This window comes from Agromyces sp. NPDC055520 (assembly GCF_053619715.1).
In genome coordinates this window covers 1-56083 of sequence record NZ_JBSHJY010000013.1, presented here as the reverse complement: position 1 = coordinate 56083, position 56083 = coordinate 1, and the positions used below count along the sequence as shown (strand labels likewise).

Below are 56083 nucleotides of genomic sequence, written 5' to 3'. Positions count from 1 at the left end.
CCTTCGACAGGCTCAGGGCGGCGCGCCGGATGCCCCGGGGCAGGGCCCCGGGGCATCCGATCAGTGCGCGTTCGCGGTGATCAGCCGATGCGGATCATCTTCTTGTTGACGAACTCGTCGGCGCCGAAGCGGCCGAGCTCGCGGCCCGAGCCCGAGCGCTTGACGCCGCCGAAGGGCAGCTCGGCGCCGTCGGCCCCGACGACGTTCACGAAGACCATGCCGGCCTCGATCCGGTCGGCGACGCGCAGCGCCTGCTCGGAGTCGGTCGTGAAGACGTAGGAGCCCAGGCCGAACGGCGTGTCGTTCGCGAGCTCGATCGCCGCGGCCTCGTCGGCGACCTTGAACACCTGCGCGACCGGGCCGAAGAACTCCTCGTGGAAGGCGTCGGAGCCGGGCTTGACGTCGGTGAGGATCGTGGCCGAGTAGTAGTTGCCGTTCTTCTGGCCGCCCGAGTGGAGCGTGGCGCCCTGTGCGACGGCGCGCTCGACCTGCTCGGCGAGCCCGTCGGCGGCCTTGGCCGACGAGAGCGGGCCGAGTGCCGTGCCGGCCTGGGCGGGGTCGCCCTCGACGACCTCGCTCATCGCGGCCGTGAACTTCTCGAGGAAGGGCTCGTAGAGCTCTTCGACGACGATGAAGCGCTTGGCCGCGTTGCACGCCTGGCCGTTGTTGTCGACGCGGGCGAAGACGGCGGCGCCGACCGTGGCGTCGAGGTCGTCGGTCGAGAGCAGGATGAACGGGTCGGAACCGCCGAGCTCGAGCACGACCTTCTTCAGGTGACGCCCGGCGATCTCGGCGATCGCGGCGCCGGCGCGCTCGGAGCCCGTCAGCGAGACGCCCTGCACGCGCGGGTCGGCGATGACCTGCGCGATCTGGTCGTGCGAGGCGTAGATGTTGATGTATGCGCCCTCTGGGAACCCGGCGTCGAGGAAGATCTGCTCCATCGCGGCGGACGACTCGGGGCACTGCTCGGCATGCTTCAAGAGGATCGTGTTGCCGATGATGAGGTTCGGGCCGGCGAAGCGGGCGACCTGGTAGAACGGGAAGTTCCACGGCATGATGCCGAGCAGCGGGCCGAGCGAGGAGCGGCGGATGAGAGCGGAACCCTCGCCGGCCAGCAGCTCGATCTGCTCGTCGGCCAGCAGCGACTCGGCGTTGTCGGCGTAGTACTCGTAGATCGCCGCGGCGAATTCGACCTCGCCCACGGCCTGCTCGATGGGTTTGCCCATCTCGCGCACGATGATCTCGCCGAGCTCCTGGGCGCGCTCGTTGTGCAGTTCGGCGACGCGGCGGATGAGCGCGGCACGCTCGGCGACGGTCGAGTTCTTCGACCACGTGCGGTGCGTCTCGGTGGCCTTCGCGATGGCGGCCTGCAGCGCTTCGTCGGAGATCGTGTCGAAGGACTCGACCGTCTCACCGGTTGCGGGGTTGATCACGGCATAGCTCATGGGGTTCTCCTTCTCGGGTGCACTCACTGCACTCGCGCCAGAGTTCGTCTGCCGCCGTGCATACGCTCGCCTTCAAAGATATATCAGCGGATGATTCGAATCGACCCGGATGCCGCAGGGTCGACGAGCACCCGCAGCGGCATGCCCGGGCACGGCTCGCCGGGGCCGCCGGGGTCGGTCAGCTGGCCCACCTGCAGCGTCGGCTCGGTGGACAGCACGACACGGCCCTCGTCGTTCACGAGTGCGAGCGGCGTCGGCACATCGAGGAACGCGGCGAGGAGCTCGCTCTCGAGTCGGCGCACCGAGACGTCGGCGCCGATGACGCCGACCATGCGCGTGCCGCCCGGGCCGCCCGTGGCGTGCACGGGCATCGTCATCGTCAGGATGTAGTCGCACGTGCAGAGGTGGTCGACGTAGGGGCCGGTGACGTGCGCGTGCCGGGTCGTCGCGGGGATGCGGTACCACTCGAGCGCCCTGAAGTCGCGGAGGTACTCGGTGTACCCCCGAGTGGTGAGATCGAGCCGGCTCGGCTCGGTCGTCGAGCCGAGCACGGGGTTGGCGTCGAGCGGGCCGAGCCACCACGCGAAGTGCACGTCGCGGCCGTGCACGATCTCGCCGTCGGCGATGAATCCGGCGCCGACCAGCAGCGGGTCGGGCTCGGTGAGGCGGGGGAGCACGAGCTCCGAGACGACGGTGTCGAGGGCGGCGGGGCGCACGTCGGGTGCGCCGCCGATGAGCCGCTCGATCGGAGTGCGCCACGCGGCGAGCTGGTCGAAGACGCTCGTGAACACGGCGCCGACCGCGGCGGCGACGTCAGGCGCTGACCGGCTCATCGAGAGCGTCTCCCCGTTCGATCCTGGCCTTCGCCGCGAGCAGCGGCACCGAGAGGCCGCCCACGAGATCGCCGGCGGATGCGCGTGCATCGGCCGGCCGCCGGGCGGCGATGGCGCGCACGATGCGGCGATCGAGCGCCGCGGCATCCGCTCGTCGCTCCTGGTTGTCGAGGCCGAGCAGCAGGAGCGGGCCGAACTCCGCTTGCAGCCGGATCTGCTCGCGGACCAGCCGGGCCGATTGGCTGAGCACGGCGACCTCGAGGAAGAAGCCGCCCTGATTGGTGCGAGCGGATGCCGCGGTGCCGAAGTCCGCCGCGGCCAGCCATGCTGCGAGGCGCTCGGCATCTCCGGCGGATGCGCGCTCGGCGGCGCGTTCGGCGATGCCCGCGAGGATCGCGCCGAAGTAGACGGCCATGTCGCTGAGTTCGACCTGGGCGAGTCCGCGGAGTCGCGCGGTGATGAGCGAGTGGTGGTCGGCGTCGTCGGCGACGACGAAGCTGCCGCCCTCGCGTCCGCGTCGGGTCGCGACGAGCCCGGCTTCGCGCAGGATCCCGAGGCCCTCGCGCACGGTGATGAGGGCGACGCCGAAGCGGCGGGCGAGTTCGGGTTCGCTCGGCAGGCGTTCGCCGGCTCCGAGCACCCCGAGCACGATACCGTCGGTGAGGCGCTGCGCGACCTGCTCGGCGCGGCCGGTGTCGGCGAGCTGTGCGAACACGGCTTCGCGCGCACCCGGCCCCACCCTCGACTCCATGCGTTCAGGCTAGTCGAGCGCGGCCGGGTCGAGCGGTTCGAAAAAGAAGCGATATAGGATGATTGAGCGGCCGCCGGGCCGCCGACATGCGAAGGCGGATGGGATGCGCGAGCGACGGGTCGACGAGGAGCCAGTGGTGGAGCCCGCGGGCGTGCTCTCGGGCGTGCGCGTCGCCGACTTCTCGCGGGTGCTCGCCGGCCCCTACGCGACGATGATGCTCGCCGACTTCGGCGCCGATGTCGTGAAGATCGAGCCGCCGGCCGGCGACGACACCCGGCACTGGCGCCCGCCGGTCGACGCGACCGGGCAGTCCACGTATTTCGGCAGCGTCAACCGCAACAAGCGATCGGTCGCACTCGACCTGACGGATGCCGCGGGGCTGGCCGAGGCCCGCCGCCTCGCGGGTTCGGCCGACGTGGTCATCGAGAACTTCCGCCCAGGGGTGATGGATCGCTTCGGGCTCTCGTACGAGTCGGTGCGTGAGTCGAACCCCGGCGTCGTCTACTGCTCGATCACGGGATTCGGCACGGGAGAGGGCGCCGCGCTCGCGGGCTACGACCTGCTCGTACAGGCGGTCGGCGGGCTCATGTCGATCACGGGCGCCGTCGACGGCGAGCCCGCGAAGGCCGGCGTCGCCCTCGTCGACGTGCTCACCGGGCAGAGCGCGGTCGCCGGAATCCTGCTCGCGCTGCGTGAGCGCGACCGCACGGGGCTCGGCCAGCGCGTCGAGGTCAACCTCCTGCAGGTGCTGCTCTCGGCGCTCACGAACCAGGCCGCGTCGACGCTCGCGACGGGCAGCCCGCCGCGGCGTCTCGGCAACGCGCACCCGAGCATCGCGCCGTACGCCGTGTTCCACGCGGCCGATCGCGAACTCGTGATCGCCGTCGGCAACGACAAGCAGTTCCGGGCGCTCGCCGCGGTGCTCGACGCGCCCCTGTCCGAGGGTCTCGATACGGCCCTGGCGAACCCACTCGACCACCCGACCGGATTCGACGATCCACGCTTCGCGGGCAACGTCGACCGGGTCGCGCATCGCGCCGAGCTCACGGCGCTCATCGAGCGGCGGCTCGCCGCGGCATCCGCTGCGCACTGGGTCGATGCGCTCACCGAGGTCGGCGTGCCCGCGGGACTCGTGAACGACGTGGCCGAGGCGATCGCGTTCGCCGAGGCGCTCGGCCTCGAACCCGTGGCCGAGATCGGCTTCGACACCTTCAGAGCCGAGAGCGTCGCGAGCCGCACGGTCGCCAACCCCATCGGCCTCTCGGCGAGCCCCGCCGCCTACCGCACCCCGCCGCCCGCGCTCGACGAGCACGCCGGCGCCGACTGGCACCCCGCGACATCCACCCCATCGAAAGGACCGCAGCCGTGACCCACGCACCCTCGATCGACGCCGTGTTCGACCTCGACGCGCTGCTCAGCGCCGAGGAGCGCGAGTGGCAGCTGAAGGCCCGCGCCTTCGCGCAGGAGCGGATCCTGCCGGTCATCGAGGAGGATTTCGAGGCCAAGCACTTCCGCCGCGAGTTCGTGAAGGAGCTCGGCGAGCTGGGCTTCCTCGGCATGCACCTGCAGGGGTACGGATGCCGCGGGGCCGGCGCCGTCTCGTACGGCCTCGTGTGCCTCGAGCTCGAGGCCGCCGACAGCGGTTGGCGCACCTTCGTGTCGGTGCAGGGCTCGCTCGCGATGAGCGCGATCCACAAGTACGGCTCCGAGGAGCAGAAGCAGCAGTGGCTGCCGGGCATGGCCGCCGGCGACCTCATCGGGTGCTTCGCCCTCACCGAGCCCCAGGGCGGCTCCGACCCCGCGGGCATGACGACGACCGCGCGCCGCGACGGCGACGGCTGGGTGATCGACGGCGCCAAGCGCTGGATCGGGCTCGCCTCGCTCGCCGACGTCGCCGTGGTCTGGGCGAAGGTCGACGACGGTTCACTCCCTGAGCCTGTCGAAGGGCGCCCTTCGACAGGCTCAGGGAGCAGTGTCCGCGGGTTCCTCGTGCCGACCGGAACGCCGGGCTTCACGGCGACGCCGATCGACGGCAAGCTCTCGATGCGCGCCTCGGTGCAGTGCGACATCTCGCTCGACGGCGTGCGGGTCGGCGCCGGCGCGATCCTGCCGGGCGCCCGCGGGCTGAGCGGCCCGTTCGGCTGCCTGAACGAGGCGCGCTACGGCATCGTGTGGGGCGCCATGGGCGCAGCGCGTTCGTGCCTCGAGGCCGCGATCTCGCGTTCGACCTCCCGCGAGGTGTTCGGCAAGCCGATCGGTGCGAACCAGCTGATCCAGGCGAAGCTCGCCGACATGTTCCTCGAGGTCGAGAAGGGCATCCTCCTCGCCCTGCACCTCGGGCGCCTGAAGGAGCGCGGCGCACTCACGCCCGCGCAGATCTCGGTCGGCAAGCTCAACAGCGTGCGCGAGGCGCTCGCGATCGCACACGAGGCGCGGGCGATCCTCGCCGGCGACGGCATCACGAACGCGTGGCCCGTCATGCGGCACGCCGCGAACCTCGAGTCGGTTCGCACCTACGAGGGCACCGACGAGATCCACCAGTTGATCCTCGGGCGGGAGCTCACGGGCCTCAACGCGTTCTGAGCGGGCGTCGACTCCGACGTCGGCGACGCCCCGGAACGCAACGCAGGGTAACGCCGTTTTCGTCTCGGGCGCGGTCGTGGTGGACTCGATTTAAGCGCAACACCCCGCGCCGCCTGCACCGCATGCGCATGCACACACGCAGCCGCAGCACTCCCACGAACGGAGCTCCACATGACTCGCGCACCTCGCTTCCGCACCCTGCTCGGCCTCGCCGCGGCATCCGTCGCCGTCGTCGCCCTCGCCGCCTGCTCGGCCGGCACTCCGGCCTCGAGCGATGCGGCGAGCGGCGCGTCCGGCGACAACGAGTTCGGACTCGTGAAGGCGGGCACCCTCACGGTCGCGACCGAGGGCACGTACCGTCCGTTCAGCTTCCACGAAGACGGCTCGGGCGATCTCGTCGGCTACGACGTCGAACTCGCCGAGGCGGTGGCCGACAAGCTCGGCCTCGAGATCGAGTTCCAAGAGACCCAGTGGGACGCGATCTTCGCCGGCCTCGACGCCGGGCGCTTCGACGTCATCGCGAACCAGGTGTCGATCAATCCCGAGCGTGAAGAGCAGTACCTCTTCAGCGAGCCGTACACCGTCTCGCCGGGCGTCATCGTCGTGAAAGAGGGCGACACCTCGATCTCGAGCTTCGCCGACCTCGCCGGCAAGACGACCGCGCAGTCGCTCACGAGCAACTGGTACACGCTCGCGCAGGAGTCGGGCGCGAACGTCGAGGCCGTCGAGGGCTGGGCCCAGGCCGTCGCGCTGCTCGAACAGGGTCGCGTCGACGCGACCGTCAACGACGAGCTCACCTACCTCGACTACGTGAAGACCAACGGCCAGTCGGGCCTCGCGGTCGCCGCCGAGACCGACGACCCCTCGCTCAGCGCGCTCGCCTTCACGAAAGACAAGACCGACCTCGTCGCCGCCGTCGACGGCGCGCTCGCCGAACTCCGCGCCGAGGGCGTGCTCGCCGAACTCGGCCAGAAGTACTTCGGCGCCGACGTCTCCGAGTAGGTTCTCCGCCGAGTGTTGACGTTGGCGCCCAGGGCGGCGGCCGGAGCGGTACGTTTCGGCATGGAACGTTAACACTCGGCGGTAGTAAGAAGGCGGTGAGGCATGAGCGGCTGGCAGCTGTTCCTCGATTCGTTCTGGCCGATCGTGCTCGGCGGGTTGACGGGCACGATTCCGCTCGCCCTCGCCTCGTTCGCGATCGGCCTCGTGCTCGCGCTCGGCACCGCACTCATGCGGTTGTCGAAGAACCGGGTCGTGTCGGGCATCGCCCGGTTCTACATCTCGGTGATCCGCGGCACGCCCCTGCTCGTGCAGCTCTTCGTGATCTTCTACGGGCTGCCGTCGATCGGGCTCGTCATCGACCCGTGGCCGAGCGCGATCATCGCGTTCTCGCTGAACGTCGGCGGCTACGGCGCCGAGGTCATCCGCGCGGCGATCCTCTCGGTGCCGAAGGGCCAATGGGAGGCGGGGTTCACGATCGGCATGTCCCATGCCACGACCTTGCGCCGCGTCATCCTGCCGCAAGCGGCCCGGGTCTCGGTGCCGCCGCTGTCGAACACCTTCATCTCGCTCGTGAAGGACACCTCGCTCGCCTCGCTCATCCTCGTGACCGAGCTGTTCCGCGTGTCGCAGCAGATCGCGGCGTTCAGCCAGGAGTTCATGCTGCTCTACCTCGAGGCGGCGCTCATCTACTGGCTGTTCTGCCTCGTGCTCTCGGGCGGGCAGGGGCTCATCGAGAAGAGGCTGGACCGCTATGTCGCACACTGATCCGCTCACCCCTGCAGCGGCACCGGATGACTCGGTGCTGCTGTCGGCCCGGGGCCTCCGCAAGTCGTTCGGCGACAACGAGGTGCTGCGTTCGATCGACCTCGAGGTGCGGCGCGGCGAGGTCGTCGTGCTCATCGGGCCGAGCGGCTCGGGCAAGACGACCGTGCTGCGCTCGCTCAACGGACTCGAGACGCCCGATGGCGGCACGATCGACTTCGCGGGCGGGCCGGTCATCGACTTCGCCGCGCCCGTCTCGAAGGCCCAGCGCTTCGCACTCCGCGACCGCTCGGCGATGGTCTTCCAGCAGCACAATCTCTTCCCGCACATGACGGTCATCGAGAACGTCATCGAGGGGCCGGTGCGCGTGCAGCGGGTGCCGAAGGCGCAGGCGGGCGCCGAGGCATCCGCTCTGCTCGATCGCGTGGGACTCGCCGAGAAGCGCGACGCCTACCCGTTCGAGCTCTCGGGCGGGCAGCAGCAGCGCGTCGGCATCGTGCGGGCGCTCGCGCTGAAGCCGCAACTGCTGCTCTTCGACGAGCCGACGAGCGCGCTCGACCCCGAGCTCGTGGGCGAGGTGCTGCAGGTCATCAAGGAGCTCGCCGACGAGGGCTGGACCATGGTCGTCGTCACGCACGAGATCAGCTTCGCCAGGCAGGTCGCCGACGAGGTGCTCTTCATGGACGGCGGCGTCGTGGTCGAGCGCGGCGCCCCCGGCGACATCTTCACGAAGCCGACGCAGGAGCGCACGCGGCGGTTCCTCGACCGGATCCTGCGGCCGCTCGACTGAGCTCCCCGACCATCGAGTGCGGCTAGCGTTGGAGCATGGCCCGCTCGCGACGCACCAGCGCCGTCGAGGCGCAGCGGGTCGAGGCGCAGCGGGTGCGGCGGTCGCGGCGGGCGCTCGGCGTCTTCCGGGTGCTGATCGCGCTGCTCGAGATCGTGGCGCTCGTCGGCAACTTCCAGTACGTGCTCGGCTTCAGGCTCTTCGCGACCGCGAACTTCTTCAGCTACTTCACCGTGCAGTCGGCGTTCGCGGCGGTCGTGACGCTCGGCATCGCGGCGGCGTTCGCCCTGTTCGCACCGCGCGACCCCGCCTGGCTCGGCATCCTCCGCACGATGGTGACGATCTACGTGCTCGTCTCGGGCATCGTCTTCGGCGTCATCGTCGCGCAGGCCTCGACTCGCGACTATCGCATGGAGGTGCCCTGGTCCGACACCGTGCTGCACTTCGTCGTACCCGCGCTCGCCCTCATCGCCTGGTCGGTCGACAGCGTCATGGCGGTGAACCCCCGCGTGCCGTGGTCGACCGTCGGCTGGGTGCTCGTCTTCCCCTCGATCTGGCTCGTGTACACGCTGTTCCGCGGAGCGGACCTCGGGTGGTACCCGTACTTCTTCCTCGACGAGGCGCAGGTCGGCGGGCCCGCCGGCGTCGCCCTCTACTGCCTGCTCGTCGTCGTGATCTTCGTGGCGCTGACGGCGGTGCTCGTCGCGGTCAACCGGATGCTGTGGCGAAGGGCGCAAGCGCGCCGAGCATCTCGGCCTCGAACGCCTGATCGTCGAGCCCCTCGAGTCGAGTCGCCTGCACTGCAGCGATGAGGCCGAGCAGCAGCGGCTCGCCCGAGTCGAGGCCGGCGTCGATCCAGGCGGCCACCGGTGAGACGTCGCCGACGACGGTGAGCACGTTCGGCGCCGGGCCTGGCGTCAGCCCATCGATTTCCGGCGACCCCGCGGCATCCGCTCGCCAGAACGCCTCTTCGAACCGCAGCCACACCGTGTCGACCACGCCCATGCCGAGCAGCGAGATCGCGCGCTGGTGCATGAGCGGCAGCGACGGGCTGAACCGCACGGTGTCGGTCTTCAGCACGCCGAGCGGCACCGTGACGACGGCGCGATCGACCGTGAGCGACTCGCCCGAGTCGAGCCGCAGGCTGACCCGTTCGTCGTCGTGCGCGATCTTCGTGACGACGCTCGAGACCGCGATGTCGAGCGGCGCCGCGAGCGCGTCGACGTAGTCGGCGAGCCGCCCGGTGACGAGTGCTCCGAGCGCGTCGGACCACGCGGGGTCGTAGCCGCCGGCCGAGATCTGCGAGGTGATCGCCCCGGTCGACGGCGCCACACTGCTGTTGATCGAATGCGCGAGCCAGTCGGCGGGGCTCACGCCCGAGGCGTCGGGCACTGCCGACAGCGGCGTCGCGCCCGAGCCGGTGAGCGCGGCTGCGAGCGACACGTCGCGGGGCTGGCCGGCGGCCCACTGCTGCGCCGTCGCGATGGCGTCGGCGCCGCTCGTCGCGAGCGGCACGCGCACACCGGCGGGTGTCGTCGCCGAGACCTCGACGACGAAGGGCACGGTGTCGACGGATGCCTCGTGCAGCGCGTCGACCACGGCGGCGGCGTCGCCCGTGAACACGGCACCCAGCTCGATCGGGGCGTCGAACCCCGCGTCATCCACCGTCTGGATGCGCCCGCCCAACCGGTCGCGCGCCTCGATCACGACGACCTCGAATCCCGCGTCGACGAGGTCGCGGGCCGCAGTCAACCCGGCCAGGCCCGCGCCGACGACGGCCACGCGCTCACCGGGGGAGCCGAGCCGCGTGAGCTCGGCGGCGGCCCGTGCGCCCGAGGCGCGGGCGCCCTCGAGGGTGCCGTGCCGCTCGGGGTCGGTCGCTTCGCCGGCGATGATCAGGCGCCCGCCGACGGGCTCGGCGAGCGCCCGTCGCAGCTCGGACGTGCCGCCGACCGAGTCGAAACTGAACGACCCGCGCGAGAAGGGATCGGCGCCCCAGCGCGAACGGCGCATCGCCGTGGGGGTGGGCACGCCGTGCGAGGGAGCCGGCGAGGTGGGGGGTGCGCTGCTCGGTGGCGCGGCGGTCGTGGGCGCCGGGTTCGGGCTCGGCCACGTGCAGCCCGCGAGCGCGAGGGAGGCCACGCCCGAGAGCGAGGCGGCCAGGAACGTGCGCCGGGCCAGGGGTGACGCGTGCCGGTTCAGGGGTGACGCCTGTCGGTCGCTGCCGCCGGGCGTCGCCCCTGAGTCCATGCATTCAGGCTAGACGACGTACCCGTCTGCCACGGTCAGTGCCTCGTCGATGATGTCGAGGCCGCGCACGAGCTCCTCCTCGGTGATGACGAGCGGTGGTGCGACGTGCATGCGGTTGAAGTGGATGAACGGCCACAGCCCCGCCTGCTTGCAGGCGGCCGCGACGGCACCCATGGGGGCGGCGTCGGCGCCGGCGGCGTTGAACGGCACGAGCGGCTCGCGCGTCGAGGCATCCTTCACCAATTCGATCGCCCAGAACAGCCCGGCGCCGCGGATCTCGCCGACCGACGGGTGCTTCGCGGCGATCTCGCGCAGGCGCGGCTCGACGACGCGCGAACCGAGGTCGCGCACGCGCTCGAGGATGCCGTCGCGCTCGAACACCTCGAACGTCGCGACGCCCGCGGCGCACGCGAGCGGGTGGCCCGAGTACGTTAGGCCGCCCTGGAACGAGACGGTGTCGAAGTGCGAGGCGATCTTCTGCGAGATCACGACGCCGCCGAGCGGCACGTAGCCCGAGTTCACGCCCTTCGCGAAGGTGATCAGGTCGGGCACGACGTCGAACGCGTTGACCGCGAACCACTCGCCGATGCGGCCGAAGCCGACCATGACCTCGTCGGCGATGTAGACGATGCCGTACTTGTCGCACAGCGCGCGAACGCCCGGCAGGTAGCCGGCCGGCGGAACGAGCACGCCGTTGGTGCCGACGACCGTCTCGATGAGGATCGCCGCGATCGTCGCCGCGCCCTCGAGCACGATGAGCTGCTCGAGGTGGGCGAGCGCACGCTCGGTCTCTTCGGCCTCCGAGGTCGAGTGGAACGAGGAGCGGTACGCGTACGGGCCCATGAAGTGCGCGACCGAGCCGTCGGAGGGCTCGTTCGCCCAGCGACGCGGGTCGCCCGTGAGCGAGATGGCCGTCGCGGTGCCGCCGTGGTAGCTGCGGTACATCGAGAGCACCTTGCGCCGACCGGTGACGGCGCGCGCCATGCGCACCGCGTACTCGTTGGCGTCGGCGCCGCCGTTCGTGAAGAACACCTTGTCGAGGTCGCCCGGGGCGACCTCGGCGATGCGACGGGCGAGCTCGCTGCGGACATCCGAGGCCATCGACGGCTGGATGGTCGCGAGGCGACCCGCCTGCTGCTGGATCGCGGCGACGAGGTCGGGGTGCTGGTGGCCGAGGTTCAGGTTCACGAGCTGCGACGAGAAGTCGAGGTAGGCGTTGCCCTGGTAGTCCCAGAACGTCGAGCCCTCGCCCGCGGCGATCGGCAGCGGGTCGATGAGCGCCTGCGCGCTCCACGAGTGGAACACGTGCGCGCGGTCCTCAGCGCGCACGAGCGCCTCGGCCTCTGCGTCGGGCAGCGAGTGCACGACGCCGCGCCGGTCGGTGTAGACGGCGTCGACCTGCGCGTCTGCCTGCGTTTCGGTCGCGTGGGTGATGGTGTCGGTCATGCGAGTCTCCGATCCCTCCTGAAAATGAACATGGGTCAGTGGTTCTGGGGGAAGCCCAGGTTGATGCCGCCGTGGGCGGAGTCGCTGCGCGTGGCCGGGTCGAGCCAGCGGCTCGTGATGGCCTTCTCGCGGGTGAAGAAGTCGAAGCCGTGCACGCCGTAGGCCTTCGCGTCGCCGAACAGCGACTGCTTCCAACCACCGAACGAGTGGTACGCGACCGGCACGGGGATCGGCACGTTGATGCCGATCATGCCGACCTGCACCTCGTTCTGGAAGCGGCGTGCGGCGCCGCCGTCGTTGGTGAAGATCGCCGTGCCATTGCCGAACTGACCCGAGTTGATGAGCTCGAGGCCCTCGTCGTAGGTGGCGACGCGAACGATCGAGAGCACCGGGCCGAAGATCTCCTCGGTGTAGGCGCGCGAGGTCGTGGGCACGTTGTCGAGCAGGGTCGGGCCGAAGAAGAAGCCGTCTTCGTGGCCGTCGACCGAGCAGCCGCGGCCGTCGACGACGATCGTGGCGCCGTCGGCCTCGGCGATGTCGACGTAGCCCGACACCTTGTCGCGGTGCACGTCGGTGATGAGCGGGCCCATGTCGGGCTCACTGAGTTTGCCGTCACCGGCGTCGACGCCCGCACCGTTGCCGATCGTGAGCTTCGCGATGCGCTCGGTGATCTTGGCGATCAGCTCGTCGGCGACGGGCTCGACGGCGAGCACGACCGAGATGGCCATGCAACGTTCGCCGGCGGCGCCGTAGCCGGCGTTGACGGCCTGGTCGGCGACGAGGTCGAGGTCGGCGTCGGGCAGCACGAGCATGTGGTTCTTCGCGCCGCCGAGCGCCTGGACGCGCTTGCCGTGCTTCGAGGCGGTCTCGTAGATGTACTGGGCGATCGGGGTCGAACCGACGAACGAGATCGACTGCACTGCCGGCGAGGTCAGCAGGCCGTCGACGGCGAGCTTGTCGCCCTGCAGCACGGTGAACACGCCGTCGGGCAGGCCGGCCTCCTTCCAGAGCTCGGCGAGCCAGAGTGCGGCCGACGGGTCCTTCTCGCTCGGCTTGAGCACGACGGCGTTGCCGGCGGCGATCGCGATGGGGAAGAACCACATCGGCACCATGGCCGGGAAGTTGAACGGGCTGATGATGCCCACGACGCCGAGCGGCTGCTTCAGCGAGTACACGTCGATGCCGGTCGAGGCGTTCTCCGAGAAGGCGCCCTTGATCAGGTGCGGGAAGCCGGTGGCGAGCTCGACGACCTCTTGACCGCGTGCGATCTCGCCCATCGCGTCGGAGAGCACCTTGCCGTGCTCGGCGGTGATGATGGCCGCGAGCTCGCCCTTGCGCGAGTTCAGCAGCTCGCGGAACGAGAACAGCACGGTCTGGCGCTTGGCGATCGAGAAGCCGCTCCACACCTCGAAGCCGGCCTGCGCCGACGCGATCGCGGCGTCGATCTCGGCCTGATCGGCGAGTGCGACCTGAGCGCGCACGGCGCCGGTGGCGGGGTTGTAGACCGGGGCGGTGCGCCCCGAGCCCGATGCGCGCAGCGCGCCGTCGACCCAGTGCCCGATCACGGGCACGTCGGGCGTCGAGGGAGTCTCGGTGATGCTCATTGGCAGTTCCTTCACTGATATGCGGCGGTATGTCGGTGCCGGCATCGGACAGTCTGCCCGGGCATCAACTAGGCTGTTGCTTCCAAGCATGACAGAGGAAGAAAGGCGACTCCGGTGGCAGATCGTCGCGAAGATGAGGCGATTCAGACGAACCGTCCGGTGGGCGGCCCGGCCGACGACGGACTCCCGACCGTGCGCGAGATCCTCACGATCCCCGCGGTCGCGCAGGGCATCCCCGAGGTGCTCTCGGGCGGCGACTCGCTCGATGCGCACGTGCGCTGGGCCCACGTCTCCGACAGTGCAGGAGTGGCCCGGCTGCTGAACGGCGGCGAACTGCTGCTCTCGACCGGATCGGGGTGGCCGACCGACCCCGACGAGCTCGCGGCCTTCGTCGGCGGACTCGTCGACGCCGGCATCGCGGGGCTCGTGCTCGAGCTCGGCGTGCACTACCGTTACGTGCCCGCCGTGGTCGAGTCGGCTGCGCGCAAGCACCGACTCGCCCTCATCGCCCTGCACCGCGAGGTGAAGTTCGTCACCCTCACCGAGGCGGTGCACAGCCGCATCATCTCGGTGCAGACGGCGGCCCTTCGCGCCCGCGACGAGGTGCGCGAGCGCTTCACGGCGCTCGCCCTGCGCGGCTCGCCCCCCGACTTCATCGTGCAGCAGCTCGCCCAGACGCTCGGGTCGGCGGTCGTGCTCGAGAACCTGGCCCACGAGGTCGTGGCGGCAGAGGTGCCGCTCGCCGCAGAGGTCGAGCTGTTCTCCCGCTGGGAGACGCGGTCGCGGCACGCGCACCGCACGCTCGAGCAGCAGCGCGCCCGCGGCGCCGCCGCCACGGCGGACGACTGGCTCATCGTGCCGGTCGAGGCCCGCGGCATCCGCTGGGGTCACCTCATCGCCTTGCCCGGCCCGCCCCACCCCGCGGGTCGCACGAGCGTGCTCGAGCAGGGCGCGATCGCGCTCGCGCTGGGCCGTCTCGCCGACGGCGTGGCCGACGAGTGGGTGCGCATCGGCCGCCAGCGACTCGTCGACGGGCTGCTCGACGGTCGGTTCGCGGGGCTTCCGGCGGCCACCGCGCGCATCGAAGCGGCCGGCCTGCCGCTCGAGGGCGCGCGGCTCTTCGGCGTCGTGGTGACCGGCGGCTCGGTCACGGCGGCGGCAGCGGATGCCGCGGCTCGCGAGCTCGGCGGTCGCGCGCTCGCCGGGGTCGCTCCCGAGAGCGCGCCCTCGGCCACGATCGTCGTGCTGTCGTTGCCCGCTTCGCGGAGCTTCGACGACGCCACGGCGCGGGCGTTCGCGGCCGGCCTCGTCGCCGGCGACGTGGCGCTGCTCGACCGGCTCGTGGTGTCGGTCGGCTCGGAGGCGAGCGGGCTCGATGCGCTGCTCGGTTCGGTGCAGGAGGCGATCGACCTCGCGCGCGGGCCCGGCGCCCGAGCGGCTCGGGGGCCCGTGCTGCGGCGATCCGACGACCGCCCGCTCATGCGACTCGTGACCGCGCTGCGCGACGATCACCGCCTGCTCGAGCACGGGGAACGCATGCTCGAACCCCTCATCGACTACGACCTCGCCCGCAAGGGCGACCTGCTCGACGTGCTCGGCGCGGTGCTCGCGCACCCGGGCAATCGCACGGCCGCGGCATCCGCTTCGCATCTGTCTCGCTCGGTGTTCTATCAGCGGCTCGCGCTCATCGGCGACCTGCTCGGCGCCGACCTCGACGACGGTGAGACGCTCACGGCGTTGCACCTCGCGCTGCTCGTGCGGCGCAGCGTCGTGCGCTGACGGGGCGGCCGTGACGGCCGTGCGGAAATTCTGTCTACTTGCTATTGACAAGTGCACTTGCAAAGAGCAAGCTTGAGCACGAATCATCCACCAACCACGACGAACCGGAGGCGATCATGACCGCGACCAGCATTTTCGTGAACCTGCCCACCACTGACCTCGAGCGGGCCAAGAGCTTCTACGAGGCGCTCGGCTTCAGTATCAACCCCATGTTCACCGACGAGAACGCCGCGTGCGTCGTGCTCGACGAGAACATCTACTTCATGGTGGTGACGCGCGAGTACCTCGGCACCTTCACCGACAAGCAGATCATCGACCCCGCGACGCTCGCGCAGACGCTCATCTCGTTCACGCGCGACTCGCGCGACGAGGTCGACGCCGTGCTCGTCAAGGGGCTCGCGGCCGGCGGCACCGAGCCGCGCGACGCGCAAGACTACGGCTTCATGTACTCGCGCGACCTCGAAGACCCCGACGGCAACATCCTCGGATTCCTCTACATGGACCCGGTCGCCGCCGAGAAGGGCCCCGACGCGTACCTGGCCGAGCAGGGCGCCGCGTCGGCCACGGCCTGATCGGCACCGCATGGCGACACGCGCCGCGCGCGGCTTCGGTCAGTACGACGGGGTGGCACGTGCACTCGAGCGGGTCGGGGATCGATGGGCACTGCTCATCGTCCGCGACCTGCTCGTCGGCGCGCGCCGGTACGGCGACCTGAAGGCGGGGCTGCCGCGCATCCCCACCAACATCCTGAGCGACCGGCTGAAAGAGCTGCAAGAGGCGGGCGTCGTGCGCCGCGTGCCCACCGTGCGCGGCGGGTACGAGCTCACCGCCCTGGGGCTCGGCCTCGAACCCGTCGTCATCGCCCTCGCCCGGTGGGGCTGGTCGGTGCTCGGCGATCCGGCCGAGGGCGAGTCGGTCACGCACGACGGGCTCGCGGTCGCCTTGCGCGCCGCATTCCGAGCGGATGCCGCGGCGTCGATGCCCGCGACCGAGTACGTGCTGCACGTGGCCGGTGAAGGCCAGGAGCCCGTCTCGGTCTCGGCGATCGTCGTCGGCGGCACGCTCGACGTCGCCCCTGTCGGGCCTGGGGCGCTGCAGCAGCCGCGTCGGTCGGTGTTCGAGCCGGTGCCGTCGGTGGTGCTCGAGCTGCAGCTCGACCCGGCGGCGCTCGGCGCGGCGCTCGCCGGCGACGCATCGGGTGCTGGCGCGGTCGTGCTCGCCGGCGGCCCCGAGCTGCTCACGCGATTCGGGCTGACCTTCCGTATCGAGCCCGAGGCGCCGACATCGTCGACCGGAGCCTCGGCGGCGGCGTGAAATGCGGCACGGCCGAGAACGACACCGTCGTGCTCATCGGCGTGCAGGGCGTCGCCGGCGTGCCTCGGGAGTTCTGCGGCTGAGCCCGGCGCGAACGCCGTGCCGGGCTCAGCCCGGCTACTTCGCGACGAACGAGAGGCGGCGGTTGGCGAACTCGCCGATGCCGACCGGGCCCATCTCGCGCCCGAAGCCCGAGCGCTTGACGCCGCCGAAGGGCAGCTCGGCCGCCTCGGCCGCGATCGTGTTGACGTGCGTCATGCCGACCTCGAGCCGCGAGGCGAGACGCGCGGCACGAGCCTCGTCGGTCGAGAACACCGAGCCGCCGAGGCCGAGCGCGCAGTCGTTGGCGAGCTCGAGCGCCTCTTGGTCGCTGTACACGCGGTAGACCGTCGCGACCGGGCCGAACATCTCTTCGCGGTACGACGCCGAGTCGCGGGGCACGCCCGTGAGCACGGCGGGCGAGTAGTACGCGCCGGGGCCGTCTGAGAGTACGCCGCCGGCTTCGAGTGTCGCGCCCTCGGCCACGGCCTGCTGCACCTGGGCGTGCACCGTCTCGGCGGCGGCGCGGCTCGACATCGGCACGTACTGGCCGTCGCCGAGGTTCAGCTGGTCGCCCGGCTCGAGTCCGTCGGCGAGGCGGCGGAGCTCTGCGACGAACTCGTCGTAGATCTCGTCCATCACGATGAGGCGCTTGTTGGAGTTGCACACCTGGCCGACGTTGTACACGCGGAAGTCCCACGCCGCCTTCGCGACACCGGCGACGTCGTCGGAGTCGAGCACGACCATCGCGTCGATGCCCCCGAGTTCGAGCACGCACTTCTTCAGGTGCGTGCCGGCCTGTGCGCCGATGATGGCGCCGGCCCGCTCGGAGCCGGTGAGCGAGACGCCCTGCACCCGGGGATCGGCGATCATCGTCGCGATCTGGTCGTGCGAGGCGAACACGTTCTGGTAGCCGCCGACGGGAACGCCGGCCTCCTCCATGATCTCTTGGATCGTGAGGGCCGATCGCGCGCAGATGTCGGCGTGCTTCAGGATGATGGTGTTGCCGAGCACGAGGTTCGGCGCCGCGAAGCGCGCCACCTGGTAGTACGGGAAGTTCCACGGCATCACGCCGAGCAGGGCGCCCACGGGCAGCTGCTCGATGACGGCCTTGCCGGGGATCGTGCTCGGGATCTCGTGCTCGGTGATCAGGCCGGGCCCGTACACGGCGTAGTAGTCGATGATCGACGCGGCGAACTCGACCTCGTCGAGCGACTCGGCGATCGACTTGCCCATCTCGACGGCGATGAGCCGCGCGAGCTCGTCTTTGCGCTCGATGAACAGCTCGGCCACGCGCTTGACGGCCGCGGCGCGCTCTTGCACGCTGCACTCGCGCCACTCGCGGTAGGTGGAGTCGGCAGCGGCGAGCGTCTGCTCGATCTGCTCGTCGGTCGCGGCCTCGAACGTCTCGACGATCTCGCCGGTCGCGGGGTTCTGCACTCGATACTTCGCCATGGGATCCTCTTCTTCGAGATTGTCTTCGGGGATGAACGTCGGGTTCGCGTCTCAGCGCGAGATGAATACCTTGCGGAGCGTCTCGCGCACCGTCCAGATCGTGGTCATGCCGGCCTCGAGGCGCACGACGACGCCGGGGGCGAGGATGATCGGGTCGGCCGGGCGGCCGGTCGAGGGCACGTGCTCGAACTCGACGGTCGCGGCGCCCGCGAGCACGACGAAGACCTCGTCGACCTCGACGTCGCGCATCGCGCCGACCGTCATCTCCCACACGCCGATCTCGCCGGCGTCGGACGAGTCGAGCGCCCGGTACCCGGTGGCGGGCGTGCCCGCCACGACCTGCTCGGCCGGCACGGGTTGGTGATCGAGCACGAGCCCCGCGGCATCCGTCACCGCACCGGCGATGAGCCGCAGCATGTCGCCGCTCACGAGTCGAACCCCAGTCCGAGGGCGTCGAGGGTCTTCAACAAGATGTTGCGCTTGCCACGATTGTGGTCGGCGCGGTCGAGCGACCAACGGGTCGCGTTGATGCCCATCGACGCGGCGGGCTCGGGCGGGAAGGGCAACGGGCGTTTGCGCACCATCTCGAGCTGCGTGCGCTCGTTGTCGCGGCCCTCGAGCAGGTCGAGCATGACCTCGGCGGCGAACCGGGTCGACCCGACGCCGAGGCCCGTGAAGCCCGCCGCGTAGGCGACGCGGTTGTCGCGCGCGGTGCCGAAGAACGCCGTGAACTGCGTGCTCGTGTCGATCGCACCCGCCCACTGGTGGCTGAACTGCAGGCCCTCGAGCTGCGGGAAGGTCGTGAAGAAGTGGCTCGCGAGCTTCTGCCAGGTCTCTGGGCGGTTCTCGTATTCCGAGCGCACCTTGCGGCCGTAGTTGTAGATCGCGTCGTAGCCGCCGAAGAGGATGCGGTTGTCTTTCGAGAGCCGGTAGTAGTGGAACTGGTTGGCCATGTCGCCGATGCCCTGGCGGTCCTTCCACCCGATGTCGGCGAGCTGCTCGTTCGACAGCGGCTCGGTCATGAGCACGTAGTCGTAGACGGGCACCGTCATCAGGCGGTTGCGCTTCAGGAGCGACGGGAACACGTTGGTCGCGAGCACCGCGTGTGCGGCGTCGATGCGGCCGCCCTCGGTGATGACCGAGACGGCGCCGGTCGAGCCGGGGGTGTCGATGCGCTTGACGGGGGAGTGCTCGAAGATCTCGACGCCGAACTCTTCGGCGACGCGCGCGAGCTCTGAGGCCAGGCGCGCGGGGTGGACCATGGCGTTCGTGCGCTGCTCCCAGATGCCCGCCAGGTAGGTCGGCGACGCCACGGATGCCCGCATGGCCTCCTGGTCGAGGAAGACGACGCCCTCTTCACCGTGCTCGACCGACTCGGCGTACCAGTCGCGCAGCCACTCGATCTGGTGCTCCTCGATCGCCGGCGCGAGCATGCCCGTGCGCTCGAAGTGGAAGTCCATGCCGTACTCGGCCTCGGCCGCGCCGATCGCGTCGAGGTTCTCGATGCCGAGGCGGTGCAGCGTCGGCATCTCCTTCGGCCAGCGGGCCTTGCCGTTCTCGTCGCCGTGCGTGAGGCTCGCCTCGCAGAAGCCGCCGTTGCGACCGGATGCCGCCCAGCCGATGCTCTTCGCCTCGACGAGCACGATGCGGGCGTCGGGGGTGCGGCGCTTGGCGAGCACCGCCGACCAGAGGCCGGTGTAGCCGCCGCCGACGATGACGAGGTCGGCGACGTGGTCGCCGGTGAGCTTCGGTCGGCCGCCCACCGCGCCCTCGGGCAGGTCGTCGAGCCAGAACACCGAGTGGGCGGTGTTCTCGAGCGAATGGGCGATGACGGATGCCGGCGGCTTCTGTCGTTCGAAGACGGTGGTTCCCACGGGGATCACTCCGATGCAGTTGTGGTGCTTCCATCCTCCCCGAGCGGGCCGAGCGTCGCCAGCGCGTCGTGTCTCGACATCGGCTCGCGGCCGGACAGGTTGCCCGCGGCGCGCTACTCGACCGGCGTCGCCGGCGCGTGCGCCTCGAGGAACTGGTACACCTCGGTCTGGTCGACGCCGGGGAAGGTGCCCGTCGGCAGCGCCGCGAGCAGTGAGGTCGGGGTGCGGGCGGCCGGCCACGAGGCATCCGCCCATCGATCTGCCAACCCCGTCGGCGCCTGGCAGCAGGCGGGGTCGGGGCACCGTGAAACCGCACGATGCGGTGTCTCGCGACCGCGGAACCACTTGACGTGCTCGAACGGCACGCCGACCGACACCGAGTACTCGCCCTCCTTCGCCTTCTCGATGCGGGACGTGCACCAGAAGGTGCCCGAGGGCGTGTCGGTGTACTGGTACCAGGGGCTGAACCGGTCTTCGACGTCGAAGACGGTGCGGGCCGTCCAGTTGCGGCACATCGTCGTGCCCTCGATCGCGCCCAGCGCATCAGACGGGAACCGCACGCGGTCGTTCTCGTACGCCTTGATGATCGTGCCCGACTCGTGCACCTTCGTGAAGTGCACGGGGATGCCGAGCCTCGCGGTCGCGAGGTTCGTGAACCGGTGCGCGGCGGTCTCGTACGAGACGGCGAAGGCGTCGCGCAGCTCTTCCATCGAGATGCGGCGCAGGTTCTTCGCCTCGGTCAGGAACCGCACGGCGGCCTGCTCGGGAAGCAGGATCGCGGCGGTCAGGTAGTTCGTCTCGATGCGCTGGCGCAGGAAGTCGGCGTAGCCGCGCGGCTCCTCGTGGCCGAGCAGATGGCTCGCGAGCGCCTGCAGGATGGGCGAGCGCGAGTCGCGCGACGGCGACTGCTGCGTCGGCAGGTAGACGCGTCCGTTGCGCTTGTCGGTCACCGAGCGGGTCGAATGCGGCAGGTCGCCCACGTAGTGCAGCGAGTAGCCGAGGTGGCTCGCCATGTCGGCGACCAGCTGATGCGAGACCGGGCCACCCGTGTGGCCGACCGCCTCGAGCAGCTCGGCGGCCTTCGCCTCGAGCTCGGGATAGAAGTTGTCGCGCGCCCGCATCTCGGCGCGCAGCTGGGCGTTGGCCCGCCGCGCCTCTTCAGGGGTCGCGGCGCGCTCGCGGTGCAGGCGGTCGATCTCGTTGGCGAGGCTCAGGATCGTCTGCAGGGTCTGGTCGTTCATGCCCTTCGCGACGCGGAAGGCGGGCAAGCCGAGGGCCGCGAAGACCGGCCCGCGCTGGGCGCGTTCGACGGCGATCTCGAGGGCGGCGCGGGCCGAGGGGGCATCCGTTCGCAACAATTCGTCGACGGATGTCCCGAGCGCGAGGGCGATCGTGCGCAGCATCGAGAGCCGGGGTTCGCGCTTGCCGTTCTCGATCGCCGAGACCTGCGACGGTGCGCGGTCGATCGCGGCGGCGAGCTCGCCGAGCGTCAGTCCGCGCGCCGTGCGGCGGTCGCGGATGCGGCGGCCGAGCGTGAGCGCGTCGACCTCGTCGGCGCGCGGCTCGGCGAGGCCGGGGGAGGCGCTCGGGCTGAGATCCGCGGTGATCATGCCTTCGATGGTCACACGAGCGACGGGATGTCGCAAATAGAAGAACCGCGAATGTTCTGCGTGCCGGCGGGGCGATGCCCGGATGGCGCCCGGATTACGCGGCGATCAGCGGAAGCCGAGGGGAAATGTCGCGGTTCTGCGAATTCGAGCTACCGGTCGGCGAGCAGCTCGTCGGTCGAGACGACCTCGGCGTAGCTGTCGCCGAGAGCCGCCATGAACGCGGCGTGCACCAGCGCCGCCGGCACCACGGTGTCGCCGAACTCGAGGTCGGGGGCCGCACACGCGTCGTGGGCGACCGTCACGGAGTAGCCGGCGTCGGCGGCGGCTCGCACCGTCGCATCGACGCACATGCTCGACATCATGCCGACGATCACGACCCCGTCGACGTCGGCCCCGGCCTCGCGCAGGCGGGCGTCGAGGTCGGTGTCGAGGAACGCGTTGGGGTTCGCCTTGACAACGACGGGTTCACCGCCCTGCGGCGCGACCGCCGCGTGGATGTCGACGCCACTCGTGCCGGGGCGGAAGAACGTCGCATCAGCGGCATCCCACACATGCTGCACGTGCACGACCGGCTGGCCCGCCTCGCGATGCGACGCGAGCAGGCGAGCGGCGTTCGCGGCGGCCGCGTCGGGGCCGACCAACGGGTGCGCCCCGCCCGCGAAGTAGTCGTTCTGGATGTCGATGATCACGAGGGTGCGGGTCACGCGTGTCACGCTAGCTCATATGCGGGCCGCAATCGATCGAACGGAGCAGCTGATGACGGATGTCGACGCGGTGCACGGACTCGGCCGTTGGCGGCGCACGATGGTCTCCGACGGCACGCTCGCCGTCGAGTGCCTCGAGCGCGGCGAAGGGCCGGGTGTCATCCTGCTGCCCGAGATCCCCGGCATCATGCCGGGCACGATCGAGCTCGGTGACCTGCTCGTCGAGCACGGGTTCACCGTGGTCATGCCGTCGCTCTTCGGCGTGCCGGGCCGCCGACCGGGCGTGCTCGCCCAGGTCGCGACGCTGGCCAAGCTCTGCGTCATGGCGGAGTTCCGCGCGTTCTCGCTCGACCTGCGGGGGCAGATCACCGACTTCCTCCGGCTCGTCGCGCGTGATCTCGCGTCGCGAACCTCGGGCCGGGGCGTCGGCATCGTCGGCATGTGCTTCACCGGAGGGTTCGCGATCGCGACCGCGGTGACGACCGACGAGATCCTCGCCACCGTCGTCAGCCAGCCCGCGGCGCCGTTCGCCGTGAGCCCGTCGCGGGCGCGCAGCATCGGCGTGCCCGCGAACGCGCTCGAACGCTATGCGACCGACCGCGACGGCGCGGCGCCGTGCGTGCTCGGACTCCGCTTCACGAGAGACCGCACCTCGGGGGATGCGAGACTGGCCACGCTCGAACGGCACCTCGGTCGCGCGGTGCGGATCGTGCGCATCCCGTCGGGTGCCGACGCCGCCGACGGAACGCCGGCGCCCGCCCACTCCGTGCTCACCGGGGGCGTGCGAGAAGACCCGCCGAACCGGGCGTTCGACGAGCGGGAGCGGATGTTCGAGTTCCTCGGCGAGCGGCTCGCCGCGACGGGGAGCGCTCCCCATCGCGACTGAGCGGGACGGCTGATTGGATGGCGCGGGGGTCGGATCGGCCCCGATCCGAAGGGGAATATCAAAATGACCGCACCACGCCCGATCGCCGCAGCTTCGCTCGCCCTGTTCGCGCTGCTTCTCACCGGCTGCGCCGCCGCCGGCGCATCGAACTCCGACACCGCAACCGACACGAAGTCGGAGGCGACGAGCGAGACCGAGGCCGTCGCCGATCAGTCGCCCGAAGCGGCGTGCGAGATCATGAAGGGCAGCCTCGACGAGCTCGTCGCCCTCACCGGCGGCTCGTCCGACGCGCTCTCGGGCGACCCGGCCGCCGCGGTCGCCGCGCTGAAGGCGACCGAGGTGAGCATGAGCGAGGCCGCGACGAAGGTGACCAATGTCGACGTCGTCGAGGCCGCGAACGGCGCCTCCGCCGCGATGACCGAGTACACCGTGTTCCTCGACGCGGTCATCGCCGACCCGGCGAACGCCGACCTGACGAAGCTGACCGAGCAGGCCACGTCGCTGCAGGCGGGCATCGCGGGCCTCGGCGAGGTCTGCGCGGGCTGAGCCGAGGGCGCTTCGGCGCCGCACGGAGCAGGGCGGGAGCATCGCTCCCGCCCTGCTTCTGTCTTCGGCGCGCACGAGCGTTCGCTCAGCCGCCCCCGACCGTGCGGGCGAAGTCGGCCGCCGAGTCTCCGGCTCGCCGCAGCACGAGGTACTGCATGGTCTCGCCGAGATGGGACACGCCGATCAGTGTGCCCCGGGCGGTGTTGCCCGTATCGGAGGCGGCAGCCGCGACATCCGCTTCGATGCCCACGAACTCGGGGCGCACGGCTGCGAGGCCGGCGCTGCCGACCGGCAGTTCGGCCCACCTCCACCGCTCACACGAAGTCGAACACCGGCGGGAAGACCAGCACGAGCACCGCCGCCCACGCGAAGTACACCGGCAGCATGCTCGTCTGCCACCGCTCGAGTGCGGCGAAGCCGGTGCGGCGGCGCAGGAACCCGATCTGCAGCCGCATCGCCCACACGAGGTTGGCGGCGAGGATGAGGTTCAGCCCGAGCGAGGCCGTCTTGTTCGCGCTGAAGCCGAACTCGCCCGTGCGCCCGACCATGGCGACGAGCACGATCGCGTCGAGCACGAGCGCGCACGCGAGCATGAGCGCTTGCAGCCGGTCGAACCACCCGGGCGCGAGCAGCGGGTCGCGCGCCGAGATCGAGTACACGAGCAGGGCGACCACGACGACGAGCACGAGGTCGAAGGCGATGAGCAGGTCGCGGCTCGCATCGACGAGGTTCCACTGCACGATCGCCGCGACGATGAGCGCGAGCATCATGAGTGTGAACAGCGGCGTGAAGACCTTCGTCAGCACGGGCGCGATGTTCTCGATGACGCGCTGCTTGGCGCCCACGAGCCACGCCGCCACGAGCACGGCGCCCGCGGCGCCGAGCGGCAGCACCCACTCGCCGACGAACACGGCCACGTCGACCCCGATCGAGGCGAACACCGCGATCGTGAGCAGCGAGAGCGCGCCACCGCCGAGTGCGATCAGCACGTAGTACACGAACCACTCGCCGCTGAAGCGCACGAAGTCCATGCGGGTGCGCTCGCTTCGCCAGTCGTCGCCGACATAGGCGATGCCGACCGTCAGCCAGAGCGCGACGAACGAGCCGACCATCGCGAGGACTCCGGTGGCCGAGGTCATCGCCGCCACGGAGCTGCCGTGATCCGGGCCCGCGAACGGGTACAGGTTGAGCGCGAGCCCGACCACGACGAACACCGAGCCGACGACGACGAGCACGCTCGCAGACGTGCGGCGCCGCCACGCGAACCAGAACGCGAGGAATGGCAGCACGATGACGGCGGCGTTCAGGGCGACCGTCGACGGGTCGTCGGTGACGAGGTCGACCGCCTTCACGGCGAGACCCGCGGCGGCGCCGAGCAGCAGGACGACGGCGAGTCCGCCGGCCCGCCCGCCGAGCCGCCCGCCGGCCCGCGGCGTGCTCGCTTCAGCGGCCGGGGGTTCTGAGACCGCGAGCTGCTTCCAGAGCCGCTCGGAGTGCTCGCGGGCGTACTCGCGCGAGAGCTCGTCGGTGGCGCCGAGCCGCTTCACCGCCACGAGGAACGCCTCGTCGGGCGCGAGCCCCACCTCGACGAAGTGGTCGACGGTGTCGAGCAGGTGGCTCTCGAGTTCGTCGAGGTCGGCGGTCGTCATGGCGTCGCGTCGCTGCATCCAGTGCCGCCAGGAGGCGACGAGTTCGTCGAGTTCGCCGGACCGGTCATTCGGCCGGTCGCCGGTCGCGTCGCCGGGCAGTTCGTGCGGCATCTCAGGCCTCCCCGAGCGCGAGTCGCAGACGCGGCCCGCCGTCGTCGGGCCAGACCTTGCTCAGCATGTCGCCGACGACCGACCACTGCCGGTGCTGCTCGGCGAGCACGGCGGCGCCCTGATCGCTCAGGCGGTAGTGCTTGCGCGGGCGGCCGGCAGACGACTGCCGCCACTCGGAGTGCACGTGACCGAGCCGTTCGAGGCGGTGCAGGAGGGGGTAGAGCATGCCGTCGCTCCACTCGAGCTCGCCGCCCGAGAGCGCCGTGATGCGCTGCAGGATCGCGTAGCCGTACGACTCGCCCTCGGCGAGGATGCCGAGCACGACCGGAGTCGCGGCGGCCGCGACGAGGTCTTTGCCGATGCGCATGGGTCCTCCATACCTTGTACTGCCACATACCTTGAACTGTCAGGTACATAGAACTACAAGGTAACACAATGGATGCCGCGTGGCCCGCCTCTCTCGCCTGGCGACCCAACTTCTGGGCCGAACGGGCAGTAGATGCCGTCTGAATTGTGAGGAGGCGGCATCAAATGCCCGTTCGCGCATCTCCTGTGGTGTGCGCACGCAACCGGATCCTTCTGCGGCGCAGAAGAACGCCGAAAGTTCACCCCCCGAATCGCCGGGTCGGGGACTTCGACCGGGCGCAGAGTGGATGCACAGCCACCCCGACGGCGCCGAAGCAGACGCCGAACGGAGCACCACGAAGCATCCGCCCGCTGCACTGAAGGAGCACGACCATGAGCACCAACCGCCCCGGCGACCAGACCCAGACCGCAGCCGAGCTGCAGCTCGAATGGGACGCGAACCCGCGCTGGAACGACGTCAGCCGCGACTACTCGGCCGACGACGTCATCGCCCTCCGCGGGCCGGTGCGCGAGGAGCGCACGCTCGCCAAGCGCGGCGCCGAGAAGCTCTGGCAGGACATCCGGCAGAACACGGGCAACGCCTTCGAGCGCATGGAGGATCCGCAGTGGTCGGCCGCGCTCGGCGCCCTCACCGGCAACCAGGCCGTGCAGCAGGTGCGCGCGGGCCTGAAGGCCATCTACCTGAGCGGCTGGCAGGTTGCGGCCGACGCGAACCTCAGCGGCCAGACCTACCCCGACCAGTCGCTCTACCCCGCGAACTCGGTTCCCGCCGTCGTGCGCCGTATCAACAACGCGCTGCTGCGCGCGGGCCAGATCGAGCAGGGCACCGAGGGCCCCGACGGCGAGCGCGACTGGATGGCCCCCATCGTCGCCGACGCCGAGGCCGGCTTCGGCGGCCCGCTGAACGCCTACGAGCTCATGCACCAGATGATCGAGGCCGGCGCGGCGGGCGTGCACTGGGAGGACCAGCTCGCGAGCGAGAAGAAGTGCGGCCACATGGGCGGAAAGGTGCTCGTGCCCACGTCGCAGCACATCCGCACGATCAACGCCGCACGCCTGGCAGCGGATGTCGCCGGCGTGCCGTCGATCATCATCGCCCGCACCGACGCCCTCGCCGCGACGCTGCTCACGAGCGACCACGACGAGCGCGACCGGCAGTTCGTCACGGGCGATCGCACCGCCGAGGGCTTCTACGAGGTGCAGAACGGCATCGAGCCGGTCATCGCGCGCGGCCTCGCCTACGCCGAGTACGCCGACCTGCTCTGGGTCGAGTCGGCCGAGCCCGACCTCGACCTCGCACGCCGCTTCGCCGAGGCCGTGCACGAGAAGTTCCCTGGCAAGCGCTTGAGCTACAACTGCTCGCCCTCGTTCAACTGGAAGCGACACCTCGACGACGACCAGATCGCGAAGTTCCAGCGCGAGCTCGCGTCGATGGGCTATGCGTTCCAGTTCATCACCCTCGCGGGCTTCCACTCCCTGAACCACGGCATGTTCACGCTCGCGAAGGACTACAGCGAGCGTCACATGTCGGCCTACGTCGAGCTCCAGGAGGCGGAATTCGCCTCGGAGGCATCCGGCTACACCGCCACGCGCCACCAGCGCGAGGTCGGCACCGGCTACTTCGACCAGATCGCCACCGCGCTGAACCCCAACAGCGCAACCCTCGCCCTCGTCGGATCGACCGAGGAAGACCAGTTCTGATTCCGGTGGTCGAGTAGCGCGAAGCGCGTATCGAGACCCCTCACCCGGCCTCGATACGGCCCTGGCGGGCCTACTCGACCAGCGATACCGAAGGAGACACGACCATGAACACCACACCGGCAATGACCCTTGAACGAGAACGAACGGATGCCGCGGCATCCACCACCCCGTTCGAGCCCAAGCGCGCCACCGCCAGCTTCCAGACCGTCGAACCGCGCATCGAGGTCACGGCACCGCTCGGCGAGCGCACTGAGTTCTCCGAGCGGTACGGCGAGATCCTCACGCCCGAGGCGCTCGCCTTCCTCGCGGAGCTGCACGACCGCTTCGCCGGCACCCGGCACGAACTTCTCGCCGTGCGCCTGCAGACCCGGGTCGATGCGGCGAACGGCCGTGACCCGAAGTTCCTGCCCGAGACCGAGTCGATCAGGAACGACCCGAACTGGCGCGTCGCCGGTGCGGGCCCCGGCCTCGAAGACCGCCGCGTCGAGATCACCGGCCCGACCGACCGCAAGATGGCCATCAACGCGCTGAACTCGGGCGCGAAGGTCTGGCTCGCCGACCAGGAGGACGCCACGAGCCCCACCTGGGCGAACGTCATCGAGGGGCAGCTGAGCCTCTTCGACGCGGTGCGCGGCCGCCTGGAGTTCACGAGTCCCGAGGGCAAGCAGTACCGCGTCGAGCGGCCGGCCGGCGAGACGCCGACGATCGTGATGCGCCCGCGCGGCTGGCACCTCGTCGAGAAGCACTTGAAGTTCCACGACCGGGCGGGGCGCGCGATGCACGCCTCGGGCTCGCTCGTCGATTTCGGCCTGTACTTCTTCCACAACGCGCAGGCGCTCATCGCCGCGGGCCGCGGGCCGTACTTCTACCTGCCGAAGCTCGAGTCGCACCGCGAGGCGAAGCTCTGGAACGACATCTTCGTCTACGCCCAGAACCGGCTCGGCATCCCGCAGGGCACGGTACGCGCAACGGTGCTCATCGAGACGATCCAGGCCGCGTTCCAGATGGACGAGATCCTCTACGAACTCCGCGACCACTGCGCCGGGCTGAACGCCGGGCGCTGGGACTACATCTTCTCGATCGTGAAGACCTTCCGCTCGCGCGGTCGCCGCTGGGTCATGCCCGACCGCAAGGCGATTACGATGACGGTGCCGTTCATGCGGGCCTACACCGAGCTGCTCGTCGCCACGTGCCACAAGCGCGGGGCGCACGCCATCGGCGGCATGAGCGCGTTCATCCCGAACCGCCGCGACCCCGAGGTGACCGAGCGCGCGCTCGCTGCGGTCTCGGCAGACAAGCGCCGCGAGGCGGGCGACGGCTTCGACGGCACGTGGGTGGCGCACCCCGACCTGATCCCCACGGCGAGGGCCGAGTTCGACGCCGTGCTCGGCGACCGGCCGAACCAGGTCGACCGCCTCCGCGACGACGTGCACGTGACGGCGGCCGAGCTGCTCGACATCCCGTCGATCGGCGGCGAGGTCACCGAGGGCGGCGTGCGGGGCAACATCTCGATCGCGATCCGCTACATCGAGTCCTGGCTGCGCGGCACGGGCGCCGCGGCGATCGACAACCTCATGGAGGATGCCGCGACGGCCGAGATCTCGCGCTCGCAGATCTGGCAGTGGCTGAACGAGAACACGGTCACCGCCGAGGGCACCCGCATCGACCAGACCTCGATCGTGCGGCTCATGGCCGAGGCCGTCGCCGCGCTGCCGCGCTTCGAGGGCGACCGCTTCGACGACGCGATCTCGGTGTTCCGCAGTGTCGCGCTCGAGCCCGAGTTCCCGACCTTCCTCACCGTCGGCGCGTACGCGCGCTTCCTCTGAGGCAGAGGCAGGGCCCGAAGGGGCCGCCCCGACCGCATCCGGCGATCCCGGAGGTGCCACGGTCGGGGCGGCCCCTTCGCTGCGCCCGACGCATCTGCCAGAATCGGTGCTCGTGACCCAGTCGACTGCCGTTCGCATCAGACCAGCCGCGATGACGGATGCCGCTGCGCTCTCGTCGCTCGCCGCCGCGACGTTCCCGCTCGCGTGCCCGCCGCACACGACGCCCGAGGCGATCGCCGACTTCATCGCGCGAAACTTCGGGGTGGACCACTTCGAGGCCTACCTCGCCGATCGCGAGCGGATCCTGCTCGTCGCGGAGGCGCCGGACGACTCGAGCCTCCTCGGCTACACGATGCTCGTGGCCGGCGAACCGGTCGACGCCGACGCCGCTCGCGCGGTCACGGTGCGACCGGCGATCGAGTTCAGCAAGGTCTACGTGCACGCCGCGTCGCACGGCACGGGTGCCGGTGCGGCGCTCATGCGCGCGTCGCTCGATGCGGCACGCGCGGCCGGGGCCGCCACGGCGTGGCTCGGCGTCAACGAGGAGAACGCCCGGGCGATCGCGTTCTACGAGCGTCACGGGTTCGCGAAGGTCGGGCGGAAGCACTTCACGGTCGGTGGGCGCGTCGAGAACGACTGGGTGCTGGAGCGGCCGTTGGCCGTCGCCTCGTCGCCCGCCGGATAGACGCGCTGCCGCCGGCCCGCCGGCCCGCCGGCCCGCCGGCCCGCCGGCCCGCCGGCCCGACCCGCTGCCGGTCAGCGCAGCGGCACGCCCACGTCGCTGCCGCCCTCGGGCGTGAGCCGCGCATTCATCGACAGCAGTGTCGGCGCGGGCACGAAGCCGCCTGCGAAGAGCGCCTCGCCCTGCCGGAACCACGGTGAGCGTGCGATGAGCGCGGTCGGTGCGTAGCCGAAGTAGGTTGCGAGCCCGTCGAGGTCGACGGGCGAGCTCATCTTCATGAGGGCGAGGTTGTCGCACTGCGAGATGATGCCGGGGGAGACCTTCGACGGCCGCTGCGTCGAGAGCAGCAGCCACAGCCCGAACTTGCGCCCCTCTGCCGCGATCTGCACGAGCCGCTCGCGCACCGCGACGGCGAGCGGCGAGGTCAGGGCGGGCGAGCAGAGGTTGTGCGCCTCGTCGATCACGAGCAGCACGGGCCGGCGCTCCTCGCGGCGCGCCCAGAGCTCGTCGAGCACCGAGAGCGCCACGACGAGGTGCTGGTCGGGCGTCGAGAATCCGCCGAGGTCGAGCACCGTGGCATCCGGTCGCTCATCGATGATCGACGTCGCCTCGCGGCCTCTGGCCGCCCACACCTCCCACGAGAGCAGGCCCATGTTCTCGATGCGCAGGCCGAGTGCCCGCCGTGCCGGGTCGTCGGAGCCGAGGAGGTCGGGCAGCAGCTCGTGCGTCTCGACCGCGCGGAGCGTGTCGGCGAGGTGCACGGCGGCGTTGAACTCCTCGCGGTCGGCCACGGGGTCGAGTCGCAGCACCGCGGCCTTCGCCTCCATGGTCATCGTCGTGAAGCGGGCGCGCAGTGGCTCGGTTCCGGCGGTGTTCGGTCGCAGCACACGGATGTCGCGCTGTCGCAGCAACTCCGCGGTCGGCCCGGCGGCCCCGGGGTTCAGCTCGCCGAGCCGCACGAAGTCGGAGTTCGGGTCGAACACGACGATGGGCAGCGCGGTGTGCGCGATGAGCTGTTCGAGCACGACGCCGAGTGCGTAGGTCTTGCCCGAACCGCTCTGCCCGCACCAGAAGGTGTGCCGATTGAACCGGTGGGCGAGCAGTCGCGCCGGGCGCAGCGGCGGGCTGAGGTTGACGCCGATTTCGAGGGTGGCGCCCATCGCCGCGTGCACGAGGTCGATCGTCGCGGCGTCGGCGACGGCGACCTCGGCACCGACGAAGGCCGAGCCGCCGCGCGGGTCGAACCGGGTGCCGTCGATCGCGCCGAGGATGCGCCCGTGCAGGGCCTCGGGCTCGCCCTCGGCCGTCGACTCGCGCTCTTCGACGAGCGCGAGCTGTCGGCCCTCCGCGGTCGAGACGAGCAACAGGGTGCCGGCGATGAAGGGCGTGCCCGAGGCATCCGGAACCGTGAACGACCGGCCGTCTTCTGAGTGGGCCGGCAGCGGAGCGGTGGGTTCGGTCATGCGCCGATCATGCCATGCGGGCCGCTCGCCGCGCGAGCGCCCACGTGCCGAGCCCCGAGGCGAGGAAGATCGCCGCGAGCACCGCCCAGCCCGAGAACCCGTGCGAGATCGCGGTCGCGTTGACGACGAGCGGGGCTGCGAGGGCGCCGACCGTGTAACCCATGCCGAACACGCCCTGGTAGGCGCCGGCCCGCACGGGGTCGGCCAGCTCGAAGCTGAGGCCCCAGCCGCCCGCCTGCGAGAGCACCTCGGCGAAGGCGTGCACCGTCGCGGCGGCGACGAGCACGGCGATCGCGAAGCCCACCGGGAGCCCCGCCGCCGAGGCGTACACGAAGCACGCCGCCGCCATGAGCCACGCGGCGATGCCCGACACCCGGGCGGCGATGCGCAGATCGTGCGTGCCGCGCGAGAGCGGCACCTGGAAGATCACGACGATGACGGTGTTGAGGATGAGGAGGGCCGCGACGACCGTTTCGGGGGCCGCGGTCTCTCGGGCGATCCAGAGCGGCACTCCGAGCTCTGCGACGCCGAACTGCATGCCGAAGATCGCGCTGAGGGCGGTCAGCAGCAGGTAGCGGGGGTCGCGCCACGGCGAGTGCCGGCGCCACGAGCGCTTCTCGGCGGCGGCCGCCTCGGCGCTCGCCTCGGCATCGACCGAACCGGTCTCGGTGGTCACGGGCGCGACGGACTCACGTGCCGGGGCGTCGACCCGCGACGGCAGGCGCACGAGCTGGATGATGCCGAGCAGATAGAGCACGCCGGCGCTGACGATGAGGACACGGTACGCCTCTGCGGTGCCGATGGCGAGGGCGATCGCGCCGAGCCCGGCGCCGACGGCGATGGCGACGTTCGTGACGCTGCGCAGCACGGCGCGTGCGTGCACCCGGCTCTCGCCCGTGAAGGCGCGAGCGATGATCGCCGAGCGCACCGAGTTCGCCCCCTGTTCGAAGGTGCCGCAGACGACGGCGATCACAAGCGCGGTGACGAAGTCGCCGGCGAAGACGTACGCGATGAGGGCGACGCCCTCGATCGCGGTGAAGGCGATGATGAGGCGCTTGGCGCTGTACCGGTCGGCGAGCCAGCCGCCGCCGAGTGCGGCGACGACGCCGGCCGCGCTCGCCGCGGCGAGCACGATCGCGACCTCCTGCGGCGGGAGGCCGACGATGAAGGTGAAGTAGAGCACCGTGACGGCGATGAAGATGCCGCGCCCCACGCGCGAGATCATGGTCGCGCCGACGAGGATGCGCAGCACCGGGTCGGAGACGGATGCTGCGAGGCGGGCGATGAACGAGGGCTTGCCGTTCTCGGGGTCGGCCTCGGCGCCGGCCGCATGGTCGATCGTCGGTACGGTTCCGGTGTCGGGTGTCGAAGAGGTAGGGCTCACTCGTACAGTTCTGCCAGACCCGTCGAACCGGCGAAATTGATGTAGCGTTGCGCTACATGTTGCGATACGTGCTCAACGAGGGCGACGTCGCCGCCGTGCGGTTCGGCATCTCCCCGCTCTGCGAACTCGGCCTGTCGCTGCGCGCGATCGACGACCCGGCGCGCTTCCCGTTGCAGCTGCCCTGGCTGCGCCGCACCGAGGCGGCACGGGCCGACCTCGATGTCGAGGCGCTCGGCGGGCTCATCGACGATCGGCTCTGGACCCCCGACTTCCTGAACCCCCGGCCCGAGTCGCCGTTGACCCGGCTCGACGACGAGTTCGAGCAACTGCTGGAGACGCCGCCCGAGACGTTCATCGGCGACCTCGTCGCGGTGCACGGACATGTGCCCGCGGTGTTCGAGGGGTCGCCGGGCGTTGCCATCCGCCGCATCGTGCGTGCCCTGCACGAGCTCTGGGATGCCTCGTTCGCGCCGTACTGGCCTCGCATGCGGGCCGTGCTCGAGGCCGACGTCGTCTACCGGGGCCGGCAGATCGCGCAGAGCGGGCTCTCGACCATGCTGAACGGCATCTCGGCCACGGTCGGGTACGCCGACGACGTCGTCGAGGTGCGGCTGCGCCAGCCGGTCGAGCGCGAGCAGCGCATCGACGGCCTCGGCCTCACCCTCGTGCCGACGATGTTCACGCGCCGGGGGTCGGCGCCCGTCGGCGACGGCCCGCCGATGATCATGTACCCGGCGCGCGGGCAGGGCGCACTGTGGGAGAACGAGCGCGTGGCGAACCCGGCTGCGGTCGCCGCGATCCTCGGCGAGACCCGGGCGAGTCTGCTCTCGGCACTCGGAGACCCCGCGTCGTCGACCGAGCTCGGCGTGCGCTTCGGCGTCACGCCGTCGGCCGTGAATCAGCACCTGCGGGCGCTGCGCGATGCCGGCCTGCTCGTCTCGACGAGGTACGGCCACAGCGTGCTCTACCTCAGGAGCGAGCTCGGCAGCGCCCTGCTCGACGCGCGCGCCGGCTGAGGCCCGCGTCGACCGACGCGGGCGCAGGCTGATCGCTCAGGCGGGGTCGGGCGTGACGCGCAGCACGATCTTGCCGCGCACGTGCCCGGCCTCGACGAGCCGATGCGCCTCGGCGCCCTCTTCGAGCGGCAGCTCGCGGTCGACGTGCACGCGCACGGCGCCGTCGTCGATGAGCCGGGTGATCACCGAGAGGGTGCGGGCGTCGGGCGACATCGAGTAGCCGGTCGTGCGGATGCCTCGCGCCGACGCCTCCTCGGCCATGGTCGGCCATGACCCGGTCGGCACGTTCACGAGCAGTCCGCCCGGCCGGAGCGTGTCGAGCGAACGCGAGCCCGTGGCATCCGACACATTGCCGACCAGGTCGATGACGACGTCTTGATCGGCGACGACCTCGTCGAATCGCTCGCTCGTGTAGTCGACGACGCGAAGCGCGCCGAGTTCGTACAGGAACTCGGCGTTGCGCGCCGACGCGGTCGTCGTGACCCTTGCTCCGAAATACGCCGCGAACTGTACGGCGAAATGCCCGACCCCGCCGGCACCCGCGTGCACGAGCACCCGCTGGCCGTCGTGCACGCGCGCGGTGTCGACGACCGCGCCCCACGCGGTGAGCGCGGCGAGCGGCACCGCGGCCGCCTCGGCGAACGAGAGCGTCGCCGGCATGCGGGTCACGCTCATCGAGCCGACCGAGACGAGTTCGGCATAGCTGCCGCCGACGCGCGGCACCCGGCCCAGGCCGTAGACCCGGTCTCCCGGCTGCAGCGGGTGCGCCGAGTACGGCACCGCCTCGACGACACCGGCGAAGTCGTTGCCGAGCACGGCGGGAAACGCCGGGATGGCGCGCGCCACGCCCCGCCCCGCACGCGTCTTCGCGTCGATCGGATTCACCCCGGCCGCGACGACCCGCACCACGACCTCGTCGCTGATGCGAACGGGCTCGGGCACCTCTGCGATGTGCAGCTCCTCGGGCCCGCCCGTCTGATCGATCACCAATGCCCGCATCGACACACCCTCCTGTGGCTCAACTGGCACACTAGCCGCCCTCGCTATGATCGCACCGACCGTCGAGTGAGCGACGGCGAATCCGGCACGACGAATCCGACGCGGCGAATCCGACGGTGAATCCGGCACGACGACACGACACGGCGAACACAGGGAGTGCGAATGCGAACGGTCTGGGGCATCGTCAGGGTCGCGGCGGCGGCGGCCATCGTCGTCGCGATCGTCGGGCAGTTCGCGAAGAGCCTCTCGATGGTGCCCGACCCGGCGCTCTTCGTCGTCAACTTCTTGAGCTTCTTCACGATCCTCTCGAATGCGCTGGCCGCGATCGCGCTGTTCATCGGCGCCTGGTACGCGTTCCGCGCGCCGCGCGACCCCGAGTGGTTCAACCTCGCCCGCGCCTCGGTCGTGACCTACATGGCGACGACGTTCGTGGTCTACAACCTGTTGCTGCGCGACATCTCTCTCGACCAGGCGACGACGCTGCCGTGGTCCAACGAGATCCTGCACGTCTGGGCGCCGCTCTACGTGGTGCTCGACTGGGTGCTCGCGCCGGGTCGCCGGCCGATCGCGTGGAATCGCATCTGGACCATCGCGATCTTCCCGATCGTGTGGGTGGTCTACACGATGGTCCGCGGCGCGGTCGTCGGCTGGTACCCGTATCCGTTCCTGAATCCCGACGTCGCGCCGGGCGTCGGCTACGGCGGGGTGACGGTCTACGTCATCGCGATCGCCGCGTTCATCCTGCTCGTCGGGGCCGGAATCCTCGGCATCAGTCGCGTCGCGTGGCCGGACCGCGCGGTGGTCGCCGGCGGGGCCGAGTAGCCGAGCACGCCCGCCTCAGGCGCGCGTGTGCTGCAACCAGCGCGCGACGCCCTCGCGTACGAGCGCGGTCTGCACGGGCAGCCCGTCGTCTCGTGCCGGCAGCTCGACGAGCGGTGCCCGCAGGCCCGCCGCCCAGCGCTCGGCGAGCGAGTAGGGGTGCACGGGGTCGCGCGGCGCCCCGATGACGAGCGAGCGGATGCCGCGGCGCTCGAGCCCCGCGAGCTCGGCGTCGTCTCGGAACGCGCGGTTGCGCGGGATCTCGACGAGCCGCATCGCCCGTCGTGCGGCGTCGGGTGCCGTGAACTGGGCGAGCAGCCCGCGCCCGCCCGCCGGCGACACCGCGGCGACGTGCTGGTAGACGGCGCGCTCGCGGAATTCGTCGACCCCCGCGGGCCCCGCGTCGGCGAGGATCTGCCCGATCACGGGGAAGGCGCGCAGGTTCTCGGGCAGCGAACGGTCGCTGAACGAGGGCCGCACGAACACGAGGCGTTCGATCGGCAGCAGTTCGTCGAGCGCGAGCCTGAGCGCGAGCGCCGCACCGAGCGAGATGCCCATGACGGTGAGCGGCTCGCCCGCCTCGGGCGACGGCGCGCCCGCCTCGTCGATCGCCGCTCGCACCGTGAACGCGACCTCGGCGGCGAGCCGGTCGAACCGGAAGTCGTCGGGCTCGCCGACGGTGAGGAAGCCGCCGTGTGCGCGGATGTCGGGCGCGACGATGAGCTCGTCGGCGCCGACGGCGGCGTGCACGGCGGGCGTGAGCAGTTCGAGCGGCTGGCGTCGATCGGAGCCGAGGCCGTGCAGGAGGACGGTCGTCATCGGCGGGAGCCTCCGGCGAGTTCGGCGATGAGCTCGTCGGCCAGTCTCACGAGGATCGCGATCTGGTCGTCGTCGCGATCGACCCAACGGTACTCGGGCTCGTCGCGCACGGGAACGAAGTCGTCGTGCTGCTCCCACACGACGAGCGTGCGGTCGGCCCCGAGCACGTACTGCTGCCACCACACCTGGCGCAGGTAGCTGCGGGGGATGCCCCGCCAGGCGCGTGAGGTGGTCTTGATCTCGCAGAGTTCGAGTGCGCCGCCCGGCGTCACGCGCAGGCCGTCGGGCGTCGCGAGGTGCCGGCGGTCGTACTCGGCGTGGAAGAGCAGGCTCGACGCCTCGATGCCGTGCGTGCGCCGGGCCCACTCGGCGATGACGGGCTCACGCGCCTTGCCGTGGTCGGTGAAGCGGCTGCCGCCGAACGAGCTGCCGTGGCGCTTCTCCCACGCGGCGGAGCGCACCGAGGCGAACGAGGCGAGTTTCGCGGCATCCGTCGCCGTGATGCCGCGCGAGCGGGCCCGGAGCCACGCGACCCGGTCGCTCGAGTCGGCCACGACGCGCGAGTGACACGGATGCCGCGGGCGCTCGTCGACCGCGACCGGTCTCGTCTCTCCCTCGAGATCGAAGAGTGCGAAGGGGGTGTCGGGCACCCCATGAGCGTACCGCTCCGCTGCTCGAGGCCGGCTCGTCGTCGCTCAGCGTGCCGCGAGCGCGTCGATGCCCTCGGGCGAGAGCGCGTGGTGGATCGCGAGCATGCTCGCCCCCAGCACGCCGGCGTTCTTGGCCGCGGCCGAGGCGACGATCGACAGGTGCTCGGTCGCGAGCGGCATCGAGCGCGTGTAGACGACCTCGCGCACGCCCGCGATCAGGTGTTCTCCGGCCCGCGCCATGCCGCCGCCGATCGCGATGACCGAGGGGTTGACGAGGCTGACGCAGGCGGTCAGCACCTCGCCGATGTCTCGCCCGGCCTGCCGCACGGCCTGGATCGCATCGATGTCGCCGCGCTTGACGAGTTCGACGACGTCGCCGCCCGAGTTCGCCTCGATGCCCTGCTCGCGCAGCGCCCGGGCGATCGCGGGGCCCGAGGCGAGGGCTTCGAGGCAGCCTCGGTTGCCGCAGTGGCAGGGCACGTCGCTGCCGCGTGCCACCCTCACGTGGCCGATGTCGCCCGCGATGCCCTGCGCGCCGCGCTGCAGCAGACCGCCCGAGATGATGCCCGAGCCGATGCCCGTGGCGACCTTCACGAACATGAGGTGCTCGATCTGCGGCCAGGCGAGGGCGCGCTCGCCGAGGGCCATGATGTTCACGTCGTTGTCGACGAGCACGGGCACCTCGAGGTGCTGCTGCACCCACCCCGGCACGTCGAAGCGGTCCCAGCCGGGCATGATCGGCGGGTTGACGGGTCGCCCGGTGGAGTACTCGACCGGCCCGGGCACCCCGACGCCGATCGCGGCGAGGTCGCGTCGGTCGCGGCCGAGGTCGCGGATGAGGGCGTGGCCGGTGTCGACCATCCAGCCGAGCACGGCTTCGGGGCCGAGCGCGATATCGAGGGGCTCGCCATGCTCGGTGAGCACAGTGCCGGCGAGGTCGGTGACGGCGATCGTGGCGTGCGAGGCGCCCAGGTCGGCGGCCAGCACGATGCGGGCACCGGGGTTGAGGGCGAACTGCGAGGGCGGTCGCCCGCCGGTCGACGCGGCGTCGGCGACGGGGGAGACGAGTCCGAGATCCATGAGTTCGTCGACGCGCGCCGCGATGGTGGAGCGGGCGAGGCCGGTGCTCGCCGCGAGTGAGGCGCGGGTGCGCGGTGCGCCGTCGCGCAGCAGTTGGAAGAGTTCGCTCGCCCCCGAGGTGCCGAGTGCCGAGCCGCGGCCGATGTCCACCATGCACTGAGTAAAGCACACCAGCTTGACGTGTCGGCAAATCTCGAAGATGTAACGAACCCGGCAACTTTTGACGAAGGACTAGCAAAAGGTGACGGGAGTGTGTCAGCATGTCCAGCATGACAACGGACGTCACCGCCCCAGCCCGCACGAGACGTGCCGGCTTCGTCGGCGGCGGTTTCATGGCCGCCGTGCATTCCCGGGCCGCTCGCGCCGCGCGGGCCGAGCTCGTGGGGGGTGCCTCCTCGTCGGCCGCCAGCGCTCGCGTCGCCGCCGATCGCCTCGGACTCGACACGGCCTTCGAATCGCTCGACCAACTGCTCGCCGATCCCGGCATCGACGTCGTGCACGTCTGCACGCCGAACACGACGCACGCCGCGATCGCCCGCGCCGCACTCGAGGCCGGCAAGCACGTGATCTGCGAGAAGCCGCTCGCGACGTCGGCGACGGATGCCGCGGAGCTGACCGCGCTCGCCGAGGAACGCGGTCTCGTGGCCGCCGTGCCCTTCGTCTACCGCTTCCACCCGATGGCGCGCGAGGCCAGGGCGCGCGTCGCCCGCGGCGAGACCGGGCGCCTGCTCAGCGTGCAGGGCACCTACCTGCAAGACTGGCTCGCGGCCCCGCACGACGACGACTGGCGAGTCGATGCCGAACTCGGCGGCCCGTCGCGCGCGTTCGCCGACATCGGCTCGCACCTCGTCGACCTGCTCGAGTTCGTCGCGGGCGAACGCATCACCCGCCTCAACGCCTCGACCCGCACCGTGTACGAGGCCCGCGCCACGCACGACGACATCGCGACCGAAGACCTCGTCGCGGTCGTCGTCGAGCTCGCATCGGGCGCCGTCGGCACCCTGCTCGTGTCGCAGGTCGCGCCGGGGCGCAAGAACGCCCTCTCGATCGAGCTCTCGGGCACCGACGCGAGCGTGCGCTTCGAGCAGGAGCGCCCCGACACCCTCTGGCTCGGACGCACCGACGCCTCGAGCGTGATCGAACGCGATCCGGCCCGGCTCGCCCGCGATGCAGCACGGCTGTCGCTCGTGCCGGCGGGGCATCCGATGGGCTATCAAGACGCGTTCAACGCATTCGTCGCCGACGCCTACGCGGCGATCGGCGGGCAGACCCCCGAGGGGCTGCCGCTCTTCGGCGACGGCCTCCGCGCCGTGCGCGTGACCGAGGCCGTGCTCGCGAGTGCCGCGAGCGGCAACTGGGTGGAGGTGGCGGAATGACCCGCGTACTCGACGGCGAACCGGTGCTCGTGGCCACCGGGCTCGAGAAGTCGTTCTTCGGCGTCACCGTGCTGCACGGGGTCGGGCTGACGCTCCGCCCGGGCGAGGTGCACGGTCTCGTCGGCGAGAACGGCGCCGGCAAGTCGACCTTCATGAAGATCCTCGCGGGCGTCTACGAACGCGACGCCGGCACCATCACGCTCGGCGGCACGGAGGTGGCGTTCAGCCACCCCGTGCAGGCCGCACAGGCCGGGCTCGCGACCGTGTTCCAGGAGTTCAACCTGCTGCCCGAGCGCACCGTCGCGCAGAACGTCTTCCTCGGCCGCGAACCGCGGCGCCGCGGTCTCGTCGACAAGAAGGCGATGCTCGCCGAGACCCGCGCCCTGCTCGCCGATCTCGGCATCGACACGATCGATGCGGATGCCCCGGTGCGCACGCTCACCGTCGCCGAGCAGCAGATCGTCGAGATCGTCAAGGCGCTCTCGGTCGACGCCCGCGTCATCCAGATGGACGAGCCGACCGCCGCTCTCGCCGACCACGAGGTCGAGCTGCTCTACACGATCGTTCGCCGGCTCTCGGCGCGCGGCGTCGCGATCGTCTACGTCTCGCACCGCTTGAAAGAGATCTTCGACCTCTGCGACACCATCACGGTGCTCAAAGACGGCGCGCTCGTCTCGAGCGGCCCGGCCGACGAGCTCGACACCGACGAGCTCGTGCGCCGCATGGTGGGCCGCCCGATCTCGGCGTACTTCCCGGCGGCCGAGGCCGACACGGTCGTAGGCGATCCGCGGCTCGAGCTGCGCGCGGCCGGCAACGCCTACGTCGACGGCATCGACCTCGAGCTCCGCGCCGGCGAGATCGTCGGCGTCGCGGGGCTGCAGGGCTCGGGTCGCACCGAACTCGTCGAGGCGCTCTTCGGCATCGACCCGTTCACCCGCGGCGAGCTGCGGCTCGACGGCACGCCCGTGCGCATGACCTCGGCCCGACAGGCCGTGAAGGCCGGCGTCGCGCTCATCACCGAAGACCGCAAGGCGCAGGGTCTCGCTCTGAACCAGTCGGTCGGCGACAACGCGCTGCTCGTCATCCGCTCGGTCTTCGCCCGCCGCACCGGCGAAGCGCGGCGGGAGCTGCCCGGCGTGCTCTCGTCGCTCGAGGTGTCGTCGCAGGGCGTCGACCAAGAAGTGCAGTACCTCTCGGGCGGCAACCAGCAGAAGGTCGTGCTCGCGAAGTGGCTCGCCACCAAGCCCAGGGTCGTACTGCTCGACGAGCCGACCCGAGGCATCGACGTCGGCGCCAAGGTCGCCGTCTACACGCTCATGCGCCGGCTCGCCAAAGAAGGGGTCGCCATCCTCATGATCTCCTCCGAACTGCCAGAGGTGATCGGCATGTCCGATCGCATCGTGGTCATGCACGACGGCCGCGCCTCGGCCGAGTTGCCCGCGCACAGCGACGAGGCGACGATCCTCGCCGCGGCGACGGGCACGCTCGCTTCGACGGGCTCGGCGAGCGGTACAGGCTCGGCGACCGGTACGGGCCCGACGAGCGGTACCGGCCCGACGAGCGAGGGGGGCGAGCGATGAGCGCCGTGACCGCGACATCCGCTCGCAGAGGCCGCCGTCGCAGGCTCGACGCGAGCCTCATCGTCGGCATCGCACTCGTCGGCGTGATCGCCATCGGCGCGGTGCTCGTGGCGAGCGTCGGGCGCAACTTCTTCAGCGCCGGCAACATCCGCGACATCCTCACCGGCATGAGCGTGCTCGGCCTCGTGGCGATCGGCCAGACCCTCGTCATCCTCTGCGCCTCGCTCGACCTCTCGGTGCCCTACGTCATCAGCCTCTCGAGCCTCATCGCCGCCGACCTGATGGCCGGCAACCCCGCCAACATCCCGATCGCGGTGCTCGCGGTGCTCGTCGTCGCGGCGCTCATCGGCCTCGCGAACGGGCTCATCGTCACGAAGCTCAAGGTCAACGGCTTCATCGCGACGCTCGGCACGGGGCTCATCATCAAGGGCTACCTCGACTCGAACTACAAGGGCACGAGCGGCCAGGTGCCGTGGGAGTTCCAGCTGATCGGTGCGACGGGCATCGGCCCCGTGCCGGTGTCGACGCTCATCATGCTCGCGGTGGCCGTGCTCGGAGCGTTCTTCCTCGCCCGCACGCGAACCGGCAACCACATGTTCGCCGTCGGCGGCAACGAGCAGGTCGCGCGGCTCTCGGGCATCCGCACCGCCCGCCCGCTCATCGTCGCGCACGTGCTGTGCTCGATCACGGCGGCGCTCGCCGGACTGCTGCTCGCGAGCCGGCTCGGCGTCGGCAGCCCGACCGTCGGCACCCAGGGCGGCTACGACCTGCTCTCGATCGCCGCGGTCGTGCTCGGCGGCACCCTGCTGATGGGCGGTCGCGGCTCGATCTGGGGCACGATCGGCGGCGTCGCGATCTTCGCGGTCGTCGACAACGTGATGAGCGTCATGCAGGTCAACCCGTTCCTGAAAGACGTCGTGCGCGGCATCGTCATCGTCGCGGCGGTCGCCGTCTACACGAGCCGATCGCTCGACCGCAGGAGGCCGCGATTCGCTTCGACGGGCGCAACGGCCGGCGGCCCGGCGGCCGGCGGCCCGGCACCCGGGGGCTCGGCAACCGGCTCCGGCTCAGCCAGCGAACTCGAGAAGGAGGCATCGGCATGAGCGCCGCGACATCCGTTCAGCCCACCGTCGGCCGGCGCCTCGCCGACCTCGGCCGCACCCTCGTGAGCCCGCGCGGCGCCGTGTTCCTGCTGCTCATCGTGCTGCTCATCGCGATCACGGTCTTGAACCCCTCGTTCGCCGAACCCTCGCAGTTCATCCGCTTCGTGCAGCGCGTCGCCCCCGTCGCGATCGTCGCGATCGGCCAGTACTTCGTGATCGTCGGCGGCGAGTTCGACCTCTCGATGGGTTCGGTCGTGACCGCGCAGGTCGTGATCGCGGGCAACCTCATCGGCCAGGACGAGTCGAAGTCGCTGCCGGTGCTGCTCTTCATGCTCGCCTTCGGCGCGTTCATCGGCCTCGTCAACGGCCTCATCGTCACGCTGCTCAAGGTGCCGAGCTTCATCGCCACACTCGGCATGATGCTCGCCCTGCTCGGCGCGACGCTCTACTGGACGGGCGGCGCCGCCACCGGCAACCCGGCCGACGGGTTCCGCGAGATCGGCCGAGGCGGCATCCGCGGTCTGCCCGTCATCGAGATCCTGCCGTGGTCGGTCGTCGTGCTCGTGGTCGTGCTGCTCGTCGCGGTCTGGTTCGCGCGCCGCCCGTTCGGCCGCACGATCATCGCGCTCGGCGACAACCCGACGACGGCCCGCTACTCGGGCGCGCGCAACTGGTGGGTGAAGACCTCGACGTTCATGATCTCGTCGCTCTCGGCGACGGTCGCGGGCGTGCTGCTCGTCGGCTACGCCGGCGTGCACCCGAGCGTCGGTCGCGGCTACGAGTTCACCGCGATCACCGCGGTCGTGCTCGGCGGCGTCGTGCTCGGCGGCGGCCGCGGCTGGGTCGTCGCGGCCGCGGCCGGTGCGTTCGCGCTCGAGGCGCTCTTCACACTGCTGAACTTCGCCGGGGTGCCCTCGACCTACCGCGACGCGGTGCAGGGCGCGATCATCATCCTCGCCGTCGCCTATGCCGCGACGACGGTGCGCGCCCGCCGCAAGGGCCGCGCGCTCGAAGCGCACGCATCCCAGATTTCGCCGGATCCGTCATCGGATCCGTCGCACCAGACTTCGCCGGCACCGGCGGAGGAGCAGGATGCCGCGGCATCCGCTCGCCCTGCACCCATTCCCTCGACGCAGAGGGCTGACAACGAAACCAAGGGAGGTTCGTGATGCGACGCAAATATGCACTGGCATCCGCCATGGTCGGCGCTCTCGCGCTGTTCGCGATGGCCGGATGTACCACCGACCCCAACGTGGCCGCGCCGTCGGAAGACGCCGGAGCCACGGAGGAAGCGGTCGAGTGGTTCGACCAGGAGCTCTACGACAAGCAGTACGCAGAACGGTCCGTCGTGCCCGAAGGGCCCGAGGGGCAGCCGTGGCTGCAGTACATCAACGCCGAGATGACCGACACGTCGGCCTTCGCGTCGACCGGGGCGAAGAAGGCGTGCTTCGCCAACGCCTCGATCTCGAACCCGTGGCGCCAGACCGGCTGGATCACCATGAACCAGCAGCTCAAGGTGCTGCAGGAGTCGGGTGCGATCTCCGAGATGGAGACCCGCGACGCGCAGGACTCCGACGACACGCAGATCGCCGACATCGACTACTTCATCAATGAGGGCAACTGCGACGTCTTCCTGATCTCGCCGAACTCCACGGCGGCCATGACCCCGGCCGTCGAGCGTGCGTGCGACACGGGCAAGCCCGTCGTGGTCTTCGACCGCGGTGTCGAGACCGACTGCCCCGTCACGTTCATCCACCCCATCGGTGGATTCGCGTGGGGCATCGACACGGCCGAGTTCCTGATCGAGGAGCTCGAACCGGGTTCGAAGGTCGTCGCGCTTCGCATCCTCCCGGGTGTCGACGTGCTCGAACAGCGCTGGGCGGCAGCCGAGAAGCTCTTCGGTGAGAACGACATCGAGGCGGTCGACTACTTCACGGGCGCCGACCCCGCCGAGATCAAGAAGATCATCTCCGACGAGCTCGCCAAGGGCGATGTCGACGGCATCTGGATGGACGCCGGTGACGGCGCCGTCGCCGCCATCGAGGCGTTCGAGGACGCCGGCGTCGACTACCCCGTCATGACGGGCGAAGACGAGATGAGCTTCCTGCGCAAGTGGAAGGAGACGGGGCTCACGGGTCTTGCACCGGTGTACTCCAACTTCCAGTGGCGGACGCCGCTGCTCGCCGCGCAGAAGATCTTCGCGGGCGAGGAGATCCCCAAGGAGTGGGTGCTCCCGCAGTCGCCGATCACCGCTGAAGAGGTCGACCAGTACCTCGAGGCCAACGACGGCATGCCCGACGGCCACTACGCGAAGTTCGGCGGCGAAGACCTGCCGGGCTACCCGCAGGTCTGGCAGGACCGGATCATCCCGTAAGGATCACTCGTTGATCGAACCCTCGGTGGTCGAGTAGGCCCGCCAGGGCCGTATCGAGACCCGGTGACCAGTCTTCACAGGCTGGGAGCCGGGTCTCGATACGCTCGCTTCGCTCGCTACTCGACCACCAGGGACTTCTCTGCAAGGAGGCAGCATGCGCCGCATCATCGGCGTCAACACCTGGGTCTGGACTTCACCGCTCGATGACGACTCGCTCGCCGAGCTCGCCGCGAAGGCCGCAGGCATGGGCTTCGGCGCGATCGAGCTGCCGGTCGAGAATCCAGGCGACTGGTCGATGGATGTCGCGGCCGACGTGCTGCGCGAACACCGACTCGCCCCCGTGGTGATCGGAGCCATGGGCCCCGGCCGCAACCTGATCGCGGCGCCCGGCTCCGAGGTCGTCGCCACCCAGAACTACCTCGTGCACTGCATCGAGGTCGCCGAGCGACTCGGTTCCCGCGTGGTGGCCGGCCCCTTCACCGCCGCGACCGGGCGCACCTGGCGCATGGACGCCGAGGAGCGCGCCGCCCGGTACCGCGAGCTGCAGGCCAGCCTCGGCCCGGTCGTGCGGGCGGCCGAACGCAGCGGTGTGCGCCTCGCGATCGAGCCGCTCAACCGCTACGAGACGAGCCTCGTCAACACCGTCGAGCAGGCGCTCGAGGCGCTCGGGCCGCTGCTCGGCCCCGGACTCGGGCTCGCCCTCGACAGCTACCACTTGAACATCGAAGAGAAGCGCGTCGGCGACGCGATCCGCCTCGCCGGCGAGCACCTCGCCTACGTGCAGGTCTGCGGCAACGACCGCGGCGCGGTCGGCGACGACCACATCGACTGGCCCGCTTTCCTCGACGCTCTGGATGACGTGGGCTACGCGGGCCCGCTCGGCCTCGAGTCCTTCACGGGCGACAACGACACGATCGCGGTCGCCGCTTCGGTGTGGCGGCCGCTCGCCGCATCGCAAGACGAACTCGCGGCACGAAGCATCCGCTATCTGACCGCCCTGCAAGACGAACGGGAGCAATCATGAACGCCGTGCCGACCCGCCCGGTCACCCTCTTCACGGGGCAGTGGGCCGACCTGCCCTTCGCCGAGGTCGCGCGCCTCGCCGCCGAGTGGGGTTACGACGGACTCGAGATCGCGTGTTCGGGCGACCACCTCGACCTGAAGCGCGCCGAAGAGGAGCCCGGCTACCTCGACGAGCGCCGCGAGATCCTCGACCGCCACGGCCTCGAGGTCTTCGCGATTTCGAACCATCTCACGGGCCAGGCCGTGTGCGACGCCCCCATCGACTTCCGCCACGAGGCGATCGTGCGGCCCTACACCTGGGGCGACGGCGACGCCGAGGGTGTCAGGCAGCGCGCCGCCGACGACATGAAGCGCTCGGCGCGCGTCGCCCGCGCGCTCGGGGTCGACACCGTCGTCGGGTTCACGGGCTCGTCGATCTGGCCGTACGTCGCGATGTTCCCGCCCGTGCCCGCCTCGGTGATCGACGCCGGCTTCGAGGACTTCGCGAACCGGTGGAACCCGATCCTCGACGTGTTCGACGCCGAGGGCGTGCGGTTCGCGCACGAGGTGCACCCGTCTGAGATCGCGTACGACTACTGGAGCTCGGTGCGCACGCTCGAGGCGATCGGGCACCGCGAGGCGTTCGGATTCAACTGGGACCCGTCGCACATGATGTGGCAGAACATCGACCCCGTCGGCTTCATCTGGGACTTCAAGGACCGCATCTACCACGTCGACTGCAAGGACACGCGCCTGCGCCCGCAGAACGGCCGGGCCGGCGTGCTCGGCTCGCACCTGCCGTGGGGCGACCCGCGGCGCGGCTGGGACTTCGTCTCGACCGGGCACGGCGACGTGCCGTGGGAGGACTCGTTCCGCGCGCTCGAGGCGATCGGCTACACCGGACCGATCTCGGTCGAGTGGGAGGACGCAGGCATGGACCGCCTGCACGGCGCGGCCGAGGCGGTCGGATTCATCCGCTCGCTGCTCTGGCCGACGCCGACCGTATCGTTCGACGCGGCTTTCTCGAACCAGTAGCGCCGCGCGTGCCCGACCTCGACTACTCGGGAATGCTCCAGTAGTACGCCACGCCGCCGGGGTGCAGCTCGGTGATCGCATAGTCGACCGAGCGTTCCCACGTGTGGTCGGTGTGGCCGGCGTAGAGGATCGTGGTCGACCCGTCGAGTTCGGTCTCGACCGAGGTCACGATGCCGGTGTGGTCGCGGTCGCCCGAGTCGTCCCAGTCGAACTGCACGATGTCGCCGACCTTCACCGAACCGCGCTCGTCGTCGGTGAGCGCGGTCGCCCGCTCGGGGTGCTCCTCGAGGTAGTCGTGCATGGCCGTCGAACTGATCCAGGCGGCGGCGTGGCCGTAGGCGTCGCCCGAGGCGTCGTACCACCACTCGTCGTCTTCGACCCAGCCCCTGGCGAGCAGCGTCTGGCTCGTGAAGTTCACGCAGTCGTTGTCGTCGAGGTAGCCGAAGGTGTCGCTCTCGGTGTCGTCCCAGTGCTCGAACGCGTAGGCGAGCTGGGCGGCGACGCCGTCGGAGTAGGCCGAGAAGTCGGCGACGACGGCATCCGCTTCGGACGTCTCGTCGTGGGCATCGGCGTTCGCGACTCCGGTCGTCGTGTCCGCGCTGGCGGCGGGCTCGTCGGTCGCCGTGGCGAATGCCCACGCGCCGCCGCCGATGACGACGACGAGCACGGAGACCGAGATGGTGACGAGGAGGCGGCGGCTGACGGGGGAGCTGAAGAGGTGGGGCATCGCGTCACAGCGTAGGAAGCGAACATCTGCGTTCTGTGTGAGTGCCTGCACGCAGCGGCCCGGCCGAGCGCCGCCGGGCGCATCAGTCGGCGACGCTCCAGTAATAGACCTTCGTCTCGGGATGTCGCGGATGGTCGTCGACCGAGCGATCCCACGTGGCATCGGTGTGGCCGCCGTAGAACACGTCGATGCTGCCGTCGTCGCGCTCGATGACGGCGGTGACGATCGCGGTGTGATCGCGGTCGCCCGAGTCGTCCCAATCGAACTGCACGATGTCGCCGGGTTCCACCTCGGCGCGCTGTCGATCGGAGAGCGGCGTCGCACGCTCGGGGTGCGCGGCGAGATAATCGCGGAACCGGGTCGACGAGCGCCATGCCTCGGTCGCCGCGTAGGGGTCGCCGTCTGCCGAGTACCCCCACTCGTCGTCGGGCAGCCAGCCTCGCTCGATGAGTGATTGCGAAGTGAAGTTCACGCAGTCGTCGTCGCCGAGCACGCCGTACCGCTCGCTCTCGTCGGCATCCCAGTTGTCGCGCACGTACTCGAGCTGGCGCAGCACGGGGGCGGGCAGCTCGGGATCGAGCTCGAGCGCCGCCTGATTCGGATGGCTGCCGTCGCCGCCCTGCGTGCCCGGCCCTGTGGGGGCCGTCGCCGCGATGACCGCCGCGACGATCGCGACGACGAGCCACGCGACGAGCACGACCGCGACGGCGACCGCGGCGCCCACCACGAGACGCCGACGCAGGTAGGTCTCGCGGGAGGGGTGTTCGGGTGGAGTGCTCATCTCTTCCACCGTAAGCGCGATCGTGCGTGCCGCCGACATGCCGCGGCGACCACGCGGCATCCACTCGACGAAGTCATAGGAAACGCATAGCTCGACGCGGATACTGGAGGTATGAGCACCAACGCCCCCGCGAACCCGCACCGCGCCCCCGCGATCGCGAAGGGCGACGGCTCGATGGTGCGCGTGCTCGTGGTCGACGACGAGCACTCGCTCACCGAGCTGCTGAAGATGGCCCTCAAGTACGAGGGGTGGGACGTGCGCACCGCGGGCGACGGGCAGACCGCGGTGAAGGTCGCCCGCGAGTTCCGGCCCGACGCGATCGTGCTCGACATCATGCTGCCCGACATCGACGGCCTCGAGGTGCTGCAGCGCGTACGCGCCGACGGCACCGAGACGCCCGTGCTGTTCCTCACCGCGAAGGACTCGCTCGACGACCGCATCGCGGGCCTCACCGCGGGCGGCGACGACTACGTCACGAAGCCCTTCAGCCTCGAAGAGGTCGTGGCGCGCCTCCGCGGACTCATCCGGCGCTCGACGCTCACGCTCGCCCAGGCGAAAGACCCGGTGCTCGTCGTCGGTGACCTCACCCTCGACGAGGACTCCTACGAGGTCAGCCGCGGCGGCACGCCGATCGAGCTGACCGCCACCGAGTTCGAGCTGCTGCGCTTCCTCATGCGCAACCCCCGCCGCGTGCTCTCGAAGGCGCAGATCCTCGACCGCGTCTGGAGCTACGACTTCGGCGGCAAGGAGTCGGTCGTCGAGCTCTACATCTCGTACCTGCGCAAGAAGATCGACGCCGGCCGTGAGCCGATGATCCACACCGTGCGCGGCGCCGGCTACATGCTGAAGGCGGTCGGATGACTCGGCCGGGCGATCCCGGCTACGCGGCGTCGGCCCGGGCGACCGCGACGGGCGCGATGCCCGGTGCTACGACCGACTCGCCGCGTGGCACGCGCGGCACACGCGGCGAATGGACCCTGCAGCGACGCCTGCTGCTCGTGCTCACCGGCCTGCTCGCCGCGGTCAGCGTCGTGGTCGGCGTGGTCAGCGTGAGCGTCTTCCACACCTCGTCGGTCGCCGCGCTCGACGCCGACCTGCACGCCGCGATGGACCGCGCCGAGCTGAACCTGCAGGGGCCTGTGCCGTTTCCCGGCAGCGGTGAGGCGGCCACGCCGCTGCTCGACGTCGCCGGCCAGTCGGCGGGCACGCTCGCCGCGGTCGTGCCCGACTCGGCGCCGGCCGACGCCGCCTACATCGCCCAAGACGCGAAGGGCATCTTGAAACTCGGCCCCACGGGCACGGCGACGCTCGCCGCGGTGCCCGACGACGGCCAGGTGCACACGATCGACATGGGCCACGCGCTCGGCGAATTCCGCGCCCTCTCCGAGCGCAAGGACATCGCCCCCGAGACCCGGGTCGTGCTGGCCCTGCCGCTCGCCGAGGTCAACGCCTCGACGCGCGAGCTCGCGGTGACGATCGCGGTGGTCGCGCTCGCGGGGCTCGTGCTCGCACTCGGCTTCGGCTCGCTCATCGTGCAGCGTGCGCTGGCCCCGCTCTCGCGCATGACCGAGACAGCGCTGCACGTCTCGGAGCTGCCGCTCGACCGCGGCGACGTCGCGCTCGCCGAACGCGTGCCCGTCGACGACGAACGCACCGAAGTCGGCCGTCTCGGCGGCGCCTTCAACCGCATGCTCGGCCACGTGGCATCCGCTCTCTCGGCTCGCGAGGAGAGCGAGCAGAAGGTGCGCCGCTTCGTGGCCGACGCCTCGCACGAGCTGCGCACGCCGCTCGCCTCGATCCGCGGCTACGCCGAGCTCACCCGACTGCACGGCGGCGAGCTGCCGCCCGACGTCGTGCACGCGATCGGGCGCATCGAGAGCGAGTCGGTGCGCATGACCGAGCTCGTCGAAGACCTGCTGCTGCTCGCGCGGCTCGACGAGGGGCGCGAACTCGCGGCGCTGCCGGTCGATCTCAGCCGGGTCGTCGTCGAGGCGGTCGGCGACGCGCAGGCGGCCGGGCCCGGCCACGAGTGGGAGGTGCGGCTTCCGGATGCCGCGGTGATCGTCATCGGCGATGAACCGCGTCTGCGACAGGTCGTGACGAACCTGCTCGCCAACGCCCGCGTGCACACGCCCGACGGCACCTCGGTCGTGGCCTCCCTCGAACGCGACGGCGACGCGGTGGTGCTCACGGTCGAAGACGACGGCCCCGGTGTGCCGCCCGCGCTCGCCGACTCGCTCTTCGAGCGCTTCGCCCGCGGGGACTCGTCGCGCTCGCGCATCGCCGGCAGCACCGGCCTCGGGCTCGCGATCGTGAAGGCCGTGGTCGAGGCGCACCACGGCGAGGTGTCGGTGACGAGCGAACCCGGCACCACCGCGTTCGTCGTCGAGCTGCCGCTCGCCCCGGAGGAAGCCGCCTCGCCCGGCACCCGCGCCTAGGCTGGTGTCGTCCGCGATCGCAGCAACCCGAGATTCCACATGAGCCTGCAGCAGTTGATCACCCGCATCGCCGTCGAGCTCGGATGCCCTGCCCTCATCGAGGATCGCCGTCGCCGCGTCATCGCATACAGTCCGCAGGCCGACGAGATCGACGAGGTGCGTCGGCGTTCCATCCTCGAGCATCGGGCCGATCCCGCGATCCATGGCTGGCTCAGCCGGCTCGGCGTGTACGAAGCGGTCTCGGCCGTGCGGGTTCCCGGGAGCCCGGAGCTCGGCATGCTCTCGCGAGTGTGCGTGCCGATCAGTCGTTCCGGCGTCGTCTTCGGCCACCTCTGGCTCATCGAGCCTGCGGGGCTCGCACCGTCGCTCGACCTCGCTCGCGTCGACGAATGCGCGGAGCAGCTCGCCGACGAGTGGGCGCGCGTGCGGATGTCGCAGGACCTCGAGTCCGCGCACGAGCGCGAGCTCGCTCGCGAACTCGTCCTCGGCCGGGCCGAGGTGCGACGCCGTGCCGCCGACGAGCTCGTCGAGTCGGGCCGGTTCGAGAGCGGAACCCTTCGCGTCTACGTGCTGGACGCCGGGTCGTCGCCCGGCCACGGCGGATCGGTTCGCGAGTCCCTCGAGCGCGCCGCGCGCCGCGCGCGTCAGACGCTCGGCGGTCGCGACGTGCTCGCGTTGGTCAGGCGCAGTCACCTGCTCCTCCTCGTTCCGGCGTCGCTGCGGCGTTTCGCCGATTGCGACCGCGTCGCCGGCGTGCTCGCGGAGTCGGCGATCGACCCGGACGGTGCCGCTCCCGAGTCGATGCGCGTCGCGGTCGGCGGCAAGGTGCCGGTCGCCGCGGCTCGCGACAGCTACCGGCAGGGTCGCCGTGCGCTCGCCATCGCCGCATCGTTCGGCATCGACGGGTCGGTCCTGCACTGGGATCGACTGGGTGTCTACCGCGGGCTGGCGGCTGCCTCCGCCTCGGGGCTCCGATCGAGCGACTTCCAGCCGGGACTCGAGCGCGTGGCCGCGGAGCGCGACGGCCAGGCCCTGATCGAGACCCTCGAGTGCTACCTCGCGGAAGCGGGCCAGGTGCAGAAGGCCGCGGTGCGCCTGGGCGTGCACCGAACCTCGCTCTACAACCGGTTGGCCCGTGTCGAGCGGATTCTCGAGATCAACCTCGGCAACGGTCTCGATCGCCTCGGCCTGCATGTCGCCCTCATGCTCTGGGCGGGCGAGGCGGGGGATCGTGAGCGCCGTGCGCAGGACGCCGCCGAGGTGACGTGATCGATCCCGTTCCGTCGTCGCATCGACATCTGTCGATCGGCGTGAGCGCTCGCCGCAACATCTGACGCGTGCTCCGAGACGACCCTGTGCGTAGCCTGTGGATGTCACCGGGTGGTCATCCTCGCCTGCATCTGCGGACGGCGGTCGCCCCCGACCCCGTTCGAAGGAGCCCCCCATGACATCAACGGTCCCGCATCCCGATGGCCGGCGCCGCGGTCGCGTCGTCGCCGTCGCACTGACCTCGGCGCTCGCGCTCGGCGGCGTCGTCGCGGCGACGCCCGCGCAAGCGGCACCCGCGCCGGCCCCGGCCGAGCCCACCTTCGTCGACGGCCTCTCGCAGGCGGTCTTCACGAAGGTGGCGGCCGAGTGGATCAACGAAGAGGCATGGGTCGAGAGCGAGGTCGACTCCGATCGCGACGGCCGGCCCGACCTCGTGCACATCGACGTGAGCCGCGTGCCCGAGACCGCCGACGGACTCAAGGTCCCGGTGCTCATGGAGATGAGCCCCTACTATGCGGGTGGAACCAGCGTCTCGAACTGGCCGGTCGACCACGAGATCGGCTCCCCGCCGACAGAGAAGCCGGCCTGGCCGGTCTTCACTCCGAGGAATCGCACGAGCCCCCGCATCTCGGGCTCCCTCGAGAACACGTGGGTGCCGCGCGGATTCGCCGTCGTGCACGCCGAGGGCCTCGGCAGCGGATGGTCCGAGGGGTGCCCGACCTCGGGCGGCGAGAACGAGTCGCTCGCCGGCAAGGCCGTCGTCGACTGGCTGAACGGCCGAGCCACCGCCTACACGGCGCCCGACCGGGCGACGACGGTCTCCGCCGACTGGACGACCGGAAACGTCGGCATGATCGGCACCTCGTACAACGGCACGTTGCCGATCGGCGTCGCGAGCACCGGTGTCGAGGGCCTCGAGGCGATCGTTCCCGTGTCGGCGATCTCGAGCTGGTACAACTACTACCGCTCGAACGGAGCCGTTCGTGCACCCGGCGGATACCAGGGCGAAGACCTCGATGTGCTCGCCGACTACGTCTACACCCGGTTCGACCAGCAGATCTGCCAGCCCGTCATCGACGAGCTCCGTGCGAACCAGGACCGCGCCACGGGCGACTCGAGCCCCTTCTGGGAGGAGCGCGACTACCTCGCCGATGCCGACCAGATCACAGCCGCCACGCTCGTCGCCCACGGTCTGAACGACTGGAACGTCATGACGAAGAACGCCTCGGACCTCTACGAGGCCCTGAAGGCGCGCGGTGTGCCGCACCAGATCTACCTGCACCAGGGCGGCCACGGCGGCAACCCCAACGACACGCTGCTCAACCGCTGGTTCACCCGGTATCTCTACGACGTCGAGAACGGGGTCGAGGAGCTGCCGAAGGCCTACGTCGTGCGTGAGGACCGGACGCTCACCGAGTACCCCGAGTGGCCGGACCCGGCCGCGGCGTCGGTCAAGCTGAAGTTCGCTCCGGCGGACGAGGCCGACGGGATCGGGGCGCTCGCCGTCTCCCGCAACGGGTCTCGTGCGACCGAGAACCTCGTCGACGATGCGAGCATCCGTGCGTCCGCGCTCGCCGCGGCGGAGTCGTCGCCGAACCGCTTGGCCTACCGCACTGCAGTGCTCGGCGAGCCCATGCGCCTCTCCGGTACGCCGTCGGTCTCGCTCGAGGTCGCGGTGGACCGTGCGAAGGCGAACCTCTCGGCCCTGCTCGTGGAGTACCCGGCGACCGGGTCGCCGAAGATCATCACGCGCGGTTGGATGGATGTCGAGAACCGCGGCTCGTCCGCCGTCACCGAGCCGATCACACCGGGGGAGTCGTACAGCTTCAGCTTCGACTTCGAGCCGAAGGACTACGTCTTCTCCGCCGGCTCGCAGATCGGCGTGGTGATCATCTCGTCGGACAACGAGTACACCGTACGTCCGGCACCCGGCACCGAGCTGACCCTCAAGCCGTCGGCATCGACGGTGCACCTGCCGCTCGTCGGCGGGATGGGGGCGCTGCAGAGCTCGCTGCGCGCGGCGGAGTGTGTTCGGGCGCCGGCCGCCTCTCGTGAGGCGGCCGGCGCTCTCGGCTCAGTCACCGCCCGCGGGGCCCGTTCGTCGCGCCACCCACGCGTCGATCCTCCGACCGTGATGCAACGTCGCGTCGCGGGACATCCAGATGAAGGGAACCACCGCATGAACGCCCAACCGTTCGCCCCACCACTCGCTCCGCGTGACGTCACGCCGCGCGCGGGGCGTCGTCGCGCCGGCGCCCTCGCGCTCGCCGCAGTGCTGACCGCAGGCCTGACCGTCACCGCGGCCCAGGCCGCGAACGCCGACGAGCCCGCCGTCGGCAGCTCGACGCTCGTCCCGATCCAAGTGACCGGCGACCCCTCCGAACGCTTCTCGCTCGTCATCCTCGGCGACGGGTACACCGCCGACGAGCAGCCGCTCTTCCGCGAGCAGGTCGAGAAGCACCTCGAAACGATGTGGAGCATCGAGCCGTACAAGAGCTACCGCAACTACTTCAACGTCTACGCGGTGGAGATCATCTCGGGTGAGTCCGGCATCAGCTGCGATTCGTCCCTCGACTCGCCCCGCCGCGACACCCCGCTCAAGATGTCGTTCTGGGGCGGATGCAACCCGAACAGCGTGCAGCGTCTCATCACGATGAACGGCGCGAAGGCCCGCGAGTACGCGAAGGTCGCGCCCAAGGTCGACCAGGTGCTCGCCCTCGCGAACAGCGACACCTACGGCGGCGCGGGCGGCAGCTACGCGACGGCGAGCGGCGGCAACTCGCTCTCGGCGCTCATCTCGCCGCACGAGATCGGGCACTCGCTCGGCGGCCTCGCCGACGAGTACGACTACTACACGCGCGGCATCACGACGGGCGACTACACGGGCGGCGAGCCCCGCTCGAAGCACCACACGATCATGACCGTCGAGGAGATGGCCGCGCAGCAGGCCAAGTGGTGGCGCTGGCTCGGGGAGCCGAGCGAGGCCGGCGGAACCATCGGCGCCTACGAGGGCGGCCAGTACTACTCGACCGGCATCTTCCGCCCGAGCCGTCACTCGATGATGAAGACGCTCGGCTACCAGATGGACCAGGTCTCGCGCGAGATCATGACCGAGCGCATCTCGTCGAAGATCCCGCTCATCGCGGACGCGCCCGACGAGGCCACGCCGGTCGCAGCCGACGAGGTGATCTCGATCGATGTCGCCCACCCCGTCTACCATGAGCTCGACGTCGACTGGGCGATCAACGGCAAGGCGGTGCCGAACCCCCACAACACGACGCAGCTCGAGCTCAAGAAGACGCCGGCAAAGCCCGGCGATGTGGTGACGGTCACGGTCGTCGACAACACGCCCTTCGTGCGCGACCCCGCGCTCCGCGACTCGGCGTCGATGACCCAGTCGCGTTCGTGGACCGTCGGCTCAAATAGGGCAGTGGCCTCCGACGTCGAGCCGGCGTTCACCGAGTCGACCCGGACGGAGAGCCCGGTCGGCTCGCTCGACGTGCTCTACGTCGAGACCACGCACCGGTCCGACCGCGTCTTCGACGTCATCTGGACGGTCGACGGCGTGCGCCAGCCGAACCCGCACAATGCGCGCACCCTCGAGCTCGCCGATCTCGGGCTCTCGACGGGAACGCACACGGTCACCGCATCGGTCGGCGACTCCAAGCGTGCCGGTGCCGCCGCCGAGACGCTGACGTGGACCGTCGACGCCGAGGGGCCGACGGTCGAGTCCGTCGTCTCCGCACCGGTCGAGACCTCGGTCGGCGCGAACGGCGAGCCGCATTACGTCGTCGACGGGTCGTTCACGATGAAGCTGACGGCGAGCGACGACGAGGCCGGTGCGCTCGTGACCGAGTTCCGCCTCGACGGCGACGGCTGGCACAACTACTACGGTTGGCCGACCGATGCCGAGGCGCCGTTCCTGTTCACGCCGACCGGCACGAACGTCGACGACCTCGTCTACGGCAACCTCGGCACGGGCGGCATGTCGCTCTCGCCGTTCCAGGTGCGGGAGCCGGGCTACGGCGAGCACCGAGTCGAGTACCGGTCGACGGATGCCGCGGGCAACATCGGTCCGGTCGAGGCGTTCACCGTCGAGGTGCGCCCCTGATCGGGCCCACGCGCCGCATCGGCGCATCGTCGCGAGTCTGATTGCGCGGGGC

At 70.7% G+C, this 56083-nt stretch carries 49 protein-coding genes; 27 read left to right on the top strand and 22 right to left on the bottom strand.

Going from position 1 to position 56083, the window contains the following annotated elements; all coding sequences use genetic code 11:
• Window positions 1–80 precede the first annotated feature (80 nt).
• From ACWGST_RS07945 to ACWGST_RS07935, 3 genes are all read right to left on the bottom strand, one after another.
• Entirely contained in the window at window positions 81–1445 is a 1365-nt protein-coding gene (locus ACWGST_RS07945) for an NAD-dependent succinate-semialdehyde dehydrogenase (RefSeq protein ID WP_452046127.1), read from the bottom strand.
• Window positions 1446–1528: 83 nt separating this feature from the next.
• Entirely contained in the window at window positions 1529–2278 is a 750-nt protein-coding gene (locus ACWGST_RS07940) for a cache domain-containing protein (protein ID WP_452046126.1), read from the bottom strand.
• Window positions 2259–3029: a GntR family transcriptional regulator gene (locus ACWGST_RS07935; protein ID WP_452046125.1), complete on the bottom strand. Its 771-nt coding sequence runs from the start codon at window positions 3027–3029 to the stop codon at window positions 2259–2261. The genes ACWGST_RS07940 and ACWGST_RS07935 overlap by 20 nt, the downstream gene beginning before the upstream one ends.
• A gap of 103 nt (window positions 3030–3132) precedes the next feature.
• Here ACWGST_RS07935 and ACWGST_RS07930 point away from each other — a divergent pair, with 103 nt between their 5' ends.
• The 6 genes from ACWGST_RS07930 (at window position 3133) to ACWGST_RS07905 (ending at window position 8975) form a co-directional block, all read left to right on the top strand.
• Window positions 3133–4398 carry a CaiB/BaiF CoA transferase family protein gene (locus tag ACWGST_RS07930; protein WP_452046124.1) on the top strand — a complete coding sequence of 422 codons (1266 nt, stop codon included), beginning with the start codon at window positions 3133–3135 and terminating at the stop codon, window positions 4396–4398.
• Window positions 4395–5612, top strand: coding sequence for an acyl-CoA dehydrogenase family protein (locus ACWGST_RS07925; protein WP_452046123.1), 1218 nt, complete (start codon window positions 4395–4397; stop codon window positions 5610–5612). The genes ACWGST_RS07930 and ACWGST_RS07925 overlap by 4 nt, the downstream gene beginning before the upstream one ends.
• Before the next feature lie 171 nt (window positions 5613–5783).
• A complete protein-coding gene (locus tag ACWGST_RS07920; RefSeq protein WP_452046122.1) occupies window positions 5784–6614 on the top strand; it encodes an amino acid ABC transporter substrate-binding protein in 831 nt (276 codons plus the stop codon).
• A gap of 102 nt (window positions 6615–6716) precedes the next feature.
• On the top strand, window positions 6717–7379 hold the full coding sequence (locus tag ACWGST_RS07915) for an amino acid ABC transporter permease (protein ID WP_452046121.1): 663 nt from the start codon (window positions 6717–6719) through the stop codon (window positions 7377–7379).
• A complete protein-coding gene (locus tag ACWGST_RS07910) occupies window positions 7366–8166 on the top strand; it encodes an amino acid ABC transporter ATP-binding protein (RefSeq protein WP_452046120.1) in 801 nt (266 codons plus the stop codon). Before ACWGST_RS07915 ends, ACWGST_RS07910 begins: the two co-directional genes overlap by 14 nt.
• A 35-nt stretch (window positions 8167–8201) precedes the next feature.
• Window positions 8202–8975 carry a Pr6Pr family membrane protein gene (locus ACWGST_RS07905; RefSeq protein ID WP_452046119.1) on the top strand — a complete coding sequence of 258 codons (774 nt, stop codon included), beginning with the start codon at window positions 8202–8204 and terminating at the stop codon, window positions 8973–8975.
• Here the strand turns inward: ACWGST_RS07905 and ACWGST_RS07900 are convergent.
• Genes ACWGST_RS07900 through ACWGST_RS07890 form a run of 3 tightly spaced genes read right to left on the bottom strand, consistent with a single transcriptional unit; the run spans window position 8872 to window position 13463 of the window.
• A complete protein-coding gene (locus tag ACWGST_RS07900; protein ID WP_452046118.1) occupies window positions 8872–10413 on the bottom strand; it encodes an FAD-dependent oxidoreductase in 1542 nt (513 codons plus the stop codon). The genes ACWGST_RS07905 and ACWGST_RS07900 overlap by 104 nt on opposite strands.
• Window positions 10414–10422: 9 nt before the next feature.
• Window positions 10423–11859: an aminotransferase class III-fold pyridoxal phosphate-dependent enzyme gene (locus ACWGST_RS07895; RefSeq protein WP_452046117.1), complete on the bottom strand. Its 1437-nt coding sequence runs from the start codon at window positions 11857–11859 to the stop codon at window positions 10423–10425.
• 35 nt (window positions 11860–11894) lie between these two features.
• Entirely contained in the window at window positions 11895–13463 is a 1569-nt protein-coding gene (locus tag ACWGST_RS07890) for a CoA-acylating methylmalonate-semialdehyde dehydrogenase (protein WP_452046116.1), read from the bottom strand.
• Window positions 13464–13577: 114 nt separating this feature from the next.
• On the opposite strand from ACWGST_RS07890, the gene ACWGST_RS07885 reads away from it, so the two are divergent.
• The 3 genes from ACWGST_RS07885 (at window position 13578) to ACWGST_RS07875 (ending at window position 16556) form a co-directional block, all read left to right on the top strand.
• A complete protein-coding gene (locus ACWGST_RS07885; protein WP_452046115.1) occupies window positions 13578–15242 on the top strand; it encodes a PucR family transcriptional regulator in 1665 nt (554 codons plus the stop codon).
• 116 nt (window positions 15243–15358) lie between these two features.
• Window positions 15359–15814 carry a VOC family protein gene (locus ACWGST_RS07880; protein ID WP_452046114.1) on the top strand — a complete coding sequence of 152 codons (456 nt, stop codon included), beginning with the start codon at window positions 15359–15361 and terminating at the stop codon, window positions 15812–15814.
• Window positions 15815–15824: 10 nt separating this feature from the next.
• A complete protein-coding gene (locus ACWGST_RS07875) occupies window positions 15825–16556 on the top strand; it encodes a winged helix-turn-helix transcriptional regulator (RefSeq protein WP_452046113.1) in 732 nt (243 codons plus the stop codon).
• Between the two features lie 117 nt (window positions 16557–16673).
• Here ACWGST_RS07875 and ACWGST_RS07870 read toward each other — a convergent pair whose 3' ends face one another.
• The 5 genes from ACWGST_RS07870 to ACWGST_RS07850 form a co-directional block, all read right to left on the bottom strand.
• Complete coding sequence (locus tag ACWGST_RS07870; RefSeq protein ID WP_452046112.1) at window positions 16674–18050, bottom strand: NAD-dependent succinate-semialdehyde dehydrogenase; 1377 nt, start codon at window positions 18048–18050, stop codon at window positions 16674–16676.
• 51 nt (window positions 18051–18101) lie between these two features.
• On the bottom strand, window positions 18102–18479 hold the full coding sequence (locus ACWGST_RS07865) for a cupin domain-containing protein (protein WP_452046111.1): 378 nt from the start codon (window positions 18477–18479) through the stop codon (window positions 18102–18104).
• Complete coding sequence (locus ACWGST_RS07860) at window positions 18476–19924, bottom strand: NAD(P)/FAD-dependent oxidoreductase (RefSeq protein ID WP_452046110.1); 1449 nt, start codon at window positions 19922–19924, stop codon at window positions 18476–18478. Before ACWGST_RS07860 ends, ACWGST_RS07865 begins: the two co-directional genes overlap by 4 nt.
• A 113-nt stretch (window positions 19925–20037) precedes the next feature.
• The gene (locus ACWGST_RS07855) at window positions 20038–21534 is read right to left on the bottom strand and encodes a helix-turn-helix domain-containing protein (RefSeq protein ID WP_452046109.1); all 1497 of its coding nucleotides are present in this window, start codon (window positions 21532–21534) and stop codon (window positions 20038–20040) included.
• Window positions 21535–21683: 149 nt separating this feature from the next.
• The gene (locus ACWGST_RS07850) at window positions 21684–22238 is read right to left on the bottom strand and encodes a cysteine hydrolase family protein (RefSeq protein WP_452046108.1); all 555 of its coding nucleotides are present in this window, start codon (window positions 22236–22238) and stop codon (window positions 21684–21686) included.
• A gap of 52 nt (window positions 22239–22290) precedes the next feature.
• Between ACWGST_RS07850 and ACWGST_RS07845 the strand changes: the two genes are divergently transcribed.
• Together ACWGST_RS07845 and ACWGST_RS07840 are read left to right on the top strand one after the other, a co-directional pair.
• Entirely contained in the window at window positions 22291–23124 is an 834-nt protein-coding gene (locus ACWGST_RS07845; protein WP_452046107.1) for a dienelactone hydrolase family protein, read from the top strand.
• A gap of 63 nt (window positions 23125–23187) precedes the next feature.
• Entirely contained in the window at window positions 23188–23670 is a 483-nt protein-coding gene (locus tag ACWGST_RS07840; RefSeq protein WP_452046106.1) for a hypothetical protein, read from the top strand.
• Window positions 23671–23755: 85 nt separating this feature from the next.
• On the opposite strand, the gene ACWGST_RS07835 is transcribed toward ACWGST_RS07840, so the two are convergent.
• The 3 genes from ACWGST_RS07835 to ACWGST_RS07825 are packed head-to-tail and all read right to left on the bottom strand — an operon-like array spanning window position 23756 to window position 25797.
• On the bottom strand, window positions 23756–23935 hold the full coding sequence (locus ACWGST_RS07835) for a hypothetical protein (RefSeq protein WP_452046105.1): 180 nt from the start codon (window positions 23933–23935) through the stop codon (window positions 23756–23758).
• Window positions 23936–23984: 49 nt separating this feature from the next.
• Window positions 23985–25430, bottom strand: a complete 1446-nt coding sequence (locus ACWGST_RS07830; RefSeq protein ID WP_452046104.1) for a permease prefix domain 1-containing protein — start codon at window positions 25428–25430, stop codon at window positions 23985–23987.
• 1 nt (window position 25431) lies between these two features.
• Window positions 25432–25797, bottom strand: a complete 366-nt coding sequence (locus ACWGST_RS07825; protein ID WP_452046103.1) for a PadR family transcriptional regulator — start codon at window positions 25795–25797, stop codon at window positions 25432–25434.
• Between the two features lie 371 nt (window positions 25798–26168).
• Between ACWGST_RS07825 and aceA the strand changes: the two genes are divergently transcribed.
• The 3 genes from aceA to ACWGST_RS07810 all read left to right on the top strand — a co-directional run bounded on the left by aceA (window position 26169) and on the right by ACWGST_RS07810 (window position 30008).
• Window positions 26169–27497 (top strand): isocitrate lyase, encoded by a 1329-nt coding sequence (aceA, locus tag ACWGST_RS07820; protein WP_452046102.1) that lies wholly within the window; start codon window positions 26169–26171, stop codon window positions 27495–27497.
• Window positions 27498–27601: 104 nt separating this feature from the next.
• Window positions 27602–29323, top strand: a complete 1722-nt coding sequence (gene aceB, locus ACWGST_RS07815) for a malate synthase A (protein ID WP_452046101.1) — start codon at window positions 27602–27604, stop codon at window positions 29321–29323.
• A 112-nt stretch (window positions 29324–29435) separates the two neighbouring features.
• Window positions 29436–30008, top strand: coding sequence for a GNAT family N-acetyltransferase (locus ACWGST_RS07810; RefSeq protein ID WP_452046100.1), 573 nt, complete (start codon window positions 29436–29438; stop codon window positions 30006–30008).
• A 71-nt stretch (window positions 30009–30079) separates the two neighbouring features.
• On the opposite strand, the gene ACWGST_RS07805 is transcribed toward ACWGST_RS07810, so the two are convergent.
• The gene (locus ACWGST_RS07805) at window positions 30080–31468 is read right to left on the bottom strand and encodes an ATP-binding protein (protein ID WP_452046099.1); all 1389 of its coding nucleotides are present in this window, start codon (window positions 31466–31468) and stop codon (window positions 30080–30082) included.
• A 7-nt stretch (window positions 31469–31475) separates the two neighbouring features.
• Window positions 31476–32852: an MFS transporter gene (locus ACWGST_RS07800; RefSeq protein ID WP_452046098.1), complete on the bottom strand. Its 1377-nt coding sequence runs from the start codon at window positions 32850–32852 to the stop codon at window positions 31476–31478.
• 56 nt (window positions 32853–32908) lie between these two features.
• Between ACWGST_RS07800 and ACWGST_RS07795 the strand changes: the two genes are divergently transcribed.
• Window positions 32909–33868 carry a DUF5937 family protein gene (locus ACWGST_RS07795; protein ID WP_452046097.1) on the top strand — a complete coding sequence of 320 codons (960 nt, stop codon included), beginning with the start codon at window positions 32909–32911 and terminating at the stop codon, window positions 33866–33868.
• A gap of 36 nt (window positions 33869–33904) precedes the next feature.
• Here ACWGST_RS07795 and ACWGST_RS07790 read toward each other — a convergent pair whose 3' ends face one another.
• Window positions 33905–34867, bottom strand: coding sequence for an NADP-dependent oxidoreductase (locus ACWGST_RS07790; protein ID WP_452046096.1), 963 nt, complete (start codon window positions 34865–34867; stop codon window positions 33905–33907).
• A 162-nt stretch (window positions 34868–35029) separates the two neighbouring features.
• Here ACWGST_RS07790 and ACWGST_RS07785 point away from each other — a divergent pair, with 162 nt between their 5' ends.
• Window positions 35030–35689 (top strand): Pr6Pr family membrane protein, encoded by a 660-nt coding sequence (locus ACWGST_RS07785; RefSeq protein ID WP_452046095.1) that lies wholly within the window; start codon window positions 35030–35032, stop codon window positions 35687–35689.
• A gap of 15 nt (window positions 35690–35704) precedes the next feature.
• Here ACWGST_RS07785 and ACWGST_RS07780 read toward each other — a convergent pair whose 3' ends face one another.
• The 3 genes from ACWGST_RS07780 to ACWGST_RS07770 are packed head-to-tail and all read right to left on the bottom strand — an operon-like array spanning window position 35705 to window position 38388.
• Window positions 35705–36505, bottom strand: coding sequence for an alpha/beta fold hydrolase (locus ACWGST_RS07780; RefSeq protein WP_452046094.1), 801 nt, complete (start codon window positions 36503–36505; stop codon window positions 35705–35707).
• Window positions 36502–37155, bottom strand: a complete 654-nt coding sequence (locus tag ACWGST_RS07775) for a YqaJ viral recombinase family protein (RefSeq protein ID WP_452046093.1) — start codon at window positions 37153–37155, stop codon at window positions 36502–36504. Before ACWGST_RS07775 ends, ACWGST_RS07780 begins: the two co-directional genes overlap by 4 nt.
• Window positions 37156–37200: 45 nt before the next feature.
• Entirely contained in the window at window positions 37201–38388 is a 1188-nt protein-coding gene (locus tag ACWGST_RS07770; RefSeq protein ID WP_452046092.1) for an ROK family protein, read from the bottom strand.
• Window positions 38389–38504: 116 nt separating this feature from the next.
• On the opposite strand from ACWGST_RS07770, the gene ACWGST_RS07765 reads away from it, so the two are divergent.
• The 7 genes from ACWGST_RS07765 to ACWGST_RS07735 all read left to right on the top strand — a co-directional run bounded on the left by ACWGST_RS07765 (window position 38505) and on the right by ACWGST_RS07735 (window position 46705).
• Window positions 38505–39611, top strand: a complete 1107-nt coding sequence (locus ACWGST_RS07765) for a Gfo/Idh/MocA family protein (protein ID WP_452046091.1) — start codon at window positions 38505–38507, stop codon at window positions 39609–39611.
• Window positions 39608–41191: a sugar ABC transporter ATP-binding protein gene (locus ACWGST_RS07760; protein ID WP_452046090.1), complete on the top strand. Its 1584-nt coding sequence runs from the start codon at window positions 39608–39610 to the stop codon at window positions 41189–41191. Before ACWGST_RS07765 ends, ACWGST_RS07760 begins: the two co-directional genes overlap by 4 nt.
• Window positions 41188–42294, top strand: coding sequence for an ABC transporter permease (locus ACWGST_RS07755; protein WP_452046089.1), 1107 nt, complete (start codon window positions 41188–41190; stop codon window positions 42292–42294). The genes ACWGST_RS07760 and ACWGST_RS07755 overlap by 4 nt, the downstream gene beginning before the upstream one ends.
• On the top strand, window positions 42291–43463 hold the full coding sequence (locus tag ACWGST_RS07750) for an ABC transporter permease (protein ID WP_452046088.1): 1173 nt from the start codon (window positions 42291–42293) through the stop codon (window positions 43461–43463). Before ACWGST_RS07755 ends, ACWGST_RS07750 begins: the two co-directional genes overlap by 4 nt.
• Window positions 43463–44668, top strand: a complete 1206-nt coding sequence (locus ACWGST_RS07745) for a substrate-binding domain-containing protein (RefSeq protein WP_452046087.1) — start codon at window positions 43463–43465, stop codon at window positions 44666–44668. Before ACWGST_RS07750 ends, ACWGST_RS07745 begins: the two co-directional genes overlap by 1 nt.
• A 154-nt stretch (window positions 44669–44822) precedes the next feature.
• Window positions 44823–45692 carry a sugar phosphate isomerase/epimerase family protein gene (locus ACWGST_RS07740; RefSeq protein WP_452046086.1) on the top strand — a complete coding sequence of 290 codons (870 nt, stop codon included), beginning with the start codon at window positions 44823–44825 and terminating at the stop codon, window positions 45690–45692.
• Window positions 45689–46705 (top strand): sugar phosphate isomerase/epimerase family protein, encoded by a 1017-nt coding sequence (locus ACWGST_RS07735; RefSeq protein ID WP_452046085.1) that lies wholly within the window; start codon window positions 45689–45691, stop codon window positions 46703–46705. Before ACWGST_RS07740 ends, ACWGST_RS07735 begins: the two co-directional genes overlap by 4 nt.
• Window positions 46706–46727: 22 nt before the next feature.
• Here ACWGST_RS07735 and ACWGST_RS07730 read toward each other — a convergent pair whose 3' ends face one another.
• Window positions 46728–47432, bottom strand: coding sequence for an amidase domain-containing protein (locus ACWGST_RS07730; protein ID WP_452046084.1), 705 nt, complete (start codon window positions 47430–47432; stop codon window positions 46728–46730).
• Window positions 47433–47514: 82 nt separating this feature from the next.
• Window positions 47515–48213, bottom strand: a complete 699-nt coding sequence (locus ACWGST_RS07725) for an amidase domain-containing protein (protein ID WP_452046083.1) — start codon at window positions 48211–48213, stop codon at window positions 47515–47517.
• Between the two features lie 111 nt (window positions 48214–48324).
• Between ACWGST_RS07725 and ACWGST_RS07720 the strand changes: the two genes are divergently transcribed.
• The 4 genes from ACWGST_RS07720 to ACWGST_RS07705 all read left to right on the top strand — a co-directional run bounded on the left by ACWGST_RS07720 (window position 48325) and on the right by ACWGST_RS07705 (window position 56031).
• Window positions 48325–49074, top strand: coding sequence for a response regulator transcription factor (locus ACWGST_RS07720; protein ID WP_452046082.1), 750 nt, complete (start codon window positions 48325–48327; stop codon window positions 49072–49074).
• A complete protein-coding gene (locus ACWGST_RS07715) occupies window positions 49071–50651 on the top strand; it encodes a sensor histidine kinase (protein WP_452046081.1) in 1581 nt (526 codons plus the stop codon). The genes ACWGST_RS07720 and ACWGST_RS07715 overlap by 4 nt, the downstream gene beginning before the upstream one ends.
• Before the next feature lie 39 nt (window positions 50652–50690).
• Entirely contained in the window at window positions 50691–51920 is a 1230-nt protein-coding gene (locus ACWGST_RS07710) for a PucR family transcriptional regulator (RefSeq protein ID WP_452046080.1), read from the top strand.
• Between the two features lie 175 nt (window positions 51921–52095).
• Window positions 52096–56031 carry a Xaa-Pro dipeptidyl-peptidase gene (locus ACWGST_RS07705; RefSeq protein ID WP_452046079.1) on the top strand — a complete coding sequence of 1312 codons (3936 nt, stop codon included), beginning with the start codon at window positions 52096–52098 and terminating at the stop codon, window positions 56029–56031.
• Window positions 56032–56083 lie beyond the last annotated feature (52 nt).

Coding starts and splice junctions, on each gene's coding strand:
- ACWGST_RS07945 (WP_452046127.1), bottom strand. CDS start 1,445: ATGAGCTATGCCGTGATCAACCCCGCAACCGGTGAGACGGTCGAGTCC.
- ACWGST_RS07940 (WP_452046126.1), bottom strand. CDS start 2,278: ATGAGCCGGTCAGCGCCTGACGTCGCCGCCGCGGTCGGCGCCGTGTTC.
- ACWGST_RS07935 (WP_452046125.1), bottom strand. CDS start 3,029: ATGGAGTCGAGGGTGGGGCCGGGTGCGCGCGAAGCCGTGTTCGCACAG.
- ACWGST_RS07930 (WP_452046124.1), top strand. CDS start 3,133: ATGCGCGAGCGACGGGTCGACGAGGAGCCAGTGGTGGAGCCCGCGGGC.
- ACWGST_RS07920 (WP_452046122.1), top strand. CDS start 5,784: ATGACTCGCGCACCTCGCTTCCGCACCCTGCTCGGCCTCGCCGCGGCA.
- ACWGST_RS07915 (WP_452046121.1), top strand. CDS start 6,717: ATGAGCGGCTGGCAGCTGTTCCTCGATTCGTTCTGGCCGATCGTGCTC.
- ACWGST_RS07910 (WP_452046120.1), top strand. CDS start 7,366: ATGTCGCACACTGATCCGCTCACCCCTGCAGCGGCACCGGATGACTCG.
- ACWGST_RS07905 (WP_452046119.1), top strand. CDS start 8,202: ATGGCCCGCTCGCGACGCACCAGCGCCGTCGAGGCGCAGCGGGTCGAG.
- ACWGST_RS07900 (WP_452046118.1), bottom strand. CDS start 10,413: ATGGACTCAGGGGCGACGCCCGGCGGCAGCGACCGACAGGCGTCACCC.
- ACWGST_RS07895 (WP_452046117.1), bottom strand. CDS start 11,859: ATGACCGACACCATCACCCACGCGACCGAAACGCAGGCAGACGCGCAG.
- ACWGST_RS07890 (WP_452046116.1), bottom strand. CDS start 13,463: ATGAGCATCACCGAGACTCCCTCGACGCCCGACGTGCCCGTGATCGGG.
- ACWGST_RS07880 (WP_452046114.1), top strand. CDS start 15,359: ATGACCGCGACCAGCATTTTCGTGAACCTGCCCACCACTGACCTCGAG.
- ACWGST_RS07875 (WP_452046113.1), top strand. CDS start 15,825: ATGGCGACACGCGCCGCGCGCGGCTTCGGTCAGTACGACGGGGTGGCA.
- ACWGST_RS07870 (WP_452046112.1), bottom strand. CDS start 18,050: ATGGCGAAGTATCGAGTGCAGAACCCCGCGACCGGCGAGATCGTCGAG.
- ACWGST_RS07855 (WP_452046109.1), bottom strand. CDS start 21,534: ATGATCACCGCGGATCTCAGCCCGAGCGCCTCCCCCGGCCTCGCCGAG.
- ACWGST_RS07845 (WP_452046107.1), top strand. CDS start 22,291: ATGACGGATGTCGACGCGGTGCACGGACTCGGCCGTTGGCGGCGCACG.
- ACWGST_RS07840 (WP_452046106.1), top strand. CDS start 23,188: ATGACCGCACCACGCCCGATCGCCGCAGCTTCGCTCGCCCTGTTCGCG.
- ACWGST_RS07830 (WP_452046104.1), bottom strand. CDS start 25,430: ATGCCGCACGAACTGCCCGGCGACGCGACCGGCGACCGGCCGAATGAC.
- ACWGST_RS07825 (WP_452046103.1), bottom strand. CDS start 25,797: ATGCGCATCGGCAAAGACCTCGTCGCGGCCGCCGCGACTCCGGTCGTG.
- aceA (WP_452046102.1), top strand. CDS start 26,169: ATGAGCACCAACCGCCCCGGCGACCAGACCCAGACCGCAGCCGAGCTG.
- aceB (WP_452046101.1), top strand. CDS start 27,602: ATGAACACCACACCGGCAATGACCCTTGAACGAGAACGAACGGATGCC.
- ACWGST_RS07805 (WP_452046099.1), bottom strand. CDS start 31,468: ATGACCGAACCCACCGCTCCGCTGCCGGCCCACTCAGAAGACGGCCGG.
- ACWGST_RS07795 (WP_452046097.1), top strand. CDS start 32,909: ATGTTGCGATACGTGCTCAACGAGGGCGACGTCGCCGCCGTGCGGTTC.
- ACWGST_RS07790 (WP_452046096.1), bottom strand. CDS start 34,867: ATGCGGGCATTGGTGATCGATCAGACGGGCGGGCCCGAGGAGCTGCAC.
- ACWGST_RS07785 (WP_452046095.1), top strand. CDS start 35,030: ATGCGAACGGTCTGGGGCATCGTCAGGGTCGCGGCGGCGGCGGCCATC.
- ACWGST_RS07780 (WP_452046094.1), bottom strand. CDS start 36,505: ATGACGACCGTCCTCCTGCACGGCCTCGGCTCCGATCGACGCCAGCCG.
- ACWGST_RS07770 (WP_452046092.1), bottom strand. CDS start 38,388: ATGGTGGACATCGGCCGCGGCTCGGCACTCGGCACCTCGGGGGCGAGC.
- ACWGST_RS07765 (WP_452046091.1), top strand. CDS start 38,505: ATGACAACGGACGTCACCGCCCCAGCCCGCACGAGACGTGCCGGCTTC.
- ACWGST_RS07760 (WP_452046090.1), top strand. CDS start 39,608: ATGACCCGCGTACTCGACGGCGAACCGGTGCTCGTGGCCACCGGGCTC.
- ACWGST_RS07755 (WP_452046089.1), top strand. CDS start 41,188: ATGAGCGCCGTGACCGCGACATCCGCTCGCAGAGGCCGCCGTCGCAGG.
- ACWGST_RS07750 (WP_452046088.1), top strand. CDS start 42,291: ATGAGCGCCGCGACATCCGTTCAGCCCACCGTCGGCCGGCGCCTCGCC.
- ACWGST_RS07745 (WP_452046087.1), top strand. CDS start 43,463: ATGCGACGCAAATATGCACTGGCATCCGCCATGGTCGGCGCTCTCGCG.
- ACWGST_RS07740 (WP_452046086.1), top strand. CDS start 44,823: ATGCGCCGCATCATCGGCGTCAACACCTGGGTCTGGACTTCACCGCTC.
- ACWGST_RS07735 (WP_452046085.1), top strand. CDS start 45,689: ATGAACGCCGTGCCGACCCGCCCGGTCACCCTCTTCACGGGGCAGTGG.
- ACWGST_RS07730 (WP_452046084.1), bottom strand. CDS start 47,432: ATGCCCCACCTCTTCAGCTCCCCCGTCAGCCGCCGCCTCCTCGTCACC.
- ACWGST_RS07725 (WP_452046083.1), bottom strand. CDS start 48,213: ATGAGCACTCCACCCGAACACCCCTCCCGCGAGACCTACCTGCGTCGG.
- ACWGST_RS07720 (WP_452046082.1), top strand. CDS start 48,325: ATGAGCACCAACGCCCCCGCGAACCCGCACCGCGCCCCCGCGATCGCG.
- ACWGST_RS07715 (WP_452046081.1), top strand. CDS start 49,071: ATGACTCGGCCGGGCGATCCCGGCTACGCGGCGTCGGCCCGGGCGACC.
- ACWGST_RS07710 (WP_452046080.1), top strand. CDS start 50,691: ATGAGCCTGCAGCAGTTGATCACCCGCATCGCCGTCGAGCTCGGATGC.
- ACWGST_RS07705 (WP_452046079.1), top strand. CDS start 52,096: ATGACATCAACGGTCCCGCATCCCGATGGCCGGCGCCGCGGTCGCGTC.